The sequence below is a fragment of the Candidatus Omnitrophota bacterium genome, assembly GCA_028699255.1.
Taxonomy (GTDB): domain Bacteria; phylum Omnitrophota; class Gorgyraeia; order 2-01-FULL-45-10; family 2-01-FULL-45-10; genus FEN-1322.
In genome coordinates this window covers 57,672-115,342 of record JAQVUX010000002.1, presented here as the reverse complement: position 1 = coordinate 115,342, position 57,671 = coordinate 57,672, and the positions used below count along the sequence as shown (strand labels likewise).

The 57,671-nt window shown below is 47.7% G+C and carries 57 protein-coding genes (2 of these 57 cut by a window edge); 2 read left to right on the top strand and 55 right to left on the bottom strand.

Features of this window, described 5'->3' with window-relative positions:
- The 47 genes from PHS46_02295 to malQ form a co-directional block, all read right to left on the bottom strand.
- Positions 1 to 157, bottom strand: the beginning of a protein-coding gene (locus PHS46_02295; GenBank protein MDD3905341.1) for a peptidylprolyl isomerase. It extends 800 nt beyond the left edge of the window; 157 of the gene's 957 nt are visible here — the first part of the coding sequence; it begins with the start codon at positions 155 to 157; its stop codon lies off the left edge, out of view.
- A gap of 2 nt (positions 158 to 159) precedes the next feature.
- Positions 160 to 1,023, bottom strand: coding sequence for a peptidyl-prolyl cis-trans isomerase (locus tag PHS46_02290; GenBank protein ID MDD3905340.1), 864 nt, complete (start codon positions 1,021 to 1,023; stop codon positions 160 to 162).
- Between the two features lie 35 nt (positions 1,024 to 1,058).
- Positions 1,059 to 2,948: a transcription-repair coupling factor gene (gene mfd / locus PHS46_02285; GenBank protein ID MDD3905339.1), complete on the bottom strand. Its 1,890-nt coding sequence runs from the start codon at positions 2,946 to 2,948 to the stop codon at positions 1,059 to 1,061.
- Between the two features lie 95 nt (positions 2,949 to 3,043).
- A complete protein-coding gene (argS, locus tag PHS46_02280; GenBank protein ID MDD3905338.1) occupies positions 3,044 to 4,723 on the bottom strand; it encodes an arginine--tRNA ligase in 1,680 nt (559 codons plus the stop codon).
- Positions 4,724 to 4,734: 11 nt separating this feature from the next.
- Positions 4,735 to 5,157: a ribosome silencing factor gene (rsfS, locus tag PHS46_02275; GenBank protein ID MDD3905337.1), complete on the bottom strand. Its 423-nt coding sequence runs from the start codon at positions 5,155 to 5,157 to the stop codon at positions 4,735 to 4,737.
- Positions 5,158 to 5,196: 39 nt separating this feature from the next.
- Positions 5,197 to 5,340, bottom strand: coding sequence for a DUF5679 domain-containing protein (locus PHS46_02270; protein ID MDD3905336.1), 144 nt, complete (start codon positions 5,338 to 5,340; stop codon positions 5,197 to 5,199).
- A 62-nt stretch (positions 5,341 to 5,402) separates the two neighbouring features.
- Positions 5,403 to 5,972 carry a nicotinate-nucleotide adenylyltransferase gene (gene nadD / locus PHS46_02265; GenBank protein MDD3905335.1) on the bottom strand — a complete coding sequence of 190 codons (570 nt, stop codon included), beginning with the start codon at positions 5,970 to 5,972 and terminating at the stop codon, positions 5,403 to 5,405.
- Between the two features lie 25 nt (positions 5,973 to 5,997).
- Positions 5,998 to 7,251 (bottom strand): glutamate-5-semialdehyde dehydrogenase, encoded by a 1,254-nt coding sequence (locus tag PHS46_02260; GenBank protein ID MDD3905334.1) that lies wholly within the window; start codon positions 7,249 to 7,251, stop codon positions 5,998 to 6,000.
- Positions 7,248 to 8,342, bottom strand: a complete 1,095-nt coding sequence (gene proB / locus PHS46_02255; GenBank protein ID MDD3905333.1) for a glutamate 5-kinase — start codon at positions 8,340 to 8,342, stop codon at positions 7,248 to 7,250. The genes PHS46_02260 and proB overlap by 4 nt, the downstream gene beginning before the upstream one ends.
- Positions 8,339 to 9,310 carry a GTPase ObgE gene (gene obgE, locus PHS46_02250; protein MDD3905332.1) on the bottom strand — a complete coding sequence of 324 codons (972 nt, stop codon included), beginning with the start codon at positions 9,308 to 9,310 and terminating at the stop codon, positions 8,339 to 8,341. The genes proB and obgE overlap by 4 nt, the downstream gene beginning before the upstream one ends.
- Before the next feature lie 75 nt (positions 9,311 to 9,385).
- Positions 9,386 to 9,643 carry a bL27 family ribosomal protein gene (locus PHS46_02245; GenBank protein ID MDD3905331.1) on the bottom strand — a complete coding sequence of 86 codons (258 nt, stop codon included), beginning with the start codon at positions 9,641 to 9,643 and terminating at the stop codon, positions 9,386 to 9,388.
- Between the two features lie 4 nt (positions 9,644 to 9,647).
- Positions 9,648 to 9,968, bottom strand: a complete 321-nt coding sequence (rplU, locus tag PHS46_02240) for a 50S ribosomal protein L21 (GenBank protein ID MDD3905330.1) — start codon at positions 9,966 to 9,968, stop codon at positions 9,648 to 9,650.
- A gap of 73 nt (positions 9,969 to 10,041) precedes the next feature.
- Positions 10,042 to 11,544, bottom strand: a complete 1,503-nt coding sequence (locus PHS46_02235; GenBank protein ID MDD3905329.1) for an Rne/Rng family ribonuclease — start codon at positions 11,542 to 11,544, stop codon at positions 10,042 to 10,044.
- Positions 11,545 to 11,546: 2 nt separating this feature from the next.
- The gene (locus PHS46_02230) at positions 11,547 to 11,834 is read right to left on the bottom strand and encodes a TIGR03936 family radical SAM-associated protein (GenBank protein MDD3905328.1); all 288 of its coding nucleotides are present in this window, start codon (positions 11,832 to 11,834) and stop codon (positions 11,547 to 11,549) included.
- Between the two features lie 8 nt (positions 11,835 to 11,842).
- Positions 11,843 to 13,459, bottom strand: a complete 1,617-nt coding sequence (locus tag PHS46_02225; protein ID MDD3905327.1) for a secretin N-terminal domain-containing protein — start codon at positions 13,457 to 13,459, stop codon at positions 11,843 to 11,845.
- The gene (locus PHS46_02220) at positions 13,452 to 13,826 is read right to left on the bottom strand and encodes a hypothetical protein (GenBank protein MDD3905326.1); all 375 of its coding nucleotides are present in this window, start codon (positions 13,824 to 13,826) and stop codon (positions 13,452 to 13,454) included. Before PHS46_02220 ends, PHS46_02225 begins: the two co-directional genes overlap by 8 nt.
- Complete coding sequence (pilO, locus tag PHS46_02215) at positions 13,823 to 14,398, bottom strand: type 4a pilus biogenesis protein PilO (protein MDD3905325.1); 576 nt, start codon at positions 14,396 to 14,398, stop codon at positions 13,823 to 13,825. Before pilO ends, PHS46_02220 begins: the two co-directional genes overlap by 4 nt.
- Positions 14,399 to 14,409: 11 nt before the next feature.
- On the bottom strand, positions 14,410 to 15,093 hold the full coding sequence (locus PHS46_02210; GenBank protein ID MDD3905324.1) for a PilN domain-containing protein: 684 nt from the start codon (positions 15,091 to 15,093) through the stop codon (positions 14,410 to 14,412).
- Positions 15,094 to 15,099: 6 nt separating this feature from the next.
- A complete protein-coding gene (gene pilM / locus PHS46_02205; GenBank protein MDD3905323.1) occupies positions 15,100 to 16,107 on the bottom strand; it encodes a type IV pilus assembly protein PilM in 1,008 nt (335 codons plus the stop codon).
- Entirely contained in the window at positions 16,104 to 16,460 is a 357-nt protein-coding gene (locus tag PHS46_02200) for a prepilin-type N-terminal cleavage/methylation domain-containing protein (protein ID MDD3905322.1), read from the bottom strand. Before PHS46_02200 ends, pilM begins: the two co-directional genes overlap by 4 nt.
- A 152-nt stretch (positions 16,461 to 16,612) precedes the next feature.
- Positions 16,613 to 16,966: a prepilin-type N-terminal cleavage/methylation domain-containing protein gene (locus PHS46_02195; protein MDD3905321.1), complete on the bottom strand. Its 354-nt coding sequence runs from the start codon at positions 16,964 to 16,966 to the stop codon at positions 16,613 to 16,615.
- Positions 16,967 to 17,066: 100 nt separating this feature from the next.
- Positions 17,067 to 18,278 (bottom strand): type II secretion system F family protein, encoded by a 1,212-nt coding sequence (locus tag PHS46_02190; protein MDD3905320.1) that lies wholly within the window; start codon positions 18,276 to 18,278, stop codon positions 17,067 to 17,069.
- 6 nt (positions 18,279 to 18,284) lie between these two features.
- Positions 18,285 to 20,009, bottom strand: a complete 1,725-nt coding sequence (locus PHS46_02185; GenBank protein MDD3905319.1) for a GspE/PulE family protein — start codon at positions 20,007 to 20,009, stop codon at positions 18,285 to 18,287.
- A gap of 37 nt (positions 20,010 to 20,046) precedes the next feature.
- On the bottom strand, positions 20,047 to 21,783 hold the full coding sequence (locus tag PHS46_02180) for an ATPase, T2SS/T4P/T4SS family (GenBank protein MDD3905318.1): 1,737 nt from the start codon (positions 21,781 to 21,783) through the stop codon (positions 20,047 to 20,049).
- Positions 21,767 to 22,228 carry a hypothetical protein gene (locus PHS46_02175; GenBank protein MDD3905317.1) on the bottom strand — a complete coding sequence of 154 codons (462 nt, stop codon included), beginning with the start codon at positions 22,226 to 22,228 and terminating at the stop codon, positions 21,767 to 21,769. Before PHS46_02175 ends, PHS46_02180 begins: the two co-directional genes overlap by 17 nt.
- 8 nt (positions 22,229 to 22,236) lie before the next feature.
- On the bottom strand, positions 22,237 to 23,301 hold the full coding sequence (locus PHS46_02170) for a type IV pilus twitching motility protein PilT (protein ID MDD3905316.1): 1,065 nt from the start codon (positions 23,299 to 23,301) through the stop codon (positions 22,237 to 22,239).
- A gap of 14 nt (positions 23,302 to 23,315) precedes the next feature.
- Positions 23,316 to 24,731 (bottom strand): diguanylate cyclase, encoded by a 1,416-nt coding sequence (locus PHS46_02165; protein ID MDD3905315.1) that lies wholly within the window; start codon positions 24,729 to 24,731, stop codon positions 23,316 to 23,318.
- 118 nt (positions 24,732 to 24,849) lie between these two features.
- Entirely contained in the window at positions 24,850 to 26,544 is a 1,695-nt protein-coding gene (locus PHS46_02160; GenBank protein ID MDD3905314.1) for a TIGR03960 family B12-binding radical SAM protein, read from the bottom strand.
- Positions 26,545 to 26,914: 370 nt separating this feature from the next.
- A complete protein-coding gene (gene rodA / locus PHS46_02155) occupies positions 26,915 to 28,003 on the bottom strand; it encodes a rod shape-determining protein RodA (GenBank protein MDD3905313.1) in 1,089 nt (362 codons plus the stop codon).
- Between the two features lie 4 nt (positions 28,004 to 28,007).
- The gene (mrdA, locus tag PHS46_02150; GenBank protein ID MDD3905312.1) at positions 28,008 to 29,729 is read right to left on the bottom strand and encodes a penicillin-binding protein 2; all 1,722 of its coding nucleotides are present in this window, start codon (positions 29,727 to 29,729) and stop codon (positions 28,008 to 28,010) included.
- On the bottom strand, positions 29,726 to 30,238 hold the full coding sequence (mreD, locus tag PHS46_02145) for a rod shape-determining protein MreD (GenBank protein MDD3905311.1): 513 nt from the start codon (positions 30,236 to 30,238) through the stop codon (positions 29,726 to 29,728). The genes mrdA and mreD overlap by 4 nt, the downstream gene beginning before the upstream one ends.
- Complete coding sequence (gene mreC, locus PHS46_02140) at positions 30,226 to 31,005, bottom strand: rod shape-determining protein MreC (GenBank protein MDD3905310.1); 780 nt, start codon at positions 31,003 to 31,005, stop codon at positions 30,226 to 30,228. Before mreC ends, mreD begins: the two co-directional genes overlap by 13 nt.
- Positions 31,006 to 31,037: 32 nt before the next feature.
- Positions 31,038 to 32,111 carry a rod shape-determining protein gene (locus tag PHS46_02135; protein ID MDD3905309.1) on the bottom strand — a complete coding sequence of 358 codons (1,074 nt, stop codon included), beginning with the start codon at positions 32,109 to 32,111 and terminating at the stop codon, positions 31,038 to 31,040.
- A 117-nt stretch (positions 32,112 to 32,228) separates the two neighbouring features.
- Entirely contained in the window at positions 32,229 to 33,503 is a 1,275-nt protein-coding gene (gene aroA / locus PHS46_02130) for a 3-phosphoshikimate 1-carboxyvinyltransferase (protein MDD3905308.1), read from the bottom strand.
- A 9-nt stretch (positions 33,504 to 33,512) separates the two neighbouring features.
- Positions 33,513 to 34,433, bottom strand: coding sequence for an RluA family pseudouridine synthase (locus tag PHS46_02125; protein ID MDD3905307.1), 921 nt, complete (start codon positions 34,431 to 34,433; stop codon positions 33,513 to 33,515).
- Positions 34,403 to 35,167 carry a prolipoprotein diacylglyceryl transferase gene (gene lgt / locus PHS46_02120; protein MDD3905306.1) on the bottom strand — a complete coding sequence of 255 codons (765 nt, stop codon included), beginning with the start codon at positions 35,165 to 35,167 and terminating at the stop codon, positions 34,403 to 34,405. The genes PHS46_02125 and lgt overlap by 31 nt, the downstream gene beginning before the upstream one ends.
- Positions 35,137 to 35,580: a signal peptidase II gene (gene lspA / locus PHS46_02115; protein MDD3905305.1), complete on the bottom strand. Its 444-nt coding sequence runs from the start codon at positions 35,578 to 35,580 to the stop codon at positions 35,137 to 35,139. The genes lgt and lspA overlap by 31 nt, the downstream gene beginning before the upstream one ends.
- Positions 35,577 to 36,029 carry a TraR/DksA C4-type zinc finger protein gene (locus PHS46_02110; protein MDD3905304.1) on the bottom strand — a complete coding sequence of 151 codons (453 nt, stop codon included), beginning with the start codon at positions 36,027 to 36,029 and terminating at the stop codon, positions 35,577 to 35,579. The genes lspA and PHS46_02110 overlap by 4 nt, the downstream gene beginning before the upstream one ends.
- A 33-nt stretch (positions 36,030 to 36,062) precedes the next feature.
- A complete protein-coding gene (gene ileS / locus PHS46_02105; GenBank protein ID MDD3905303.1) occupies positions 36,063 to 38,801 on the bottom strand; it encodes an isoleucine--tRNA ligase in 2,739 nt (912 codons plus the stop codon).
- A gap of 73 nt (positions 38,802 to 38,874) precedes the next feature.
- The gene (gene mtnP, locus PHS46_02100; protein ID MDD3905302.1) at positions 38,875 to 39,744 is read right to left on the bottom strand and encodes an S-methyl-5'-thioadenosine phosphorylase; all 870 of its coding nucleotides are present in this window, start codon (positions 39,742 to 39,744) and stop codon (positions 38,875 to 38,877) included.
- A complete protein-coding gene (locus PHS46_02095) occupies positions 39,741 to 40,040 on the bottom strand; it encodes a YggT family protein (protein ID MDD3905301.1) in 300 nt (99 codons plus the stop codon). The genes mtnP and PHS46_02095 overlap by 4 nt, the downstream gene beginning before the upstream one ends.
- A 2-nt stretch (positions 40,041 to 40,042) precedes the next feature.
- A complete protein-coding gene (gene proC, locus PHS46_02090) occupies positions 40,043 to 40,858 on the bottom strand; it encodes a pyrroline-5-carboxylate reductase (protein MDD3905300.1) in 816 nt (271 codons plus the stop codon).
- On the bottom strand, positions 40,855 to 41,562 hold the full coding sequence (locus PHS46_02085; GenBank protein MDD3905299.1) for a YggS family pyridoxal phosphate-dependent enzyme: 708 nt from the start codon (positions 41,560 to 41,562) through the stop codon (positions 40,855 to 40,857). The genes proC and PHS46_02085 overlap by 4 nt, the downstream gene beginning before the upstream one ends.
- An 89-nt stretch (positions 41,563 to 41,651) precedes the next feature.
- Entirely contained in the window at positions 41,652 to 43,388 is a 1,737-nt protein-coding gene (locus tag PHS46_02080; protein ID MDD3905298.1) for a ShlB/FhaC/HecB family hemolysin secretion/activation protein, read from the bottom strand.
- Between the two features lie 117 nt (positions 43,389 to 43,505).
- Positions 43,506 to 44,921: an aminotransferase class III-fold pyridoxal phosphate-dependent enzyme gene (locus PHS46_02075; GenBank protein MDD3905297.1), complete on the bottom strand. Its 1,416-nt coding sequence runs from the start codon at positions 44,919 to 44,921 to the stop codon at positions 43,506 to 43,508.
- A gap of 64 nt (positions 44,922 to 44,985) precedes the next feature.
- Positions 44,986 to 45,651, bottom strand: coding sequence for an MtnX-like HAD-IB family phosphatase (locus PHS46_02070; GenBank protein MDD3905296.1), 666 nt, complete (start codon positions 45,649 to 45,651; stop codon positions 44,986 to 44,988).
- A 53-nt stretch (positions 45,652 to 45,704) separates the two neighbouring features.
- A complete protein-coding gene (gene malQ / locus PHS46_02065) occupies positions 45,705 to 47,495 on the bottom strand; it encodes a 4-alpha-glucanotransferase (protein MDD3905295.1) in 1,791 nt (596 codons plus the stop codon).
- Positions 47,496 to 47,601: 106 nt separating this feature from the next.
- On the opposite strand from malQ, the gene PHS46_02060 reads away from it, so the two are divergent.
- Positions 47,602 to 48,330: a ComF family protein gene (locus tag PHS46_02060; GenBank protein ID MDD3905294.1), complete on the top strand. Its 729-nt coding sequence runs from the start codon at positions 47,602 to 47,604 to the stop codon at positions 48,328 to 48,330.
- Between the two features lies 1 nt (position 48,331).
- Positions 48,332 to 49,423 carry an LptF/LptG family permease gene (locus tag PHS46_02055; GenBank protein MDD3905293.1) on the top strand — a complete coding sequence of 364 codons (1,092 nt, stop codon included), beginning with the start codon at positions 48,332 to 48,334 and terminating at the stop codon, positions 49,421 to 49,423.
- A gap of 79 nt (positions 49,424 to 49,502) precedes the next feature.
- On the opposite strand, the gene PHS46_02050 is transcribed toward PHS46_02055, so the two are convergent.
- From PHS46_02050 to PHS46_02015, 8 genes are all read right to left on the bottom strand, one after another.
- Positions 49,503 to 50,807 (bottom strand): class II fructose-bisphosphate aldolase, encoded by a 1,305-nt coding sequence (locus tag PHS46_02050; GenBank protein MDD3905292.1) that lies wholly within the window; start codon positions 50,805 to 50,807, stop codon positions 49,503 to 49,505.
- A 40-nt stretch (positions 50,808 to 50,847) separates the two neighbouring features.
- Positions 50,848 to 52,104: an adenosylhomocysteinase gene (gene ahcY, locus PHS46_02045; protein ID MDD3905291.1), complete on the bottom strand. Its 1,257-nt coding sequence runs from the start codon at positions 52,102 to 52,104 to the stop codon at positions 50,848 to 50,850.
- Positions 52,105 to 52,131: 27 nt separating this feature from the next.
- Positions 52,132 to 53,304, bottom strand: coding sequence for a methionine adenosyltransferase (metK, locus tag PHS46_02040; GenBank protein MDD3905290.1), 1,173 nt, complete (start codon positions 53,302 to 53,304; stop codon positions 52,132 to 52,134).
- On the bottom strand, positions 53,304 to 54,050 hold the full coding sequence (locus PHS46_02035; protein MDD3905289.1) for a nucleotidyltransferase family protein: 747 nt from the start codon (positions 54,048 to 54,050) through the stop codon (positions 53,304 to 53,306). The genes metK and PHS46_02035 overlap by 1 nt, the downstream gene beginning before the upstream one ends.
- A gap of 16 nt (positions 54,051 to 54,066) precedes the next feature.
- Positions 54,067 to 55,131, bottom strand: a complete 1,065-nt coding sequence (locus tag PHS46_02030) for a bifunctional phosphoglucose/phosphomannose isomerase (GenBank protein ID MDD3905288.1) — start codon at positions 55,129 to 55,131, stop codon at positions 54,067 to 54,069.
- Positions 55,132 to 55,134: 3 nt separating this feature from the next.
- Positions 55,135 to 56,880 (bottom strand): phosphoenolpyruvate--protein phosphotransferase, encoded by a 1,746-nt coding sequence (gene ptsP / locus PHS46_02025; protein MDD3905287.1) that lies wholly within the window; start codon positions 56,878 to 56,880, stop codon positions 55,135 to 55,137.
- A 137-nt stretch (positions 56,881 to 57,017) separates the two neighbouring features.
- Positions 57,018 to 57,296, bottom strand: a complete 279-nt coding sequence (locus tag PHS46_02020) for an HPr family phosphocarrier protein (GenBank protein MDD3905286.1) — start codon at positions 57,294 to 57,296, stop codon at positions 57,018 to 57,020.
- A gap of 3 nt (positions 57,297 to 57,299) precedes the next feature.
- Positions 57,300 to 57,671 carry the end of a YvcK family protein gene (locus PHS46_02015; protein MDD3905285.1) on the bottom strand. It continues 870 nt past the right edge of the window, so the window shows 372 of its 1,242 coding nt (coding positions 871–1,242); the start codon falls outside the window, past its right edge; it ends in the stop codon at positions 57,300 to 57,302.

Here is a 57,671-nt window from a genome sequence, read left to right as displayed (position 1 = left end):
CGTAGATCGGCGCCAACGCCCGGGATATTTCCCGATCGGTCACTATCTCATCGTTCACCACTATGGCAACCTTGTCAACAACCTCACCGCGCGAAAGAACCGGTAAAGCTGTGATCATAAAAACCGCAATAGTCGATTGAAGAATTATTTTTTTCATAGTCATTTCGCAGGCGCCGTACCCTGCGCCTCTTTCGGGAACGCGGACTCGTTAACCTCGACACCGTACTTGTCCTTCAGTTTAAGGACGAGCGCGGCAAAAAGTTCCGCGCGTTTTTGCTTCTTCAACTCCGCCTCTATGGCCTTCCTGGCATCGAGATAAGTCATGACGCCGGATTCTTTCTTACCCGTCATCTTTATTATATGGTAACCAAATTGCGTCTTGACGATGCCGCTCGTTTTACCCGGTTCAAGTTTAAGGCACGCGCTCTCAAATTCCGGCACGAGCTGACCTAAGCGGAAGAAACCAACATCGCCGCCGCGGCTCGCCGTAGCGTCTATCGAACGCTCCCTGGCTATGTCCTCGAACTTCGCGCCGGCGGCTATATCGTCCAACGCCTTCTTTGCCGCGGCCTCGTCAGGTACCAGTATATGCGACACACGCCACATCTCGGGGGTTTTGAATTTTTCTTTATTCTCGTCGTAAAATTTCTTTATCTCATCCTCGGTGATGACGACCTTGTCCTCCACTTCATTCTTCACGAGCTTCGCCGTCACTATCTTCTTCTTCGCCTCGTTCACGAGCTCTTTAACCTCTTTATCCCGATCGAGCCCCTTGCGGACGCCTTCTTCATAGCACAGCATTTCGACTATTATTTCTTCGACATATCGTTTGGGGTCTTTAGCGACAACACTCTGGTAGTATGGAGGGAGCCTGGATATCTTTGACTTAAGATCCTTCGCCGTTATTACATGACTGCTTACGCGCGCGAGCACCTTTTCATCCGCGCCCTGCGTCTTCGCACAGCCGGAAACGGTCAGTACCATAACGGCAACAGGAACTATTATAGATTTATGGCGTAACATTGGAATAATTATATCATAAAGTATCGAACACAACACTATTTTTTCATGCTGTCGATGGCGGATTTGAGAAGACGGCAGTAGAGATCGAAACCGACCGCGTTAATGAAACCGTGCTGTTCGGTACCGAGCAGGTTTCCCGCCCCTCTTATCTGCAGATCTTCCATCGCAAGCTTGAAGCCCGAACCAAGCTCCTGGAACTTCTTTATCGCGACCAGACGCTTCTGCGACTCGGAGCTCAAGACGAGATTCTTCGATACCAGGAGATACGCGTATGCCGCCCGGGTAAAACGGCCGACCCTGCCGCGCAGTTGATAGAGCTCGGATAGCCCGAATTTGTCTGCATGGTTTATTATGATAGTGTTCGCGTTCGGAATGTCTATGCCGGATTCTATAATGGTCGTCGAGACAAGGCAGTCGACTTTGCCTTTGATGAAGTTTATCATCGTCGCCTCGAGCTCTTTTTCATTCATCCTGCCATGGCCTATGGCTATCGATACGTCCGGGACCAGTTTCGCGATCGTCTGAGCCACTCTGTCTATGCCGCGTATCCTGTTGTGGACGAAGAAGACCTGCCCTCCCCTGCGTTTCTCTTTCATTATCGCGTCCCTTATCAGGAGCTCGTCGTAATGCACGACCTTCGTATCTACCGGCAGGCGCTCGGAAGGCGGAGTATTTATGACAGAAATGTCACGGCCGCCCATAAGCGCCAGGTAAAGCGTCCTGGGTATCGGGGTAGCGGTAAGTGTAAGGACATCGACCGAGACGCGCATCTTCTTCAAATGTTCTTTGTGACGCACCCCGAAACGCTGTTCCTCATCAATTATAACAAGGCCGAGATCTTTAAATTTTATGTCGCCCGATATGAGACGATGGGTGCCTATTATTATATCAACCGATCCACCCTCTATCCCTTTCACTATTTCGTCCTGCTCCTTAGCCGTGCGAAAACGCGAAAGCATCTCGACCTTGACGGGAAAACTCTTCATGCGCGTCGTGAATGTGTTGAAATGCTGTTCGGCGAGTATCGTCGTTGGCACTAAGATGGCTACCTGCTTGCCGGCCATGACGGACTTGAACGCGGCGCGGATAGCCACCTCCGTCTTGCCGTACCCCACGTCACCGCAGAGAAGCCGATCCATCGGCTTAGGGGCCTCCATGTCGCGCTTGACCTCGGCGGACGATTTTACCTGATCCGGCGTTTCTTTGTACGGGAACGCTTTCTCCAACTGGGCCTGCCATTCGGTATCCGGCGGAAAGCTGTACCCTCCGGCGCCTGCGCGCTTTGCCTGGAGCTCGAGTAGCTCGAGCGCGACCTTTTGCACGCCCTTCCTGGCGCGCTCCTTGGCGCTCTTCCACAGCGCGGAGCCGAGCTTGTTCAATTTCGGCAAGCGCTTCTCGAACCCGAGGTATTTGTGCAGTTTGTCCAGGTCGGCGAACGGCACATAAAGCTTGTTGGCTCCGGAATACTCTATCGCGAAATGTTCCGTATATTTTTTGTCGACCTTTATCTTTTCGACCCCGAGATACCTGCCTATACCGTGTTCGATATGCACGACGTAGTCGCCCGGCTCTATATCGACGAAATTATCTATCGGCGATTCTTCGACGAACCCGAGTTCTTTGCGGCGTATCTTCTTACGCGCTATGCCGCTTATCGGAAGTATTATGGCGCTTGCGTGTTCCTGCACGGGCTCGTATGTGACAGGATCGACCGAACGTATTTTTTCTACGCGATCATGGAGGAGCTCTATCCTTAGAGGGTATTCAAACGTAACGGGGTATATGGCAATAGTATCGCCGAGACGCGAGAAGTCGCCCTCCTCGGCAACGCGTTTACAGGCGCGGTAACCGTACTCGACAAGCTTCGCCGCAAGAACTTCAACGTCCACGTCTTCGTTTAAGTATATTTTTATGGAATCGAACATAGGCTATTGGTTAGTTTGCTGTTCGAGCGAACGACTGCGGGACGAAGCCGAAGCAGTAGAGAGCCGAAAACTTCTCGACCCGGCCGCCGCCTTCTCTACATCTTTTTGGGAAGAGAAACACCTAAAAGACGCAAACCGTTCGCGAGGACTATCCTGGTACAATCGACCAGCACCAGGCGCGATTTCGTAAGCGATACGTCACTGCCTACGACCCTGTGCTTATTATAGAAGGAATGGAATAGCGTGGCAAGATCCTGAAGGTATTGCAATATAACATATGGCTCCTGCACCTTACCGCTTATACTTACAAGCAGGGGAAATTGTCGCAAGGCTCTTAAAAGCTCGAGCTCCTCCGGCTCTTTCAGGAGACGTGAGTCGAACTTTGCCGTAACTATATGCGCGCGATGGCTGTATTCGAGTATCGACCATATCCTCGCGTGGGCATACTGGATGTAATATACGGGGTTCTCCGATGACTGTTTTTTAACCAGGTCGAGGTCGAAATCGAGGTGGCTCGATACGCGGCGCATGAGAAACGCAAATCTGGCAACGTCCTTACCGACTTCGTCCATGACCTCGCGCAGAGTAACGAACTCCCCTGCCCTCGTCGACATCGAAACGACCTGCCCGCCTTTATAAAGCGTAGCGAGCTGTACGATCAATACCGTCAGCGATTCTTCCGAAAAACCCAGCGCTTTTATCGCCGCCCTCATGCGCGGGATGTAGCCGTGGTGATCCGGCCCCCAGATATCCGTTATCCTTTTAAAACCTCTCCTGTATTTTTCGAGATGGTAAGCGATGTCCGGCGCCAGATACGTCTTGCTTCCGTCGGATTTAATAAGAACCCTGTCCTTGTCGTCGCCGAAGAGCGTCGATTTGAACCATACAGCGTTGTCCTGTTCATAGACATAGCCTTTTTCTTTCAGAACAGCTATCGCTTTATCCACCTTGCCGGACTTCCTCAAAGCTTTCTGGCTGTACCAAACATCGAATTTTACGCCGAAATCCTTAAGGTCTTTTTTAATATCGTCGAGTATCCATCGAAGCCCGAATTCACGAAATATGGTTATGTCTTTGCTATCTAAGTGCTTCTTACCGTGTTTCTTCTTAAATGCCTTGGCTATATCTGAAACATACGCCCCTTTGTATCCGTCCGCGGGAAATGGTTCAGTGGACCCGAAAAGTTCCTTATATCGGGCCATTATGGACTTACCCAGATTGTCCATCTGGGTGCCTTCATCATTTAGATAATACTCCCGGGTTACATTGTATCCCAGGAACTTGAGAATATTGGCTAAAGAGTCGCCTATAGCCGCTTGCCTGCCATGCGCTATGGTAAGCGGGCCCGTCGGGTTGGCGCTGACGAACTCCACCTGTAGCTTTGTGCCGCGGCCGACTCCGGAACGGCCAAAATTATCCTTTTCCCTTTTTATCTGTAGGAGTATTTTGCATAAGAAATCTTTTGCGAGGAAGAAATTTATAAAACCGGGGGCCTTTACCTCAATACTGCTCACAATGCCTGAAAATTCATCGGTCGAAGCGTCAAGCTTCGCCTTTATAAGAGTTGCCAGTTCGACAGGCGCTTTCCTGGCTATTTTAGCCGAGCGCATGGCTATATTGCTCGAGAGATCTCCGTGGCTTTTTTCCTTAGGTATGTCCAGCTCTGCTTTGAAGTCCGAGGGTATGGAGGATTGCAGACCAAGATCCGTAAATACTTCTTTTACAGACCTTTCGATAACAGCGGCGATATTTTTTTCGATTGTGCCATACTGCATTGTCTTTTATACTATCTTTTGCTTCTTTTTTTCTTTGCCGCGGGGCGCTTCAAAGCCCCCGGCTTCTTTACCTTCAACTTTTTAACACGTTTCGAAGGCTTGCCGGGACGGCGCTCTTTAAAATCTTCCCGCGGCGCCTTTACCCATAAGCCTTCCAGGTCATAGAACGCCCTCGTCTCTTTCAGGAAAAGGTGGCATACAGCCTCACCAAAGTCCAATAGTATCCAGGAAGCCTCCCTCTCGCCTTCTGAATGGCGAACAGGCTGGCCCTTCTCTTTAAGCGTCCTGATTATATTATCGGATAGCGCCCTGACATGAGTAGTAGAGGTGCCGCTTGCTATGACAAAATAGTCACAGACGCTCGACATCTTTCTCATCTTCATGATTACAATGTCGAGCGCCTTTTTTTCCGAGGCAGCGCCGGCTATAGCCAACGCTAAATTCTTCGCTTTTATAGACCCATTCCTTCTTTTTTACTTCATTATCTTATACATTCCAGTGCCACAAGTGGTGCATTTGCCTTTCATGGCCTGTCTCTTGTTCTTCATGATGACTTTCTGGGTGTCCTTCATCTCTTTCTTAGCTTTACATTTTACGCAATATCCTATTTCTGCCATTTATATCACCCCCTTCATGAAATGAGATTATACACTATATTGCCCTTAAGGTCAAGAGCCCATCATTTATAAAGATCACGCTTGATTATATAGGCCCTTACCTTCTCCGGAACCAGATACCTTATCGACCTGCCGTCTTTGAGGCGGCGGCGTATGTCCTCCGAAGAGACCTCTATAGGCGTTATGACCACGGTCTCAACCTCTTCAGGCACGTCCTTGACCGGATATCCGGGCCGGTTAGCCACGATGAACTTGGATATTTTAAATATCTCGTTCACGTTCTTCCAGGAAAAGAGATCCTTGAGAAGGTCAGATCCGGTTATAAAAAAAAGCTGGGCGCCGGTGCCGTATATATTTCTGAATTCTTTTAATGTCTCTATGGAATAAGATTTTTTCTTCGAGTCGAGCTCGAACGTCGAAACCTCAAACGCATTGTTATCCGCTATGGCAAGCTCTACCATCTTAAGCCGGTCTTTAGGTTTTACCGATAGATCGACGTTTTTGTGCGGAGGTATATATGTCGGCACAAACAAGACTTTGTCTAATTTCAGCTTGGACAGGGCCTCTTCAGCCAGTATTAAATGGCCGATATGTATCGGATTGAATGTACCGCCGAGTATCCCTATTCTCATCACAACACCTCTTTTTGCACTTTCATTATTTTCTGACTTGCCCATTACCGTAAACAATATACTTATAAGACGTTAGTTCCTCTATGCCCATAGGCCCGCGCGCATGTAACTTATCTGTAGATATCCCCATCTCGGCGCCCATCCCAAACTCCCCGCCGTCTGTGAACCTGGTAGAAGCATTTACATATACACACGCCGAATCCACCTCTTTTAAAAATTTTGCCGCAACGGCTTTATTTTCGGTAACGATAGCGTCGGAATGATACGAACCGTATTTCATTATATGGGCTATCGCTTCGTCTACGCCGCTTACCACTTTTACGGAAAGCACAAGGCCCAGATACTCCGTATACCAGTCTTTTTCCGTGGCGGCCGCTATGCCTGAAACTATCGCGCGCGTCTTATTACACCCGCGTATCTCGACACCCGCATTCTTATAACGCCTGATCATGGGCGGCAGAAAAACTTTGGCTATCCGCCTGTCTACAAGCAATGTCTCCATCGCGTTACAGACACCGGGCCTTTGCACTTTCGCGTTGAAACATACATCTCCGGCCATCTTCAAATCCGCGGCGGCATCGACATAGGTATGGCACACGCCTTTATAGTGGCGTATCACGGGTATTCTTGACTTTTTAGACACTTCCCTTATAAGTGATTCTCCCCCGCGAGGTATTACAAGGTCTATCACGCCTTCTTTTTTCAGAAGCTCATCGATTATACGCCTATCTGTATCGTTTATTATCGAGATAGCGCCGTCGGGAATATTATGTTTTTTGGCTTCCTTGTTCAAGACGCTGAATATCGCCAGATTCGAATTTATCGCTTCACTTCCGCCCCGCAGTATAACGGCATTGGAAGATTTCAGGCACAGCCCAACGCAATCACTCGTAACATTAGGCCTCGATTCGTATATTATAAGGATAAGGCCTATCGGCACCCGGACCTTTTTTATCAATAACCCGTTAGGCCTCTGCCTCGTTTCAAGAACTTTTCCGACAGGATCCTGAAGCTTCGTGATCTGCGATAGCGAAGAGGCCATCGCGAATATCCTGTTTTCGTTCAGAGTAAGACGGTCTATCACCGCCTCCGGAATTCTCTTTTTTACGGCAAGCGTTACGTCCTTCTTATTTGCGCGGATTATTTGACCAGTGTTCTTTCTAAGAGCTTCTGCCATCGCCAGAAGCGCCCTGTTCTTCGTGTCGGTATCGACCAGCGCAAGTTCGCGGGACGCTTTTTTAGCTTTGGCCGTAAGAATTTCTATCGTTTTGATATTCATGTTATCACCAGATTATCTTTATGCACCACTTCGTCCGGCATCTTTCCGCCGCCAAGTATGGTTTTAAAACTGCTCGTCTTCATGCCTTTTATCCTTGCAAGATCCAAGGCTGAATAGTTCGTAACGCCTCTGGCTATTTCCCGCCCGAGCTCATCCTCGATGCGTACGACATCGCCGCGACGGAACTGTCCGTCGAGCAAGGTTACCCCGGAGGCAAGCAGTGAAGAGTCTTTCTCAGTGAGCGCCGCCTTTGCCCCGGCGTCTACGCGTATGCCGCCCTTAGGTCGCGATGAGAACGCTATCCACCGCTTCCGCGCTAAAAACTTCCCCTCGCCGTGCCTGAAGGCCGTACCGATACCTGCGTCGCCCCGGACGATCCTGCGAATAACATCCTTGGCCGCACCGTTGGCTATCATGCAATCCACGCCTGCGCGCACCGCGCTTCGCGCGGCCTCGATCTTCGTCGCCATGCCGCCGGTTCCCAGGTCGCAATGGCTTTTCCCGCCGAGCCTGGCGATCTCAGGAGTTATCTCGGAGACTTCGGTTATGACTTTACCTTCGCCGTCGAGAAGCCCGTCTACATCCGTCAGTAATATCAAAAGATCCGCGCCCCAGAGATCCGCCACAAGGCATGAAAGCCGGTCGTTGTCGCCGCACTTTATTTCTTCGGTCGCGACGGTGTCGTTCTCATTTATGATAGGCACTGCCTCATGTTCCAGGAGTTTATTTATGGTATGCTTGATATTAAGATATCTGGCCCTGTCGTTAAAATCCTCCTGCGTCAGAAGCATCTGTCCGACATGTATCTTAAAAGGCCTGAACAACTCGCTGTAAACCTGCATCAGGCGGTTCTGTCCGATGGCCGCCGTCGCCTGTAGCGAGGCCAGATCCGCGGGCCGCTTCTTCAATCCCAGAAGCGCAAGCCCCGACCCGATAGCCCCGGAGGTTACCAGGACGACATCTGCACCTTCTTGCGTAACACCGGCGATTTGGCATACAAGATCCTTCATCCGCGCCGTATCGAGCGTGCGGTCTTTGGTCGTTATGACTTTAGTGCCTATTTTTACGACTATCTTTTTATAGTTTTTCATATCTCTTCAGCCTTGATCGTCTTGCCTATCTGGATGAGCAGTTCTTTTACGCCTTTACCCGTAAGCGCCGATACTTCGAAATATTTTTTCTTTGTCCTTTTTCTGAACGCCTTCAAATTCTCTTTCGCCTGCGGACAATCCGTTTTATTCAGGACTATTATCTGCTTTTTACGCGCCAGTTCTTTCGAGTACGCCTTTAACTCTTTATTAAGATTTACATAATCCGAATACGGGTCCCTGCAATCCGTCCCCGCTATATCGACGATATGTATGAGGACTTTCGTCCTTTCGATATGACGCAGGAACTTATGCCCCAGGCCGCGGCCTTTATGCGCGCCTTCGATAAGCCCGGGTATATCCGCTACCAGTATATTGAAATCGTCGTGAAGTTTAACCATGCCGAGAACCGGCTCTTTAGTGGTGAAAGGATAACTCGCTATCTTCGGCCTGGCGGACGATATGCGCGATATCAAAGTCGACTTGCCGGCATTGGGATAACCTATTATTCCGGCTTCGGCTATAAGCTTCAATTCTAATTCTACTATCTTCGTCTCGCCGGGCTCGCCCTTGAGCGCCTCGCGCCCTCTGGAATTACCCCTGCCGCCGAACCCGCCTTTGGCTATGATAACACTATCGCCTACTTTAGCGAGATCGCGTAAAACAAAACCGTTTTCAGAGTCTCTTATTATCGTGCCGGCGGGGACCTTAATGTGGACATCCTGCCCCCTGGCGCCCTTCTTGTGATTGGAACTGCCGTTGTATCCCGAGTCTGCCTTGAAATGACGTCTGTACTGAAAATCCAATAAGGTATGGACGTTGCTGTCGGCCTCTAATATCACATTCCCGCCGTCACCGCCCGGCCCGCCATCCGGGGTACCGATCCGGTTGACCCTGTCGCGGTATAGGCTATTACAGCCATCCCCTCCGGACCCGGCCTGAACTTCTATCCTGGCTTCGTCTATAAACATTATTCTCCTTCGCCTTTCACTATTCGGACTAAGGCAGGGCTTCGGAGAAATTATTCCTGCGAAGCCGTACCGAAGTTATTTAGTGGACGGCGTAGCAGAATACTTTGCGGTTTGCTGGATTATCGTAACAACTTTATTCGGCGTGAATCGCACCTTGCCGGCTACCAGGGCAAACAGCGTATGATCTCTGCCCGTTCCTACATTACGACCCGGCTTAAACTGCATGCCCCGTTGTCTTAATATGATACTGCCCGCCGTCACAACCTGGTCGTTATAACGCTTTACACCCAGGTTCTTCGGCTGGCCGTCTCTTCCGTTAACTACGTGTGCCATTGTATTATCCCTTTGCTATCGCTATCTCTTTAACTTTCAGCTTCGTGGCCGCCTGCCTGTGGCCTATTTTTTTCTTCTCGCTCTTGCGTTTTTTATACTTGAAAGCCACCACTTTATCAAGACGCACCTCGCCGAGCGACTCGCATATCACGTGCGCGCCTTTTACGTAAGGACTGCCCACATGGATGGAGTTTCCGTCTTTGGCTAAAAGAACGTTTGAAAGTTTCACATCATCGCCGGATTTGGCTTTGAGTTTTTCAACGAGTATTATGTCGTTCTTAGCCACCTTATACTGCTTACCGCCTGTTTCGATTACCGCGTACATCGTTTACCTCCGAATTTAAGAGATTGGGATTATACCACGCCTTCCACCGCCCGTCAAGCTATTCCCATTTACCCTATTTCTGCTCGATCTTCATGTCTTCTAAGTGAAGATTGGGATCCTCGATGACGCGGATGTTCTTCCTGAATCGCCGCTCGAGGGGTTTGACCATATTACGTTCCGTAGCGGCAACGTGATAAGCCACGTCGGGATGCAGGGAGACGAATACATCCCTCGACCTGGACTCCGCGAGCGCCTGTTCCAGCTTTCGCATCAGTTCGAGGGAGATGGTCGATACGCTCTTTACTATGCCGCGGCCGTTGCAGTATGGACACTTCTGGTAGCTCTTGCCTTCAATCGACTTTCTCATCCTCTGCCGGGTCATCTCGACAAGTCCGATACTCGATATATTCAATATCTTGGTCTTGGCTTTATCTCCTTCGAGGTGCTTCTCAAGAGTTTTAACTACATTGCGCCGGTGGTCGGCAAATTCCATGTCGATAAAATCGATGATGACGATGCCGCCAAGGTCACGGAGTTTGAGCTGACGCGGGATCTCTTCGGCCGCTTCGATATTGGTCTTGAAAGCGGTGTCTTCCAGGTTCTTTTTTCCAACAAATTTCCCGGAATTGACATCGATAGCGACAAGCGACTCGGTCTGATCGAATATTAAATAGCCGCCTGATTTAAGCTGGACTATCCTGTCGTATATTTTACTTACCTGCTTCTCTATGTCGAATTTCTCGAAAAGCGGAACCCTGTCGGAGTGAAGCTTCACTCTCGGGCGAAGATGAGGAGCCAGTACCCGCAGAAAATGCGATATTCTTTTAAAATCGCCTTTCGAGTCTATCTCCATCTTCGACACATCGGCCGTAAATATATCACGAGCCACGCGCAGGATAAGGTCATACTCCTGATGTATCAATTGCGGCGGCTTTACCCGTTTTACCTTAGTTTTTATCTGTTGCCAGAGGTTTAAGAGATATCTCGATTCCCTGGAAAAGTCTTTCTCGCTTGCGCCCTGCGCCGCCGTCCTGACTATGAAGCCGATGTCTTTCGGCAGTTTCAGATCCTCCATTATCTTTCGTATTCTGTCCCGCTCCTGCCTCGACTCAATCCTTTTCGATAAGCCTATATGATTATCGAACGGCATCATGACGAGAAACCTTCCGGGTATGCTTATATGAGTGGTGAGCCTTGCGCCTTTCGTGCCTATCGGCTCCTTAACCACCTGCACCACGACGTCGTCGCCTTTTTTCAAAAGTTCCGTTATGGACGGAAACTTCTTCGCTTCGACTTTCTCCATCTCTTCGGAAGCGCCCTCTTCCAAAAGTTTTTCGTAACTGGCAACTCCGCTTACAACATCGGCAACATGCAGGAATCCGTTCTTCTCGAGCCCCAGATCCACAAAAGCCGCCGCCATGCCCGGTAGTACGGACTCGACTGTGCCCTTATATATATTTCCCACAAGGTTCACGTAATCCGGCCGTTCGATGTAAAACTCCTCGATGCGCTTATCCTCGAGTATCGCCACTCGTTTTTCGTGTTGCGCTATATTTATGTATATTTCCCTATGCATTCTTATCCTTCTCCTTGAGCGCCGGTCACCCTGACTCCATCCGGCAGTTCTTTATTTATACGTTCCATAAAATCTTTTGCCTCAACAGGCTTGTCCATACAGACAACCGCTTCTTCATTACCGCTTTCGACACCCAGCTTTAATGCCCTGACTATGCTCACCTTGAGGCGCGGGGTAAAACCTTTAGTGATCGTAACAGGCAGGCCAGCTCTCCGGAAGGCTCTCTGGAAAAGCCGTATCAGGTCGAGATGCGAAATAAAACGCATATCCGCGGTCTTCTGAAATACTATCCTTATCTTTATTTCTTCTTTCCCTTTTTTGTATCACCGCTATCGGGTGGTCTTATCATAGTATAAGCTGGAGTGTAGACATTGCTCGGGATAGGTATATCTTTTATTCCCTGTCCAGGCTCCATAAGATTTACGGTAATAAAGAATATCAACTCTGTCTTCTGCTTTGTGATCTCTTTTTTGGAAGTCATAAATCCTAATATCGGCACATTTTCGCAAATATCTCCGATGATCGGAAGCTTATGCTTCATATTAACATCGTTCTCTTTGATAAGGCCGCCTATAAAAATCGTCTGTCCGTTCTTTATCATAACCTGCGTCTTGGCGATACGCGTAGAGAATACCGGCGCGACGACACCACTGGTAGCATCGAGAGTATCGTAACGCAATAGATCCGTTATCTGCGGCTCCAGATCCACCACTATCTCGCCGACATCATTTATATGCGGGGTCACCTTCAATATAATGCCGAGATCCTTCGCGGTATATCCGGTTATCTCCATTTTACCTGTCGAAGAATTTCTCTCGTAGGTAGGCATATTAAGAGTCTGCCCCACGTTTATCAGCGCTTCGTGATTATTCAGAGTGGCAATCCTCGGGTTCGACACCACGTCCGTATTGGTCCTCTCCTTCAACATTTCCAGAACTGCGGTAAGCCCTGTAAAATCGAGCGTGCCGAACGTATAATCATCCGTGGTAGCATACGGGAATGCCGACACACCGGTCGCATCGTGAGGAAAATCGGTCGTTTCCGTAACAGATGAACCTGTAATCGATGTAGACATCGTTGGGGAGGTTACCTGCACCTGCGGCAACCATTTGCTCGCGAGAGCAAATTGCGAGAACGGGAACGTGATCGGGCGCTTGGCGCCGGACGCGCTTACCTTAACACCCCAGTTAATACCCATCTTTTCGTCATCGCCGAGCACGGTTTCGATTACCCTGGCATCTATCAGTACCTGTTGCGTCTTTTTATCAAGCCGCGATATGATCTGGCTTATTTTATAAAGATTGGTCGGGATGTCGGTAACTATAACCGTATTTGTCCGTTCATCGAATGTAACCTTGCCTTTTTCACTTACTATGTTTTTTATCGAATCCACAACATCCTTGCACTTGCTGTAATTCAAACTGAACGCCTGGGAGGCCAGTTCTTCCTGTTTCAGCTGGCTTACCGTAACAACCCTGATTATGTCACCTTCACGTTCGTAAGCAAAACCGTAATTGCGCAATATGATGTCGAGCGCGACTTTCCATGGCTTATTGGTCAGCTTAAGATCTATCACGCCTTTGACGTCCGGAGCCGGGACTATATCCACCCCCGAAACCTCCGATATATACGCCAGGACGGTCTTTATGTCGGCGCCTTTAAAATTTATTGTAACGTTGCCGGAATCGAGTAACAACGTCTTATCCTGAACTGACTTCTCCGGTACGACCGGAACAGCGGAAACATCTGTTTGCGCGGGGGTAGTATCCGTCTTTGAGATGGAAACATCTGTCTGAGCCGATGAAACAATCGGGTCTTTATTTTCTATCGGATCGCTTTCCTGCGTAAGAGCCTGGCCGGAGGAAGAAAAAATAAGAAACAGCGCTACAAATATTATGGTATTTTTACTATTCACCCTTTTTGCCTCCTTCGTCGGGCAGTTTGATCGTATACTCTTGTCCGCTTATCATAAGCAGGACTGAACTTTTCATTATCTTTTTTACTTCAACCTCGCCGATCTTAAACTTTTCCTTCACGAGATCGCCGTTAATAAAAGCCATGCGGTTACCGGTGGCATCGAGAGCAATGCCCTCCAGGCATATATCATCCGGAGAAGCCACCTCAGCGAGGGGCGCCAGAGACGTAGGGCGTTCCTGTCCTATCAACGGCACAAACGGATCCCGTTTTGCATGAGGATCGTACGCCACACCGTCCGCCATAAGAAAAGCCGGCAACATCACAAGCGTTAAAGTCGAAAATACGATAGTTTTTTTTAACGTCATCCATTCACCAAAAGTATGTATGTCAAAACGAGTATCTCTACGTCATGCCTTTTAGGAGCAGACTTATTGGATTTTATGCTTATATCCGCCACCTTCATGAATCTGTCAGAAGTTTCAAGGTTGGAAATGAATCTGCCTAATTCATGATATCCGGACTTAGCGCTTATAAGTATCGGTATCTCCTGATATATAGTTTGAGTTGGTACCTTATCATCTTTGGGCGGTAATGGCGTTATGCCTACTATTTTAACGCCCGACCTCTTGGCCATGTCCGAAAGATCCGAAAGTAATTTTGGTATCTCCTGGCCGGCCGGCAAGGTCCTTTCGTAAGATTCTATCCTGTCGCGGGAAGCCGCCACCTGTTTTCTCAAACCTTCAACCTGAGAGACATCTCGTTCCGCGGCCTTGACCTCGCTCGAAATATTATTCAATTTTTTGTACGCCTTAGCTATGCCCGATATCTGCGGCAATAGTAAAAAATTGACATACAGATATAAAAATCCTGCGGTCGCGGCCACAGCGATGATAGTCACCTGTTTTGCGTTCTTCAGGTCTAATTGAAATTTTCCCATAAGCCCACCAGTTAATTCTTAAATTGACACGTTATTTTAAAGCTCATGGCTTCCTGCTCCAAAACCTTTTCGCTTTTTATCGACTCGAGCTTTATCTCGCTAAAATCAGCGAAGAAAGCCGCGCTCTCTTTCATTTGGGCAATAAACTTACCGACAAGCGCCGTCCCCTGTTCTCCCATGCTGGTCGCATATCCCGAAATATTGAGATACCTAAGCACAGCCTCTTTCGTCTCGGTTTTTGTTATCTCTTTCTTAACACCGGAACGCATTGAGGAAACCGGAACCTGCACCGCTATCTGACTCATTTTCTCGTCATATGAAAGGTCCGTCAACCATATGCCCTGCGGTACGCAATCGCTCAGTTCGTTCAGTTTTCCGGCCCAGCTAAAGCGATTTGCGAGGAGTTCGTCTATGGCCTTTGCCTTACCATTCGCTATATCCGCTTCCACCTTCAGGGATTCATACTCCTTCTTCTCCGGTAAAAGGCGGCTGTACTTTCGCTCCAGGCCGCTGGATAAACTCGAGCTTCTCGCTCCTATGAAGAACAGGACGATGTGTGTCACTATAAGTACGGCTACGGCCGATATCGCGACATTTTTGAAAAGCCGGGCATTGCCCTTGAAGTCTATCTTAAACTGTGTAAGGGAAGACTCCTTTGCCCTCAACTCTTCCGGTAATAGATTTATCGTTATCATATTAACCTATCGTAAACATAAGCCCGCGGCTATGCCAAAAGAACTTCTCACTCCGGACAGGGCTTCCGCATCTATTCCTACCGAAGAAACATCCATAAACTCCAATGGATCCCAGGATATGGGTTGCACTCCCAACGCATCTTCGAAAGCATCCTTAAAGCCGCCCATGTTAGCCGAACCACCCGAGATGTATACTTCGTCCACGCCCTTCCCGGCCTGATTTTCATAATATCCAAAAGAGAGTTTTATCTCGTCCAGGAGATCGTTAAAACTGTTCTTAACACACTCGGCTATCTCCTGCTCCTTCTCTTTAACCGGACGCAACTTTAGTTCCTCGGCCGACTTCTGATCTACTCCAAGACGCCGCGATATGGCAAATGTAAAATCATTGCCGCCAATCGCTACGTCTCTTACAAAGTGTATGATATCGCCCTTCAATATACTGAGATTGGTATGCACGCCACCCATATTCAATACAGCGTATGATTTATTCGGATCGATCGTTTTATGGTTTCGCAAAAACGCGTTGGTAACGGCAAAGCTGTCGACGTCTACCACCCTGACCGAAAAACCGGCTTTTTCAACAGTCTTGATCTTTTCCTGGACATATTCCTTTTTTGCGGCAACAAGAAGTATCCCGAATTTGTTTTCTTTATCGTCTTTATTAAGCGTCTGAAAATCGACAACGCAATCGCTTATATTGTAAGGAATGAACTTTTCGGCTTCATAACGTATGGCGCCTTTTAGCGCGGATTCATTCATTTTAGGCAGTGTTATGAATCTGACTATGACCGAAGGACCCGAAAGAGATATGACCGCTTCTTTGGCGGATATACGCGATTCCGATGCGAGAGATTTCAGCGAGTCCGATATCTCCGCACCCGAAAGGCCTGAAACATCCTTAAAACCCATACCTGTTATAATCGGTTTCTCCGCCGGACCGGAAACCTGTAGCATCTTTATGAGTGAAGCGCCGATATCGATACCTACGCTGGCTCCCGAGGTTTTCGTCATAACTTATGCCCTTCGTCCTCGTAGGTACATCGGACTTGCGGGTTAGAGCCTACCGCGCTAAGCACATAATCTCCTCCGGAGGGGCATTTTGGTTTACCATTGCGTATGTAGTTCGCATACATACTGTCTTCCTGCTCCGTGGAAATATCGGCTCCTGATGTTATATTATTATCTATTGCCCATTGCTCAACAGCCGCCGTTATCTTCTTCAGATTGTTTATACAAACGGTCTGTTTCGATATGGAGCTCATGCGAAAGAAATTCGGGATTGCTATAGCCAAAGCTATAGCAATGATCGCGACTACGATCATTATTTCGATGAGAGTAAAACCTTTTTTTCTAAACACGCTCATATATAATAATAGTCCTAAATATTAATCATATATCATGATAATGATACTAAAGTATCATAATATTGGGGGTTTGTCAAGACGATGGGCCTAATACAAAAGCTCCGCATTTCATGCGGAGCTTTTGCTTATACAACACGCGTTCTTAGCCGATATTATGACAGAGAATGCGCGGGGCTAACTGTATTGCCAACCGAACATGTCGGCCTGTTATTAACCGTGGCAAGCGTATAATTCCCGCCAGCCGGGCACGCAGGCTGAGTCCTGATATAGTTCGGAACCAGATCGTTCCATGTAGGTGTAGCGGTATCAGCCGCGCCGGTATCAACAGCCCATACCTGAGTGGCCCCCTCTATCTGCCTGAGGTTAGCTATGCACGCCTCGGCCTGAGCTTTCTGCCTGGCTCTGACAAAGTTCGGAATGGCTATCGCCGCCAATAGACCGATGATTGCGACTACTATCATTATTTCAACAAGCGTAAAGCCTTTCTTTCTCAACATTATCATCATTTTATTATTTCACCTTCCCTTCTCCCACGATTGGGAATATTTTAAAAAACCTATGTAAGTTTACCTTATAAATGCCGGTTTGTCAAGGGTATGGGGTAATTTACCCGCTAACTATCGATGTTATCTTGAATATAGGCAGGAACATACATATGACTATCGAACCTATAACAATACCCAGAAAAGCTATGATCAGGGGCTCCATCATGCTGGTAAGGCCGCTTACCGAAGCATCGACCTGCTCATCGTAAAAATCCGCTATCTTCGACAGCATCTTCTCCAATTGCCCCGTCTGTTCACCAACGGATACCATCCTGGTAACCATAGGGGGAAATATCTTGGATCGCGAAAGAGGCTCCGCTATGCCCTCCCCCTCGCGGACATTAGCGCGAACTTCTTCTATCGCGCGCTCGACAAGCTTATTACCGGACGTCTTCCCGACTATTTCCAGCGACGACAGTATTGGAACGCCCGATTTGACAAGGGTGGAAAAAGTCCTGGTAAACTTACTTACCGCAACTTTGGTAAATAGTATGCCGAATACCGGTAGCCGCAGTAATGCGCTATCGAACATAAGCCGCCCTTTTTCGGTCTTGAAAAACCGGAATATTAAAAACCCGATGGCTATCGCCCCTCCGGCGCAGATAATAAAATATTTTTGCAGGGCGTCGCTTATCGTAATAAGTACCAGGGTCGGCATTGGGAGCTGGGCTCCAAAACCCGAAAATATGCCTTTAAAGACCGGGATGACTTTTAAGAGAAGAAGGAGTGTTATGCCCAAAGCCATGCTTGTCACTACTGCAGGATAGACGAGCGCCGATTTTACTTTTCGCTGAAGAGAACTCGTCTTTTCCAGATAAAGCGCAAGGCGATCGAGTATCTCGTCGAGCATACCGCTCGACTCTCCGGCTTTTACCATGTTAACGAAAAGCTGTGAAAACACTTTTTTATGCGCAGACAACGCCTCCGAAAGGCTCGACCCCGTTTCGACTTTATTACGGATATCGACGACGATTTCGGCAAAAGTCTTGTTCTCGACCTGTTCGCTCAGTATGTCGAGCGCGCCTACAAGAGGAATACCGGCATCCACCATGGTCGCCAGCTGTCTCGAAAATATCACAAGGTCGTCGATCTTTATCTTCTTCCCGGAGCCAAAACGCATCGAGAACATTGAATGGGAAGCTTCTTCGGAGAGTGATATTATAATAAGTTCCTTCTTCCTTAGCCCGCCTATCGCAGAGGAACGGTCCGGGGCTTCAAGCGTGCCTGAGATATTCTTACCGTTCATGTCTTTGGCTGTATATTTAAAATTCATATACCTTTAATCCTCCGAAGTAACCCGTAGCACCTCTTCGAACGAAGTGGCTCCGCTCATTAAATTTTCCACGGCGTTATCTCTGAGCGTCATCATGTGCAGTTCCTTTACAGCGTAATCTTTTATGACATCGCTGGAAACTTTCTTCATTATCATGTCGCGTACTTTGTCGTCGATAAGAAGCGCCTCCAGAATGCCTATCCTGCCGTAATAGCCGGTACTATTGCATTTTGCGCACCCCTTACCATGATAAAAATTCTTCACACCGCGCCGCTCGGCGTCTTCATGACTTAAACCGAACCTTTTCAACGCGCTTTCCGGTATGTCGACGGCCGTTTTGCAATTAGGGCATATCTTCCTCATCAACCTCTGAGCGGACGCCAGGACGAGGCTCGAGGCAACCAGGAATGGTTCGACGCCCATATCGATAAGGCGCGTTACCGCGCCGGCCGAATCGTTGGTGTGCAGAGTGCTCATGATCAGCTGTCCTGTCAGAGACGCCTTTATGGCGATATCCGCCGTCTCAGAATCCCTGATCTCACCGACCATGACGATATCCGGGCTCTGCCGAAGAATGGATTTGAGTCCGCTGGAAAATGTAAGCCCTATTTCCGGTCTTGCCGGTATCTGAGTAATACCTTCAATCTCATACTCGACAGGATCTTCGAGCGTCACTATGTTCCGCTCCGAAGTGTTAAGCTGTGTAATTATGGAATATAGCGTCGTGGACTTACCGCTTCCCGTAGGTCCGGTCACCAATATCATGCCGTAAGGACTCTTAAGCGCCGTTTTAAACGTATTCATCGGCCCGGGCAAAAATCCCAGCTTTTCTATACCGGTACTTAAATTGGCTTTGTCGAGGGCCCTCAAAACGATCTTACCGCCAAAAGCTATCGGCAGTACCGACACGCGGAAATCGATCTCTTTACCGTCGAAATTTATCTTGAAACGGCCATCTTGGGGAAGTCGCGTTTCCGTTATATCGAGTTTTGACATTATCTTCAGACGGGCTATTACGGCATTTTGATTCTTCTTGGGCAGGCTAAGAACTTCGCGGAGATTACCGTCTATCCGGTAGCGTATGCGCAGAGCTTTTTCAGCCGGCTCTATGTGTATATCGCTGGCACGGCGCTTCATGGCCTCGTTTAAAATAAGGTTCACTATCTTAACTATCGGAGCGCTCTTAGATTGTTCCGCTATGTCACTTACATCCATATCCTCTTCCGCATCTTTTCCTGCAATTTCCAGATCATAATGCGGTATCTCTTCCAATATCTTTGATATCTCCTGCGCATGCAATCCGTAATAATTATTTATAGCCTCCCTGATATCGTTTTCCGTGGCGATAACCAGATCTATCTTATAATTAGTCAATATCTTGAGGTCATCTATGGCAAAAAGGTTTAGAGGATCCGACATAGCCACGGTGAGCACCTTGCCGAGCTTTGATATAGGAATAAGCTGATATTGCCTGGCGACTTTTTCAGGGATCAATTCGGAAAGCGACTTGTCTATTTTGTATTTGGAAAGGTCAATGGGCGGCATATTCAGCTGGCGGCTCATCGCGATCATCATCTCTTTTTCTGAAACAAAACCGTTTTCGACAAGTATTTTCCCGAGCGAGCCGCCGGATTTGCGCTGAATAGCAAGAGCCGTATCAAGGTCTTTTTCCTTGACCAGTTTTCCATCGATCAGCGCTTTAACTAATTTATCTTTTAAGGATTCAGCCATTATTCCTCGCTCAACATTATTTCATCGTACCATACCATTATACGGAGGGGATGTCCTGATCTCCAACAGTTACGCGCAAAACCTCATCCAGCGTGGTAAGCCCCTCTAACACTCTCTTAACGCCATTTTCTCTTAACGTCATCATGCCTTCGCGCCGGGCCGCTTCGCGTATACGGTGTTCCTGAGCATTTTCCATAACAAGCGCTTTGATACCCGGAGTCAAAGCAAGTACCTCAATCAAACCTACCCTGCCTTTATACCCCGTCTTGAAACAGTTATTACATCCCTTACCTCTGTAAAATACCACTTTGCCTTTATCCGGTTTTATATTGAGCCGTGCGGCGACTTCCGCATCAAGTTCGTATGGCTCTTTGCACACCGGACATATGCGCCGGACCAGTCTCTGGGCGCCGACCATTACAAGTGAAGAGGTTATCAGAAAAGGCTCAACACCCATATTTATAAGGCGTATGACGGAACCGGTCGCGGTGGTGGTGTGCAGGGTACTCAAAACCAGATGCCCCGTTAATGCCGCCTTTATAGCTATATCCGCGGTCTCGAAATCCCTTATTTCGCCTATCATTATGATATTAGGATCCTGTCTGAGGATCGATCTCAGCGCCGCGGCAAACGTCATCCCTATTTCGGGCAAAGAGGTAACCTGATTCACTCCCTCTATTTGATATTCAACCGGATCTTCTACCGTAACGATATTTTTTTCCGGAGAATTCACGTGTTGCATGATCGAATACAGGGTCGTGGTCTTACCGCATCCCGTCGGGCCGCAAATTAGTATCATGCCGTGAGGCCTGGCGGCCGCTTTTCTTATCTCCACGAGAGATCTTTCATCGAAACCCAGTTTTTCTATATCGAGCGTCGCCTGGGACTTATCCAATATCCTCAACGCTATCTTCTCACCCATGCTTGACGGTATAACCGATATTCTAAAATCGATCTCTCTTCCATGCAGTTTAACCTTAAACCTGCCATCCTGAGGCAGGCGCCTCTCGGCTATGTCAAGATCCGACATTACCTTCAACCGCGATATTATGGCATTGTGAAGTTTTATAGGAGATCGCCTGCCTTCATGCAATATGCCGTCCACCCTGTAACGAACCCTCAACTCCTTCTGTAAAGGCTCGATAAGAACATCGCTCGCTCTTAAATTTACCGCCTCCGCGAGAAGAATATTCGTTATCTTCACGACAGGCGCATCCTGCGTTATCTTTAAAAGTTCGGACGAGCTTTGCACGGCACCATCCACCTCTTCATCCAGCAGTTTTATATTCCTGGCCTCTTCCATATCTCCGACAAGTTTTTCGATGGCCACATTGGTGTCTTCATCGTAATATTGCCTCTGTGCCTCCGTTATATCCTTTTCGGTGGCAATAACCGGACTTATTTTAAAACCCGTAAGCGTTTTTATATCGTCTACGAAAAATATATTGAGAGGATCGGCTATCGCCAGCACCAGCGTATCGCCTATCTTAGATAGAGGCAATATCTTGTAATTCCTGGCCATCTTTTTAGGGATAAGTTTAATAACGGCGGGGTCTATCTTATAACGCGAAAGATTGATAGGCGGTATGCCCAGGCCGTAACTCAGCGCTATCATAAGATCGGCTCTGGTCACCAGTCCAAGTTCGACTAATACATCGCTCAGGCTTCCACCCTTCTCCTTCTGGACGGAAAGCGCCCTCTCAAGATCGCTTGGCTTCAAGAGACCTTTATCTATAAGTATCTTTGTAAGTTTATTTTTAAGTTCGAGTATCATCTTTTTTATAACATTTCGTTATCGCGTTCGTTATGTCGGTCATCGTGCTGACAAAAACCTGGACCTTGCATTTGGTAAGCGTTTCGATATCTTCGACGGCCTGGTAATTAAGCGGGTTCGACATGGCGATCGTCAGCAGATCACCTATCTTATCGATAGCAACGAGATTATATTGTATAGCCACATTAACGGGGATCAGCTTTATCGCCTCTGCGTTGATATCGTAGAATTCCAGCGGAAGATATGGAAAACCATATTGAACCGTAAGCGCCTGGGCGATCTCCTCTTCTTTGGCGAATCCCAGCATAACAAGGATCTGCCCTATCAGGCCGCCCTTCTCTTTCTGAAGTTTGAGCGCCTTCTCGAGTTGCGCCTGGTTTATTATCCCTCTCTCCAGTAGCAGTTCACCCAATTGTTTGGACACTATGCGTTTTATCGACGGCATATGGCCTCTTATTTCTTAAAGATCCTTTTTAGGTCTTCGGGATCCGTACTGCGAGCGAGCATCTCATCGCTCGATATAAGTTTCTTTTGATACAATTCATAAAGAGACTGGTTCATCGTCTTCATCCCGTCTTTCTGCGAAGTTTGTATGACGGAATATATTTGATGAGCCTTTGATTCCCTGATAAGGCTTCTGATCGCCGGTGTAACGACCAGCACCTCAGTAGCCAGCACCCGGCCCTGGCCCGAAGCCTTAGGAATGAGTTGCTGTGACATCACGCCGAGGAGGACAAATGACAGCTGTGTCCTTATCTGCTGTTGTTGATGGGCGGGGAATACGTCGATTATCCTGTTTATCGTCTGGACACAATCGGATGTATGAAGCGTCGCGAAGACAAGATGTCCGGTCTCGGCTACAATAAGCGCCGACTCGATCGTCTCAAGATCGCGCATTTCGCCTATCAATATAACATCGGGATCCTGACGCAAAACGTGCTTGAGTGCCGCGCCGAAAGAATGACTATCACTGTATATCTCGCGCTGGTCTATTATAGCCTTCTTATTATTATACAGAAACTCTATCGGGTCTTCCATCGTAACGATGTGACAAGCCCGGTTCTTATTTATCCAATCGACCATGGACGCAAGGCTTGTGGACTTTCCGCTACCCGTCGCGCCAGTTACCAGCACCAAGCCCTTTGGCCTGTTGCAAAAATCCAGCACAGTCGAAGATGGCAGGCCGCATTGCTCGAACGACCATACTTCATGCGGGATAAGCCGCATCGAGGCGGATACTGAACTTCTCTGTTTAAAAACATTCACTCTGAACCGCCCCACCCCTGCGATGCCAAAAGACATATCGAGTTCCAGTTCCCGTTCGAATTTCTGTTTCTGTTCACTCGACAGAAGACTATAGATAAGGTTCCTGGCGTCTTCAACCGTAAGCACATTTGTATCTGCGGGCACAAGCACTTCATCAACCCTCAAATGCACAGGCATGCCGGCGCCTATATGAATATCGGACGCGTTCTTTTCGACCATCAAATTCAGATATTTATTCATATCGTTGGTCATAAGCTCGCCTTTCATTACATTATCACCCTGTTTTTGCCGGACGTCTTGGCTTCTCTCAATAAAGCGTCAGCCTTTTTAAATAACTCTTCGCCCGTAGCGCCGTCTAACGGATTCTCGCTAACGCCTCCGCTTACCGTCAATGTTCCGGTGCCCGTCTTGACAAAATTGGATGCTTCTATTTTTTTCCGTATCTCCTCGGCAATATTGTAAGACTCTTTCTTATTCTTTTCCGGAAGCAGTATCGCGAATTCATCCGCCGATATTCTGGCGGCCTTGCCTATCGGCACCATATTATCCCGTATAAGCTTCGCCACGCGCCGGAGCGCTTCTTCCGCGGCCAGCTCTCCATGCGTATTCCTGAATCCGACAAAATCATCTATACCAAATATAACAAATGAACACGGCCTCTGGTAAAATATGGCCCGCTTTATCTCTTCGGCAAGCCTGCTAAGTATGAAATTCTTGTTATACAGGTCGGTTAATTCGTCTTTTATTTCCAGCTCGTCGGTCTTTTTATTAAGAAGATCGCTCTCGATAGCTATTACGATCTGTTTTGCAAAAACCTTGGCCAACTCCACGTCTTCATTCCTGTACCTCTGTTCGGCAACCCTGCTTCCTATCATCAAAAGGCCGAAGTTCCTCCTTCCTGAATATATGGGTATGGCGATAAAACACTTGATGCTGTATTTCGCCTTAAAATCTTCGGTATCTTTAGATTGCTTCGAACCGGCATCGATCGCCAGAATGGAACGGGCCGTCACCGCATTCTCCAAAAAACCATGCGCCTTTCTTTTTATAGTAATCTCCTTCAATCCCTCGGCATCCTCTCCTGATTCTACCGTGCATATAAAGTCCGATTCGCTATCTTTAGCCGTATACAAAACGCAGAAACCTGTGTCGAAAAGAAGCGACGCCTTCTCCACCGCCATCTCAAGGATCGGCTCAAGTTTTATGGAACCCGAAGATATCACATCGCCTATTTGCAAAAGGCTCGATAGGGCCAGGACTTTTTTATGCACATCCGTATTGATCTCTCTCATCTTCTGGCCGTACGACTTCAATTCGTCGAGATTGGTCTTTATCTTTTGCGTCATAACATTTATCGATGCGGCCAGGTTTCCCACCTCGTCATCGCTTTGGGCGCGCAGGCTCCTATCGTACTGCCCGTTAGCTATCATATTCGCCTCGATAGCCATATCAATGACGGGATCGACCAAGCTCCTGGCAAGAAATAAGCCGAGCAGGGCTATTAATATTGATACAAATATAACTATACTGGTAGTGGCCAACGAATCTATCTGAGGAAATACGTATAACGAGATGATATATGTGCAGGCAAGTAGCGGTATTATAGACATTAGGCTGAAGGCGAGCAACAGCTTATATCTGAGACCCTTATTCGCAGACGCTATCTTTTTAAAGATACCCATCGTGCCTCCTTAAATGATTTGGATTAGGATCCGAAAATAGTGATAAATTGACCGTATTATTAACGGCATTCATAAGTATACTATATGGATTAACATTTGTCAAATGGGAGGCAAAAAACTATAACTTTATGAAGCTCCACGGCAAGGTTTCTTCCTGCTGTCGTGCCCTGTTCGCGTAGAATGCGGGGTCGATCCCTGTGGCCGCGAATGAATCCGTCCAGAGACCAATATTGAATATATCCTGCCAACCGTCGAATTTAGCGCCTTTTTTCCATGCCTCAAAGATAGCTTTCCCCAATCGCCTATCACCCCTGGCAAAAACAGCCTCTATGAAACTCATATTAAATGGATGAAAATCGATTTCAACAAATTTAGACTTCATCGATTTCCTCAGCGCAATCCTCTTCTCTTCCAGCGACCCGATATTATCCATGGCTGAGCGTTCGAGCCGGGTATGCGGCTTCGGTATAAAAGCGTTTATACTGGCGGTAACATTTGCCGACTTTCCGTCAACTTCCCTTCTGGCATCGGACACCTTGTATATAAGATCGATTATGCCCTGAATATCCTCCGCCCCTTCCTGAGGCAGGCCTATCATAAAATAGAGTTTAACATGACGCCACCCGGCGCGGAAAGATTCGGAGAGCGCGGCGAACAAATTGTCAATACTGATATTCTTGTTAACGAGCTTTCGCATGCGGTCGCTCCCCGCTTCGGGGGCAAATGTAAGGCCGGATTTTTTGACTTTTGAGATAAGGAACGGGACATCTTTTAAGGCGTCCTCTATCCTTAACGACGGAACGGATATCGAAACCGATTTACCGCTGAATTCGCGGTTCAGCGCGTCTATTATGTCTTTCAGTCCTGAATGGTCTATGCTCGATAGTGAAAGGAGCGATATTTCGTCGTATCCGGTCATTTGGTACGCCTCTGTGGCAATCTTCAGAATACGCTCTTTCGACCTCTCGCGGCACGGCCTGTAGATGGCCTGGGCCTGACAAAAGGCACAGCCGTGTTTACAGCCTCGCATTATCTCTATGGCCAATCTGTCATGAACAACCTGCACGTTCGGCACGACCTGTTTTACAGGATAAAAAGCGTCATCCAAATCTTTAATCGTACGTTTTTCGATTTTTTCCGGCGCGGCGGGATCGGTTGAAAAAAACTTTCGTATCGTTCCGTCTTCATTGTATTCGACGCCATACAACGACGGAACATAGACGCCTTTTATCTTTGCCAATTGTCTTAATAGATCTTTCCGGTCGGCTTTGTATCTGTTATACGTTTCCAGTATTTCCGACACAGCATCTTCTCCGTCCCCTATAACGAACGCGTCTATGAAATCGGCCATGGGCTCGGGGTTAAATACAGCAGAGCCGCCAGCTATAACAAGCGGCTCACCGGCAGAGCGTTCCGAAGATAGCTTTGGGATGCCGCCGAGATCCAGCATATTAAGAACGTTCGTATAGCTTAGTTCATAGCTGAGATTAAAACCTATTATGTCGAAATCTTTTATGGGCCGACGGGATTCGAGCGAAAAAATACTGATGCCGTTATTACGCAAAACCGCTTCGAAATCGCGCCATGGCGAGAAGACACGTTCGCACAGGCAATCATCGCGGCCGTTGAGTATGCCGTAAAGTATCTTCATGCCGAGGTTGGACATACCCACTTCATACACGTCGGGAAACGCGAGCAGGAATTTTGTCCGGGCGGGCGTCCATTCTTTGCGGACAGCGTTCCATTCCCCGCCGACATATCGTCCGGGTTTTTGAACCGTCAATAGCAATTCGTTCAGCTTTTCGTTATCCATAGATTATATAGAAATTTTTACGGGTCCTAACGGATGCGGGCATCTAAAAGTTATCCACATTTGTAGGTCACCCTTAAGGGTGCCCTACTTGTTGGAGCGCGCTCACCACTGAGGGAAGGCCCGCAGGGATTCGTGCCGAGTGGGGCGTAAAAGTTCGAGCAGATGCGAGAACTTTTCCCGCAGCGAAATTTTACATGGCTAAAATTTCGCGTCCCACGAGGCATGAATCCCGAAAGGGTCTTCCTTTCGGGTACGAAAAATTTTATGGAGCGAGGCCGATCGCTGGAATCGGCCGAGCGTCCGGAGCAAGCCACAGAGGCACAGCACATTCTATCGCTATTCTATAAGAAAAATACGCAAAACCTTTGCCTCAAAACGTCGAACGGCGCAGGCCGACGTTCAGAAGTAGCCCGATCGCGACGACGGTCGTAATGAGCGATGAGCCGCCGTAGCTTATCATCGGCAAAGGTATGCCCACTACCGGCATGAGCCCGATAGTCATCGATATGTTTATGACCACCTGCAGTCCTATCATTACTCCAACACCGGATGCTATCGCCTTGCCATAAATATCGCTCGTCAGATCCGCTATATTGAACGCCCGCTTCACTATAAAAAAATACATGAGCAATAGAGCCGCCGCGCCCAGAAATCCCCATTCTTCGCCTATAACCGAAAAAATAAAATCTGTATGCCTCTCGGGAATAAAATTAAGCTGATTCTGCGTTCCATTCAGCCACCCTTTACCGAAGAGCCCTCCGGAACCGACCGCGATCTTCGATTGGATTATCGTATAACCGGCACCCAGAGGATCTATGTTCGGATTTACAAATACCATGAGACGCTGACGCTGATAATCGCGCAGGAAGTGCCAGAAAAACGGAAGGCCTGCCAGCCCCACGAGTATCATGGCCCCTAAATATTTAAGCTGTGCGCCGCCGACAACCATTATAGCGAAAAATACCGGTATCAATAATAAAGCTGTGCCCAGGTCGGGTTGCAACAGGACGAGTACAAATGGCACCGCAAGAAGAATCGTCGGTATTAAAAGATTCCGCAGTTCCGACATACGGCCTTTCTTTGCCGCCACATAATTAGAGAGCGCAAGTATAAGAGTCAATTTTATAAATTCGGAAGGCTGGAAGGCAAACCCGCCTACTGAAAACCATCTTTGAGCCCCCATACGCGCATGGCCCAACACCAAAACTAATACAAGAAGCGCGAGATTAGCCCCGTACAAAACATACGCCATATCTACGAACCTCTGATAAGAAATGGACACTATCAGAGCCAGAAGCGTGACGGCAATACCCATCCAACTTATCTGCCTGAAAAAAAAGCTGTCCGCAACCGGCAGATTCTTCGCTTTTGTGGCGCTGTATATGGCGGCAACTCCTATCGCAAATATTACAAACGCCATGATAATCAATAATTTGTCAAAATCCTTATGCCTGTTCATAAAATTACAGGTACCCTTTTTTTCTCGCTTCCTCAAATATACCGCGCGCTATTTCGGCCGGTTCCAAACCGCCTTTACCGCCATGCTCTAAAAACACGACAAGACATACACGCGGATTATCATACGGCGCGAACCCGGCGAACCATGCGTGCGTCCGGCCATGCGGATTCTCTGCCGTACCGGTCTTGCCGGCGACTACAACACCTTCAACCTTGGCGCGCTTGCCGGTACCATTCTCATCATTCACAACCTGATACAACCCTTCGCGTATCGCCCTCATAGTATCGGCTTTCAACCCGATATATTTTGGCTCCTGATGGATCATGGCAGTATCCCCGACCCGTTTTACAATATATGGCCTGACAAGACGCCCGTTATTGGCTATAACGCTCGTCATGATCGTAGCCTGTATCGGGGTTACCAGAAGATATCCCTGGCCTATCGAATAGTTTACCGTATCCCCTTCATACCACGGCGCATTTCTGAAACTTTTCTTCCATGCTCGCCCCGGCGCTATCCCGTTAACTTCGTCCGGCAGATCTATACCCGTCGAACGGCCAAGACCGAATAATTTTGAGTACGCCTCCATAGCATCGACGCCGGCAGAGCGGCCTGCGTTATAAAAAAACACGTCGCAGGAGTTCATGAGCCCTTCTACGACATTTTGCGAACCGTGCCCTTCGCTCTTCCAACAGTCGAATTTAGTTTTGCCCAACTGATAACTTCCCGGACAAAAAAATCTGGTAAATGCTTTTATTTTTTTCGTTTCCATCGCGGCGGAAGCCGTCACCACTTTAAATATCGAACCCGGCGGATAAAGTCCTGATATGGCCCTGTTCGACATGGGGCGACCCACCCGGTCTTTCAATAATCTCACCCTCTGATCCGATAATTCCGGATCGACAAAGACATTCGGATCGAATGCCGGATGGCTGACAAGAACCAGGATTTCTCCGTTACGTGGATCGATAACGCATATGGCCCCTTTTCTTTCACCCAGAAGCCTATCGCAAACCGACTGCAGGGATATGTCCAGCGTAAGATACAGGTCTTTACCATTCGACGGCTCTTTTACGCCCAGTATCCGCGTCTCCCTGCCGCGACTGTCGACCTCTATCTGGGTTCCGCCATCGGTCCCCTTGAGATCTGTCTCATAATATTTTTCAAGGCCTGAGCGCCCGATAAGATCCCGCATCCTGTAGCCATAGTCCTTCAGATCCTCCAGTTCGTCTTCGCTTATCTCGCTTAAGTAACCAAAAACATGACTAGCGATATTGCCGTAGAGATAATTCCTTTTCGAACGCGTTTCTATGGTTAACCCGTCCAGGTCGAATCCCGCCTCCTCAAGCATGATGGCCTTATTCTTATCTATATCCTCCAGAATTGTTATCGGCGCATAAGGCCTCGCCCTGGCTTTATCAAGCGCGCGAACCATATCCCTGCCCGGCAGTTTAAGCGTTTCGACGAGAGCGGTTATCAATTTTTGCCTGTTCCGTAATTCCTGATACACCACCGCGACGTCGAAAGATATCCGATTGGAAACAACCGGCGTTCCGTTCCTGTCAAAAATGTTACCCCGCGGGCCGTCTATAGGCAATATCCTTATCGAATTATTTTTTGAGAGATGCGAGTAGTAACCAAATCTTATCACCTGATTGTAGAAGAGGCCCATGCCCAACAAGACGAACAGAACGCTGACTATAATAATAAGTATTCTGTCCTTCACAGGTAATCACCCGTCTCTTTTAAACGGTAGATGTCGAGCAACTTCACGCATACTGGAATAGATACGAGACCTGTATATGCGGCGGTAGGGATAACGGAACTTATGAAAAACTCGCGGAAGTTAAGCGCTATGGAATTGGACAGGATCGCCGCTATGGCATAATGCAAAGACATGGAAAATATCGTAAAAATAAAAACAAGCATAAAATCCGCTCTTTTGGACTCTTTGAAAAATTGGGTATTCAGCATTCCTACGATAAATCCGGTTATGCCCATTATGCCGGCATTTATCCAGAAAAAGTCCAGAGCGAATATATCCTTAAAAAGTCCTGCCGCAAAACCGGCCTCCAGCCCGGCCCCCGGCCCTAGGAAAAGACCGAAAAAAACAACGGCTATAAGCAAAAGATCCGGACGGGCGCCGAATACTCTGAGATGATTAAAAACGGCCCCCTGTAAAAAAAGCGCCGTAAAGAGCACGAGATATATCTGGAACCTGTTTATTTTATACACATTATCTCTTCCAGCCGGGAAAGATCTTCGGACGTCTTTATAACGGCACTCTTATATAAACGCCCCGGCTCCTTTTCTACTTTCAGCACTTCACCTACAAGGATATCTTTCGGAAATATCGTACCGAATCCCGCCGTAACAACCTTATCTCCGGGCACAACATCCGAATCAAGCGCAATATATATCATCCTGCACCGCCCATCCGGCCTGCCTATCAATATACCGCCCTGCCGGTTCCTCGCTATCATGACACCGACTTTCGAGTTCGGATCGGTTATAAGAAGTATCTTGCTGGAGGACCTTCCCACTTCAAGTACCCTGCCGACCAATCCCCTCGTGGAAAGGACAGCCCTGTTCTGCCTTACCCCTCCGGACAGCCCCTTATCGATTATAATGGAATTCGACCAATTGGAGGGATCCCTGCCGATAACCTGGGCGGGAACCGTAGTAAAGGGTATCGCCTTTCTAAAATTCAATATCTCTCTAAGGCGGTCATTATCGCTTGATATCGCCTTCAACTCTTCGACCTTCCTGTTCAGAAGATTAATGCGTTCGCGCAGAAGGCGGTTCTCTTCTCTCAGCGAAGCAAATGGAAGCACAGATCTTATTGAATCCAGAAATGAGTGAGTGCCCTTCAAGACGGGCGAGACGGAATCTACAACCTTTGTTCTTGCGGAATTGGTTATGGTTTTGGAGGTAACTATAAGGGCGGTTAATATGACGATTACTGCGAGGACTTTGAATATTCTGCTTTTTTGATTGCGCACATTAGAAATTTTCTACCGAAAATTTCACCCGGCTATCTTTCCAGGCGCGGGGATACGGTAACCTGCTTAAGATACTTTATCTCGGTTAAAACCTTACCGGTGCCCAGGGCAACCGCGGTCATCGGATCTTCCGAAAGATGCGCAGGCAAGCCCGTCTCTTCGGAAATAAGCTTATCGATGCCTCTTAAAAGCGATCCGCCGCCTGCGAGAACTATACCTTTTTCGATCAGGTCCGACGAAAGCTCAGGCGGGGTTCTCTCAAGGGTTATGCGAACCGCCTCCAGTATCTGTGCCACAGGTTCCGACATCGCTTCCCGGATCTCTTCGCTCGTTACCGTAACCATCTTGGGTAATCCGGCCACCAGGTCGCGCCCTTTTACCTCCATCTTCAATTCTTCTTCCAGAGGATATACGGAGCCAATCTTTATCTTTATCTCTTCGGCAGTACGCTCGCCCACCATAAGATTGTAATTCTTCTTTATGTAATTAATTATCGCTTCGTCAAGCTCATCCCCGCCGACCCTCACCGATTTGGAGAATACGACACCGGCCAACGATATAACGGCCATCTCGGTCGTGCCGCCGCCAATATCGATTATCATGTTGCCGGATGGTTCCTGAATCGGTAGTCCCACGCCTATAGCCGCGGCCATGGGTTCTTCGATCATAAATACTTCCCTGGCGCCTGCGTGCAAGGCAGAATCTTTGACAGCTCTCTTCTCGACTTCGGTAATGCCGGATGGGATCGCTATTACTATTCTGGGACGAACAAGCGGTTTCGCGGAATTAACCTTCTTTATGAAATACCGGAGCATCGCTTCGGATATCTCGAAATCGGTTATTACGCCGTGCTTCATCGGCCTTATGGCAACGATGTTGCCGGGTGTGCGGCCGAGCATGCGTTTGGCTTCTTCGCCTACGGCGAGGACATTGGATGTGCCGGCCTGAACAGCAACTACGGAAGGTTCGCAGAGCACTATACCCTGGTTCTTCAGATAGACAAGGGTCGTAGCGGTTCCGAGATCTATGCCCATATCATTCGAGAATAGCCCCAGTATTTCATTATACAACTTCGCGCCTGCGTTCCATATCCCTTTAGGATTCATGCATTCTCCAAGTTTATTCTGCCATGGTATCAACTTTCGTACCGAGGTCTCCAACCAAGCTTTATCATGTGATAGTAACAAAAAGCGTTATCATTGTCAATTACAAATTGGCGAGGTTTACTTAAGCTCCTCCATGACACTGAAAAATCCGGGGAAAGACTTATTCACGCACTCAGTATCGTCTATCGCGCTTGAGCCTTTGGCGGCGAGCGCGGCTACAGTCATAGCCATGCATGTTCTGTGGTCGCCATAGCTTTTAAAACTCGCGCCATTGAGAGAGTCGACACCGTCAATGACTATCTCGCCGGAGCCGACATTGATCCTGGCGCCCATAGCTCTGAGATTAGCGCTCATAGAGTTTATCCTGTCCGTCTCTTTTACCCTCAGCTCCTCGGCCCCCTTTATCACGGTCCTGCCCTTAGCGAGCGACGCGAGCACAAATATTATCGGCAGTTCGTCTATGATCCCGGGAATATCGCGCTCTCCGATCGATATGCCGTGTATGGGAGACGATTCGACCTCTATATCGCCGATCGGCTCGAATACATTTTTCTTATTAGTAACATTTATTCTGGAACCCATCTTCTCCAGCACGTCAAGCATACCGGCCCTTGTCGGATTTATCCCTACATTCTCTATTCTTATTTTAGAACCGCCTAATAGTATTGCCGCCGCCATAAAAAAACTGGCGCTCGAAATATCCCCGGGGACATCGAGCGTTTTAGCTTTTAATTTCTTCCCGCCTTCGAGAGACACTTTAAGGCCATCGACAGTTATGCCCGCACCGAAATATTTAAGCATCCTCTCCGTGTGGTCACGCGACTTGAAAGGCTCGTCAATAACCGTGGTGCCATCGGCATAAAGCGCGGCAAACAGCACCGCAGATTTAACCTGCGCGCTGGATACGGGCAAAGAGTATCTTATCGGATTCAGCCTGCCGCCTTTTATCACGAGCGGCGGAAAACCACCGGAACTTTTTATATCGGCGCCCATAAGACTGAGCGGCTCGGTTATCCGCTCCATAGGCCGGGCCGAAAGCGAGCTGTCGGCTTCGAGGGTAGTATCGAACATCTGACCCGCGAGTATCCCGGATAAAAGACGGATGGTAGTGCCGGAATTGCCGGCATTCAGATGCTCCGACGGAACTTTAAGCCCTCTCAAACCCTTCCCTTCTATCGCAGTATATTCCCCTGTCTTTGTTATGGCTATCCCCATCGATCGAAAAGCGCCTATAGTATAATTGCAATCGTCGCAATCGAGGATATCCCTGACCACAGTTTTGCCTTCGGCGACGGCGCCTATCATTATAGCGCGGTGTGATATAGATTTATCGCCGGGCAGGACCATCCTGCCGGTCAGCTTCCCGGAGGGTTTTATTGTTATCGGTTTCATATATTTACCTTAACAGGCATTCTTCAGTTTTTCTATTAACTGTTTAATATCGCGTGGGAGAGTGGTCTTAAACTGCATATATTTCTTCGTGACGGGATGGATCAGTCCAAGCGTCTTCGCATGAAGCGCCGTCCTGGAAATACCTATCATTGTGGTGCCGTATTTTAAATCGCCAAGTATGGGATGCCCGATATATGAAAGATGCACTCTTATCTGGTGCGTCCTCCCGGTCCCAAGAGTTATTTCCAGAAGAGTCGCGTTCGCGAATCTTTCCAGCACCTTGTAACGCGTTACCGCCTCTTTCGAATGTTCGAAACTGACCGCCATCTTCTTCCTGTCGCGCGCCGACCTTCCGATAGGCAGGTTTATTATGCCATTATCCATCTGGACGACACCCTTGACTACCGCGTTGTAAACGCGCGACGCGGTCTTGTCCTTGAACTGTTCTGCCAGGGCGCCATGAGCGCGATCCGTTTTTGCCACGACCAGAAGCCCCGAAACGTCCTTATCTATCCTATGAACTATGCCGGGTTTGCACACGCCGCCAATACCGGACAGATTTTTGCAATGCGCCAGAAGCGCATTCACAAGAGTCTTAGATTTCGACCCCGGCGCCGGATGCACGACCATGCCTGAAGGCTTATTTACCACAACGATACTTTTATCCTCATACACGATATCCAGCGCTATTTTTTCCGGCGATATTTTTGACTTAACCGGCTTCGGGATAATAACGCTGATCGACTCGCCGGGCAATATCCTGTGGTTGGACTTGGCCGGTTCTTTATCTACAAGTACGCAAGCGTCTTTGATAAGCTTCTGCAGAAACACCCTGGAAAAATCCTTGGACAGATTTTCCACCAGGAACTTATCCAGCCGCTTCCCCTTATCCTCGGGAACTATCGTGAAATGGTAAGATTTTTTTTCCATTGTTTTCTCTTTATGATGAATACGGTTATGGCGGAGGCAAATATGACCGCACTTATGATCTGCGATATTGTAAGGCCCAAAAATATTTTAGGGTTATCTCCTCTCAAAAATTCTACTATAAATCTTTTCGCGGAATATAATAAGAAATAAGCCAACGCTATTTCACCCGCAAAACGGCGCCTGTTCTGCCAGACGATGAGAATCGCGAATATAACGAACAATACTCCGGCGGATATCAGCTGAACCGGTATCCTGGGATCCGATTCGCACGGCAGTGTCACGCCAAACGAAGTGCCCGGAGCAACTTTTATCCCGTAACAACAGCCATTCAAAAAACACCCTATCCTGCCGAAAGCCTGGGCCAGAGCTACGAAAGGCGCGATGAGATCAAGGATGAGCCATAGTTTCATTTTATTCAGGCGGGTATATAATACCGTTATGGCAAGAGCGCATATAAAACCACCGTACCAGACAAGCCCGCCCTTATAAAGCATGATCGCCTCTAAGGGATTGGCGCGATAAAACGAAAAATTAAGAAGAATATACAGCAGTCTTGCGCCAAGTATGCCGGATATCAATATAAGAACCACAAGATCCACAGACTTTTCTTTATCGATACCGAATTTATTCGCCCGGCAGTATATCAATACCGTGGACAACGCGAATCCTATCGCGACCATCACGCCGTATGAATATACGGTAATTACACCGAGCTTGAGGAGGGTCGGATGCATAAGATTATTACCAGAATGATAATGCCGATGGTTATGGCGGAATCGGCGACATTGAAGACAGGCCAGATGAGAAAATCGAGAAAATCGATCACATAACCAAACCGCATCCTGTCAAACAGATTACCGAGCGCCCCGCCCAGTATCATGCCGAGCGCCAGCGCCTCGGCAAGCCTTATTTTTTTATGCGTAAGCACATAAAATATTATAACCGCTATCGCCAGTGCCGAGACGACGGCAAAGACCGCGTTAAAACCTTTCATCAATCCAAAAGCGGTGCCGTTATTGAATACCAGAGTAAAATGAAATATTCCCGGAAAGACTTTTACCGATTCTCCATGCAACATATTCCCCGCGGCTATTATCTTGGACAACCGGTCGAGGCAGAATACGAAGAACGCCGCCGCAAATGTCATTTTTCCTCATTGGCCTTCTGGCATTCTATGCAAAGCTCGGAATATGGAAGCGCCATAAGCCGCTTCTGCGATATGGATTTACCGCATTGCAGGCAATTCCCGTACGTTCCGTCCTTTATCCTCTTCATCGCTTCGTCGATCTGGTACAGCATCTTCTGCTCGTCGGTAGCTCTCCCGAGGGAAAACTCTCTCTCGTAATCGTCACTTGCCATATCAGCCATGTGATACGAATATCCGGAAAGATCACCCGAAGCGTCTCTCTGTGATTTATTAAGAGTGTTCTCGGTTATATGAGAAAGTCCGCCGCCGACCTTTTCTCTCTCTTTGACCAATAATTCCCGGTATTTTTTTAATACTGTTTTGGGCATTTTTTTAATCTTTGCTTTTTTCACTTTACCTGCGGCCTTCCTGGTCTTCGCGGCCTTCACGACTTTTTTCCTTTTAATCATCGCAATCGCTCCTTTTCAACTTTTATGAAGCACTTATTTTTTTATATGCTCTACCGTCTTGACGCACCTTTCGCAAAGCGTAGGATGGCTTTTGTTGGTACCAACCTTATCGCTATAGTTCCAACACCTCTGGCACTTCTCTCCTTTTGCTTTGACTATATCTATATTAACTGGGGTAGAGGCATCCTGTTTACCATCGCCGGCATCGCCCTCTACGACTTCTACCTGAGAAACTATGAAGAGATACTTTAACATATCGGCATTGTCCTTCAGCAACTTCTTATAATTCTTGTCGCCTGTAGACAACAGCACCTTAGCCTCGAGCGGGGAACCTATTTCGTTCTTTTGCCGCTTCTCCTCTATCTTTTTTAGCACCGCCTCGCGTAGAGCGATCAAGCGCTCCCATTTAGCGTCCAGGCCTTCTTCGCGGAGGCCTTCCTCGGATTCCTGGGGCCATGACTCTAAATGTATTGAAGCTTTATCTTTGCGCCGGACATAACTCCACGCTTCATCCGTCGTCATGATAAGTATCGGCGCCATTATCTTTAAAAGCCCCACAAGGAGTTCATACATAGCGGTCTGAGCCGACCTTCTCTCCCGTGAATCAGCTTTGAAAGTATACATCCTATCCTTGAGAATATCAAGGTACACGGACGAAACTTCATAAACGCAGAAACTGTATACATCCCGGTAAACTTTATGGAATTCGAACGCATCGTAATTCTTCTGAACCTCTTTTATCAGCCCGGAAAGACGCGAGAGTATCCACCTGTCTATCTCGAGCATATCGCCGTACGGTATCACGTCCATGAACGGATCAAAGTCATAGAGGTTGCTCAAAAGGTATTTGTAAGTATTTCGTATTTTCCTGTAAGCATCCGCCAGGCGCGTCAATATCTCATCCGACAACCTGATATCCTCGCTGTAGTCGCTGGAGGCGACCCATAGCCGTAGTATGTCGGCGCCGTACTTCTTCATAACCTGCTCCGGGGTTATGACATTGCCGAGCGACTTTGACATCTTTTTACCTTCACCGTCTACGACAAACCCGTGCGTCAGGACATTCCTGTAAGGCGAGACACCATCTATAGACATGCCCGTTATAAGCGCCGACTGGAACCATCCCCGGTGCTGATCGGAACCTTCGAGATACAACTCGCATGGATAGTCGAGATCTTTATTCTTTTTAAGCACTACTTGATGGCTCACGCCCGAATCGAACCATACATCTATTATATCCGTCTCTTTGGTAAAATCTTTGCCGCCACATTTCCGGCACTTGGTACCGGAAGGCAAAAGTTCATCCTCTTTCCGGGCAAACCACACATCGGCCCCTTCCTTTTCTACCATGGAAGCGACATGATCTATAACTTTCGCGTCGAGAAGAACCTCTTTGCAATTCTTACAGTAGAAAGCGATTATGGGCACTCCCCAATATCTCTGCCGCGACAGGCACCAGTCGGGCCTATTGGCCACCATAGCCGATATCCTCGCCCTGCCTGCGGCGGGTATCCACTTTATGCCGTTATCTATCGTATCCAGCATGCGTTTACGTAAATCCTTATGGTCGATCTTCAGAAAATACTGGTCGGTCGCTCTGAATATTATAGGCTTCTTACAACGCCAACAGTGCGGATACGAATGTTTTATCTCTTCTTCCAGCACGAGCTTCCCAAGGACTTTCAGCCGTTCTATTATGGGCCTGTTGGCCTTATAAGACTCCATGCCGCTGAACTCTCCGGCGGTATTATCGAATTTTCCCCTGGCATCTACCGGCATTATCGTAGGCAGCTTCCACTTTTTCCCTACCAGATAATCTTCCTGGCCGTGACCCGGCGCGATATGAACGCATCCGGTACCGTCTTCCATGGAAACATATCCGGCCGTAACTACCATAGCTTTCCTGTCTATGAAAGGATGCTTTGCCTCCATGCCTTCGAGATCTGCGCCTCTGAACGTTTTTAATATGCCGTAATCCGAGGCGCCTATCTTTTCCATCGTCCGCGCAACAAGTTCTTTAGCCATGATGAATTTTTCGCCGTCGAAAGCCGGCCCCTTAATATCCACAAGCGCATATTCGAGATCGGGATGGAGCGCCACCGCTACGTTCGCGACAAGCGTCCATGGCGTCGTGGTCCAGATAAGAAGACTTGCGGGTATGCCATCATATACGGTGTCGAACTTTACATATATTGAATGCGAAGCCTTGTCCTCATATTCGACCTCGGCTTCGGCGAGCGCAGTCTCGCAGGTGGGGCACCAGTTTATCGGTTTAAGATCTTTATATATATACCCTTTCTCGACGAGTTTCCCGAATGACCTGACGATCTCCGCCTCATAACCTTTCGTCAGGGTAAGATACGGGTTATCCCAATCTCCCATTATCCCAAGGCGCTTGAATTCTTTTCTTTGAATATCGACATATTTCATGGCGTAGTCATAAGCCATCTTCCTGAACTTTACCTGGTCTATGTCATACTTTGTCATTTTTAATTCTTTAAAAAGCTGGTGCTCGACCGGAAGCCCATGGCAATCCCACCCGGGAACATACGGCGAATCGAAGCCATTCATCGTCTTATACCTTATTACTATATCTTTCAGTATTTTATTCAGGGCGTGGCCCATATGGATACTGCCATTGGCATATGGCGGTCCGTCGTGTAAAACAAATTTGGGCTTGCCTTTGGCTTTCTTGCGTATTTTCCCGTAAAGGTTGGCATCCTCCCATGCCTTAAGCATGATCGGTTCACGGTTGGGTAAGTTGGCCTTCATCGGGAAATCGGTCTTCGGCAGATTTAGCGTTGATTTATAATCGATCTTATTGTCTTCCAAGTAATCATTACTCCTATTTAATATATTTTCCTATTATCGGATCCAGCCGCTTCCGCGTCCTGGCCGGAATGAAATTCGCCCTGGTAACGATCGAATCCTTCAGGGCCGAAGAACATGAGCAGGCCCTGTCTCCCTTAAGGTTTGGTAGAGCCGTCTTCAATATACTCTTAGATACATCGACATTTTTGCAAAGATTATTGATTATCATCTCAAGCGTTACGCTCTCGCATACTTCGTCCATGCGCCAACAGTCGTAATCGGTAATACAGGCGAGCGTCGCGTAACAGATCTCCGCCTCTCTGGCCAGCTTCGCCTCGGCGAGATTGGTCATGCCGATGATATCTACGCCCCAGGATTTGTAAAGCTTCGACTCCGCTTTCGTCGAAAACTGAGGCCCTTCCATATTTAAATAGGTACCGCCGAGATGTATCCGCGCGCCGACTTTACGTCCCGCCTCGGCAAGCGCCCCGGACAGCTCAGCGCAAACCGGTTCTGCAAAAGGTATATGCGCAACAATACCATCACCAAAAAAAGTCATTTGCCTGCCGATATTGGTTCTGTCTATAAACTGGTCGGGTATAACTATATCGAGCGGCTTTAACTCTTCCTTTAAACTACCGCATGCCGAGACTGATATTATCCGCTCGACGCCAAGCTTCTTCATGCCGTAAATATTGGCCCGGTAATTTATCTCGCTCGGTAATACCGTATGCCCTTTGCCATGGCGCGCGAGAAATACCACCTCCACACCGCCCAGCAAACCTATTACAAACTCGTCCGAAGGCGCGCCAAAAGGCGTCTTAACATCCACCTTTTTTATATTCTCTACGCCTTCGATATTATAAAATCCGCTTCCGCCTATTATGCCGATCTTTTTCATTATCCCAGCCTCACCGCCATACCGAAAAGCGTGCGTATCAGGAATAGTTTAAGGAACCATATGAATATAAGCGCGAAGATGGGCGATATGTCGAGCCCTATCGTGTACGCAGGTATCAGCCTTCGGAACGGCGCCAAAAGCGGTTCGGTGGCCTTATTCAGGAACTGGACTATCATGTTATAAGGATCAGGGTTCACCCAACTTATTAAAGCCCTTATTATTATCAACCAATTTGCTATCGTGAGCACATAGTCCAATATAGTCGCGACGGCATAAAGCATATTCCCTATTGCGAACATATTCACCTCTTGGAAAGTTGGTCCGAACGTTTTAAAGCGGCTTTCGCCGCATCCTTTATTATATTTTTAAGTTTCTTCTTATCGAAAACGCTAAGCGCCGCAGAGGTAGTACCGCCCTTCGAGGCAACCTTTCTGCATAAAACGGCCGGATCTTCTTTCAGCGCCTCCAAAAGCTTCGCGCTCCCGAGAGCCGTCTTGAGCACGAGCTTCGATGCCGTCTCATCATCAAATCCGAATGACTTCGCGGCTTCTATCAGCGATTCCACTACATAGAAGAAATACGCCGGGCCGCTTCCCGATATAGCCGTAACCGCTCCGACAAGCTTCTCGTCGACCTCGACGACATCCCCTATCATGGAAAATATCTCTCGCGCCTCTTCCATCTCTTTGTCGCCCGCGCTCTTGCCCCGGCTTAAACTCGTTATCGCTTCGCCTATTACAGCGGCCATATTCGGCATAGCCCTTATTACGGGTACGTCGATACCAACAATCTTCTCTATATATTTCGTCGTTATCCCGGCGGCTATCGATATAAGGAGTTTTTTATCCGACAATCCACAGCATACTTCCCGCTTCAGAACATTTTCAAAATCTTTCGGCTTTACTGCCAGAATAATGATATCCGCAAACTTTACAACGGTATTATTATCTATCTCTACGATCATCCTGTACTTTGTCTGTATGTAATCGCGCCGGGCGGCGTCCATTTCGCAAACCATAATAGAGGTGCTCTTCTCTATCGCGCCGGAAAGCCGCGAAAGAATCGCCTCGCCCATGTTGCCGCATCCTATTATACCGATCTTTTTGTCTGTTATCATTTATGCCCTTCGAATATTGCCCTTCCCACCCTGACCATATTCGAACCTTCTTCTATTGCAACCTCAAAATCGCCGCTCATCCCCATAGAGAGAATCTCTAATCCGGGCTTGCGCAAGGAACTCCCCGCCCCCAAGCATGGACCAGAGATTATGATACGATCGCGCAGTTCGCGTAATGCCTTAAAATATGGACGAGACCTCTCGGGGTCGTCCGTATCCGGCGCTATGGTCATAAACCCTTTAATATTAATATTAGGGTATAAAGATATCTCTTTTATCAAACCTTCCACTGCCGTCGGCTCTATACCGAATTTGCTCGCCTCGCCCGATACATTGACCTGTATAAGTATATCCTGAACCTTGCCTATCTTAAGCGCCTGCGCGCTTATCTCTGCGGCAAGACGCGAGCTGTCGACAGAATGGATCAGTGAGAATATTTTAACGGCGTCTTTAGCCTTATTAGTCTGTAAGTGGCCTATCAGGTGCCACTGCGCCCTGTCGCCTATTATCCTATGCTTACTTACGGCGTCCTGCACCCTATTTTCGCCAAGCGCTTTAGCGCCCAAGCCTAGAACTTCCTCTATCTCTTCAATCGACGCCGTCTTTGTAACACAAATAAGCTGTACCTCGGCGCTCTGCCTGCCTGATTTTTCACAAGCATTTGATATTCTGCGTGTTACGGATTCTATATTCGACGCTATCATTGTAATTATTCCAAGAATTTGACAGGTTAAAATAGCATAAAGTACTGACAAAGTCAATCGAATTCAGGAGGCATAGCGGGAAAAATATGTTACACTTCGAAGTTTACGCTTAAATGAAAGGTTGATGGGCCCGAATTCGCGGTCGGCGTTGCGCCGATCGCCTGGGCAAACTCAATGCGTGCGGAGAATTTGTCATACAAGTTTATCCTAAGGCCACCGCCCACACCCATGAGGAACTTGTAGCCCTTCTCATAGGTAAGCTTATCCGTAATATACCCGCCGCCCATATCGAAAAACACAACCGGCTGTATCTGGTTCCTAAGAGGCGTCTTAGCATATGGCAGTTTGTATTCTTTCGGTATCAGGTACATGGGGAATATCCAATCGGTACTGAGCGATGCGCCTATATCCGACAGATAATCGCCTTCGGGGTAACCTCTGACAGTATTCATCCCGCCTATCTGAAACTGCTCTGAAGACGGAAGCGAATGAGTCGTGGCCTGGAACTGTGAGCGCATAACCGCATAACTCTCCCATGGCATGCGCTGTATGCGCCGTATATTATGGTCATATTTGAAGAAGTAGCCGCCATTGGATATCCTGGATGTCTTCATATTGTCCCGGGGCGAAGCGCCGAGAAAATCCCTGGTACCGAATATTATCTCGGGGGAAAACGTGGTTTGTCCTCCGCCGAATAATGTATCCATATACGTTATATCCATCCTGTAAAACGGCATACGCAGTTCATCATCATTGGTAATATCCGCATGATTATATTTCTTGACGGATTTTATATTAAGCCCGAGATCCGCGGTTATCTGGAGACGTTCCGACAGGTATATTTCGCCCGTAATGTGAGGAATGAAATTCAGCGTATTACCTACAATATCGTAATCCTTAAACTCCCTGCCGATCTTCGAGGTAAAATAAGAGCAATCGAAGCCGAATTTCGTGCCGTATGTATCGATAGGTATGTCGCATGTTACAAATTGTCCGGCTGAATACCTGGATACCACCGCATTAAAAAACACGAATTCGTTATTTCCCGTGAGGTTCGAACTACGCGCCGATACCGATGTCCTATACTTGCCGGTAAGCCGCGTGCCCATATCGTCGGTTCCGGCACCAACGTGATACGGAAATTTATCCTCGACTTTAAGAGTTATGTCGGATGTTTGAGGTTCTTTACCGGGGCCTATTACCGCCCTGACCTGGAGATCGGGATTCTGGTTAAGTCTGAGGATGTCTCTCTGAAAAGTCTTTATATTTAAAATTTCATTTTTTTTTGCGTGGAAATATTTCGCAATTATATTTTTCGTAAACCACTTATTGCCTTCTATCATAAGGTTGCCCATCCTACCCTCGACAACCTTTATCTCAACAACGCCTCCGGCTATCTCCTGCTCTGGAACATAGATATTGGTGGTGAGATATCCTTTGGCCTTATATTTTGACCTGACGATATCGGCAATATCGTTAATATCCTTGAAGGTAACCTCTTTATCGATATATTTTTGATACGCGGGGGTAAATTCTTCCGGTTTAAATAAAGTCATCCCGGTGATCCTGACTTCCTTCAATACGAAAGTAACGCCGGACACCTCAGGCGCGGACACGGCCTTCTCTTCCATTTCGATTTCCGGCGCTTTTACGCCTTTACTTTGAACGGCGGCTTTGCGGCGCTCAGCCTCGTCCTGGAACCTGCTGGCTCCGGCGGCCGGCTCCTGCCCGGGGGGAATATTTTGCGCGTTCGCGTTTACAGCAAACAGTAATGATAGGAATAAAAACGTGGTAGATGATATTGTAATTGCGGTCTTTTTAGCCATTTTTTTAAGTATACATTACACCTGTTAAGAAGTCAATGCTAAAAAGTTGGTTTTCTATAAAGATAATATTACATCGACAGGCAGGATAGCGGATCACGGCCATCCGTAACTCGGTTCTTACGCCTTTTTAAGAGCCATGACAAGCGCCTCTTCAAAGAGGTCTACTCCGAGATCTATCTCCTTGTCGGTTATATAAAAAGAAGGTGCGAGAGTGAACACGTTCTTGTAATACCCGCCCACATCCAGAACAAGCCCACGATGTTTTCCGCCAGCGGATAATTTTCCGCTTAAACCTATGTCGACTATCGCATCCGTTAGTTTCTTATTGGGCGTATAGCCATCCTTCTCGCACATCTCTATTCTGATGGCAAGACCGAGCCCGTCAACGTGGCCCACCTCCGGATATTTTTTCTGCAGGCTCCTTAAGCGGGACACAAAGTACTTGCCTTTTTTCGGAATGTCCGTCGCAAAATCGGATTCTTCTATAAGCTTTATCGTCTCAAGACCCGTAGCAGTACCGAGCGGGTTCGATGAGAACGTGGAGTGCGTCGAGCCGGGCGGAAATACCTTCGGCGATATCAAATACTCTTTCGCCCACACACCCGAAAGAGGATTAAGCCCGTTCGTAAGCGCTTTCGCGAATACGATGATATCGGGCGTCACGCCAAAGTGTTCGATGGACCAGAACTTACCCGTCCTGAAAAATCCCATCTGTATCTCGTCATCTACGAGCTTTATCTTATATTGGTCGAGCACCTTCTTTAATCCCGCAAAATACTCCAATGGCGGCACCACATATCCGCCTGTGCCCTGGAGCGGCTCTATATAGAACGCGGAAAATTCGCAAAGATTCGTCTTTTTGTCCACCACACCGTAATATTCCGTCTCAAACAGTTTCTCGAACTGTTTCAGACAGTACATTCCGCAAGAGTCCCTCTTTTTGCCATAGAAACACCTGAAGCAATATGGGAACGGCACAAAGAGCGCCCTGTCGCCGAAGTGTCCGTAGCGTTCCCTGTATCGAAAGCTCGACGTTATAGCCGAGGCGGCAAGCGTCCTGCCGTGGTACCCGCCCATGAACGCAAACACCAGGCTTCTGCCGGTATTATTGCGCACAAGCTTCATCGAGTCTTCCAGCGCCTGAGCGCCGCCTACATTAAAATGAACTCTTCCCTTCTCCTCAAATGTCGTTTCGATCCTCTCGGCTATGCGCGAGGCAAGAAGGATCTTCTCCTCGTGCACATACTGGCAGGCAAGCTGTGGCAGACGGTCGATTTGCTTTTTAAGCGCATTGTTAAGCCGTTCGTTGCCGTAACCAAAATTGACCGCCGAATATATCATCTGCAGGTCGAGATATTCCACACCGTCCCTGTCGTAAAGATAGGAACCTTTGGCGCGGGCAAATATATTGGGGCGCTCAACATAGTGAACGGTATCGCCCCACGAACAGTACTGAGATTCGAGTTTTAAAAGTTCATCCTGCGAAAGTTCTTTTTTACCACCGGCGGAAACCGCATCTCGCGTTTTATTCATGCCTTTCTCCTCGTATAATCCTATACCAACCGCGTGGGCTGGCCAATTATTTTACCCAAATAACCTACGCGGTTATTTCTCCTGCAAAATATTCATAGACATCTTTCAAACTATCGATCGCTACGTGAGGCAACCCTTCTTCCTTAAAAAGCTTCCTCAGATAACCCTTTGCGAACACCACATCGGAAATCTTTGACGCGCATACATCGGATCGCCCATCACCTACATAGATGGCTTTTGTGCCCTGGCGTCTCTTCGCTAATATGTGCGTCTTTTTGCAATTGGCGCAATCGCCGCACTTCGCGTTCGAATGCGGGAAACTCGGCACAAACCACTCGTCCCGAAAATCGACTTTATTACAATAAGTCTCCACTCCGGATATACCGTTCTTCTTAAGTATACCGTTAAGCATATAATCGAAATTATCACTCACTATCAGGAACGGTATCTTGCGGGATTCGAGTAGATTAAGCAGTTTTTTAAAATACGGGTCTATCTTTACGGTGGACAAATAATCATCCAGCTTATCCCTGGATACCCTCACGCCTTCGATCTGCCCCTTAAGGCATTCACGGGAGCCTATCTCTTCGTTCTGCCATTTCCGTTCGAGGGCCTTCCAGCCGTCGTTATCTGAAAACCGCTCGAGTATGTCATCTATAACGTCGATGGTAGTGATAGTATTATCGAAGTCGAAGAAGACAATAAAATTATCTACCGCATCCTTTTTCATAACATAACATTCTACAATAAATTATAAGGCCATGCAAGATTTAAAGCCTGCTTTTACGCCCTGCCGGATATAGCCACCATAGCTTTTATCTTAGCATTCATCTTGTCTTTCAAGAGTTCCTCGAGCGACATAGGAATAACAAGCGACCAGTTCGATCCATTTACCGTACCCGGCCTGTTTATCCTGACCTGGTAAGGATCCCCTTTGAATATTCCCGCTAAATATAAATAATCGTTCAATAGTTCTATGCAAAATACCGATCTCGACCTGAGCGTTATGTTGAGCGCCTTCTCGACGATCTCGGGCTTCGATTTTTCTTCCATCGGCCCCGTAAAGCCCAGTCGGGCCCACAGCTTCTCCTTCTCCCGGTACGTGTTCTCGTACATATCGGCGAAATCCGCGATCTCCTCGCGGCGTTTTCCGAGAATATCGGCAAGAATATCGACCGACGTTATTCTGTCAAGCCATCTCAAGCGCCCGTGTTTCGAGCGCGCGGGGTCGAATAGCAGAGCCTTCGCTTTTTCGTAATCTATTCCGCGGGAAGCGGCGCGCCGTATAAAGAGCGCCTCGTCGACCGTCCCGGCTTCATTCTCCCACCACGCCGCCCAATTTGTAGTATCATGCGTCGAAAGCATTGCGACGGAATACTGCCGATATTCTTTCGGGGTAAGAAAATCATGCGACACCGCCCAGTCTTTAACCCATCTCTGGACGTCATTGCCGGGTATCTCCATATCTTTCAATGTCTCCGGACAATCGCGAGGTATCATGCCAAGGTCTTCCGCGCAAAACAACATCGAAGTACCGTCAAGCATCGCCGCGAGAATGTCGCGGCCGTGGCTCGTCCAGACATTCTCATCGGCCGGATCGAATACGCCGTTCAATCCTTCATTGATGGCCGGGTCATTATAAGGAATACTCCATATACGAAATAAGCCTACGACGTGATCTATCCTTATCATGTCATAAAAGTTTTCCGCGAAGGCGAGTTTTTCTTTTATGTATCTGTACCCGTCGCCGGATATGGCGCCCCAATTATACGTCGGCATCCCCCAACGCTGTCCTTTGGCGCAATACATGTCCGGAGGCGCGCCCGCCGAAAAGTCCAGTTTGAAAAAATCCGGATGCGCCCAGACATCCGCGCTGTCTCTGGAAGTAAGTATCGGCAGATCCCCGCATATCGCTATACCTTTGGAGGCGGCATATTCCTTGGCCGTCTTAAACTGCTCATACGCGATCCACTGTATCCATTTCTCGAAATCTATATCGCCGGCATGTTCTTTCCGGAAAGAGTCCAGCTTCGCGAAATCTCGGTTTTTGTAACCTTCGGCCCACTCGTACCACGGCCTGCCCTCGTGGTATGCCTTCAGTACCTTGAAGAGCGCGAAATCGTCGAGCCAGTATTCATTATCGGAAATGAATTTATTGAAATTTTTTGAGGCGTAATTTTTACCGTCGGAGGAGAATATTTCTTTAAGAAGCGCTATCTTCGCGCTCTTTACCGCATAGTCGACATTCTTAGCTCCTGTGGGGAACTTTTTCCTGAAAGTATCTATTCTGAATTTTGCGCCTTTGTCGGCTGAGCCCTGAAAATCGGAGAGCGCTATATACATCGGTTCCAGCGCGAAAGAACTGACCGCGTCGTATGGGCAGAAAGCGGAACCGACTTCGTTCATGGGTAAAAGCTGAAGGATGGAAAATGAAGCTTCTTTGCACCAGTCGCAGAGCATCTTCAGGTCGTTAAAATCCCCGATGCCTGCGCTCTTCCTCGAGTACACGGAGAATAGCGGCGCGAGAACCCCGGCCCGCCTGGCCTTGCCTATATGCTTCCAGTTATTCTTCATATTAGTGTGATATTTTAATACCCCGGAGCGAATAAAGCAAGCGCTTTTAACGCCTTCGGAAGGACGATTGACAATGGCCGTTTCGGCATGATATCATATTCGGCATATGACGCGCCCGTTCACGGTCATCACAAAGAACCTGGTCAATCTTCTCTACCCCCTGCATTGCGCATCATGCAAAGCAGTCCTCGACCCTTTGAATAAAACAGGGGTCTGCGAGTTTTGCGAAAGCCTCATAAAAACAAACCCGAAACCATACTGCGTCATATGCGGACGCTCCATACAAAAAAACGGTAAGAGGTGCGCGGAGTGCTCAAGAGGCACGCTCTCTTTCGATAGGGCATGGTCGGCATGCATGTACGAAGGCGCTCTTAAAGAACTTATACATCAATTTAAATACAAAAGCAGAATGTCGCTATCCGGTATCTTAAGTGAAAAACTTATAAGTTTCGTCAAAGACAACAGCGAGATATTAGACGGCATAAGCCTTATAACTTTCGTACCGCTACACGAGGGGTGGTTGCATAAAAGAGATTATAATCATTCCGGCATACTGGCCGCGGCCTTATCGGCGAAATTCATGATACCCGCGGCAAATACTCTGGAAAAAACGATTGGAACAAGACGACAGAATGAGCTGTCCCGGGAAGAGCGCCTGACCAATCTTACCGGCTCGTTCAGGCCGCTGGATAAGTCGCCCGTCGCGGGATTGAACGTGCTCCTCGTCGACGACGTAATGACTACCGGCGCTACATTAAACGAATGCGCGAAGGCGCTAAAGGCAGGCGGGGCGAAAGAAGTGCACTGCCTTACCCTTGCGAGAGGATTACAATAGAGTGAAGATAATCGACCGCTATATGGTAAAAGGTTTTTTGTCGCCATTCATATGGTGCCTTTTTATATTTACCATCATGGCTGTTATAATCGACATCTTTTCTTTTATCGAGAATATAGTAAAATACAAGATACCTGGCGCCTCGCTGGCGGCTTTCTACGTATACTATTGCCCTACCATAATATTGCAGGTAGCGCCCATGGCGGTGTTGCTCTCAACCATATTCGTCTTAAGTAACCTTAATAAAAATAACGAGATAACGGCCATGAAGTCGAGCGGTATAAGCCTGTGGCGCATAGTTTCCCCCGTCATACTCCTGGGGCTCATTATAAGCATATGTTCTTTTATAATAAGCGATAGGGTAGTTCCTATAAGCTCAAAGGTTGCAAACCTTATAAGACGCGAAGAGCTCGAGAAGGATATGCAAAAATCGAGCCGCCAGAAGATCATAGACAACGTCGCGGTATACGGCACCGGCAATAGGATCGTCTTCGCCAGGACTTATAACACCGAAAAAAAGCTATTGTCCGATATCATAATACACGAACATGATCTATCCGAAAACCTTGTGTCAAAAATTACCGCCCAGTCCGGAGTATGGACCGGATCGGGGTGGAAATTTTACAAAGTCATAATGTGGAAAATAGATAATTCCGGAAAGATATTAAGCGAGCCGACTTTTTACGCGGAAAAAACGATACCGATAAAAGAAAAACCCCGCGATTTCGCATACAACGAGTGGCATTCCGAATACATGAGCTACGCGGAACTTAAAAACTACATAAAAAACTTCAGGGGCACCAGCACCAAACTCGTGCGGGGACTAATGGTTGACTTATATCAAAAGGTATCATTTTCAGTGATAAGTTTAATCATAATACTGATAGGCGCGCCTTTTGCCATCATAAATACACGCGGCGGGGTAATGATAGGCGTTGGAATGTCTATAGCGATAGGTTTGTTATATTACGCCTGCATAGCGATAGCGATCGCTTTCGGAAAAGCAGGCATCCTGCCTCCAATAGCATCTGCCTGGATCGGCAACATCGTATTCGGAATAATAGGTATATACCTCATCAACAAGCGCACATAATACTAAAAAACAAAGCCTAAAATCCAAATTGCGAATTTTAGGCTTTGTTTTTACGTTTATTTTTGCTTCTTAAGAGTTTTTAATCCGCCCCTTCCCCATCCATCTCTACATGGGTTCCGGCGCTTTTTCTGGTAATAACCCTCTTAAGCACTGTATGCTTCGAAATCATCTCACGTGTGTTACGCACGTTCAATTTTTCGAATAAGAATTCGAACTTCGCCTCTATCTCTTTCGATATGGCACCGCGCACTTCCGTGCTCAGCGACATTATCTCTTTCTTGAAAGGCCCCAGCGCTTTCTTACGCGCGCTATAAAGGAACTGCTCTTCGGTCTGGTCGCCTTTCTTCTCTGAGGCGAGATTCTTCCTCACCCAATCGTATATCTTGTCTTTCAGTTCCTTCGGAAAATGAGGGCTATCGTAGACCATGTTCTGGAAGCCGGTAGCCAGGTGAACTTCAGCAGTTCCTTCTTCCGGAAACTTTCCAAATGCCTCATCCGACAGTGTCGAAGCGCCATGCTGAACCGCTCCTGACAAACCGTACTCTTCCCGCGCGATCTTCGACAACGTCTTTAATGTATCGAAGTCTAGTTTTACTTTGGCGATCGTGCCGTCCGGCAGGACTACGCCACCGTGGGAAGTGCCGGTCTGGACGCTTATTTTGGAAATCCCCACGCGCCCCTTACGCAGGCGCTCATTGTATCCTTCCATGAACGCGCGCAGATCTTCCGGAGTTGAGTTCTGATGACCGACTTCGCCTATCTCCCCGCCAACAGAAACCTCTATACCGCGCGGCTGGTTTTGCCTGATAAAATTCGTCAGCTTCGCGCAAATGTCGTAGTTAGCCTCCTGCTGTTTTTTTACCTTCGGCTTGGAAAGATCCACGACGGTGGATGAATCTATATCTATATTGTAGAAACCCGCTTCGATCGCATGCGTAATAAGCGCCTTTAGGGCATCAAGCTCTTTCTCCGGGTTATCTTTATAATTTTTTGCGTTTACCTGGAAGTGATCGCCCTGCACGAATACCGGGCCGCTCCATCCTTCCTTTACCGCCGCGGCAAGACAAACAGCAGTATATTCCACAGCCGGCTGATTCGTATAGCCCATTTCGGACTTGGCTATTTCGAAAATAAACGCCCCGGCATTATTCTTTTTTGCGACCCTGAATATCGCCTTCGCGAGATCGTAAGTCAATACTCGCAAGTTCATTGCCGGCACTGTGAAATTATTCGGCACCAGCCCCTTACCCCGTGCCATGTAGAACCCGTTTATGCTCGCAAGAAATATCCCGTTCTTGTAAGCGATATCTGCTATCTTTTTAGCCAGCTTTTTCTTTTCATCAATGGAATCCGTCAAGACGAGATCCATTACAACACTATCCATATCAATCGGCCTTCTTCCCATTGTTACCCCGTGCTCCTTTCTATGTTCCCATCTCCCAGCTCTCAAGATACTTCTTCTGCTCTTTCGTCAGAGTGTCTATCTTTACGCCCAGAGATTCCAGTTTTAACTTAGCTATGTTCTTGTCGATGAATTCCGGCACATCGTATACTTTGCGCGACAACTTCTTGTGATTTTTGGCTATATATTCGCTGGCAAGGGCCTGGTTCGCGAAACTCATATCCATTACGCTCGCCGGATGGCCTTCGGCCGAAGCGAGGTTTATGAGCCTGCCTTCGCCCAGAAGATTTACACGCTTACCGCTTTTCAGCGTATACTCTTCCACATAATCCCTCACTATACGTTTTTTTACCGATATCTTTTCAAGCGCCGGAATATCTATTTCGACATTAAAATGCCCGGAATTCGCGACTATTGCGCCGTCTTTCATGACTTCAAAATGTTCCTGCCTGATCACATGTATATCGCCGGTCAAGGTTACGATAACATCGGCTTTTTTACAAGCTTCCTTAATAGGCATTACGCTATAGCCGTCCATTACCGCCTCGAGGGCTTTAAGCGGATCTATCTCTATTACAGTAACATTCGCGCCCATACCCCTGGCCCGCATCGCGAGCCCTTTACCGCACCAACCATAACCACAGACCACGAAATTCGACCCAGCAAGCAACACATTGGTAGCGCGCACGATACCATCGACTGTGGATTGCCCCGTGCCATAACGGTTATCGAAAAGGTGTTTGGTGAGAGCCTCGTTCACAGCTATTATAGGATAGAGGAGTAGCCCCTGTTTCTCTAAGCTCTTCAGCCTTATGACACCGGTAGTCGTCTCTTCCGTTCCGCCCAGGATATTCCCGACAAGGCGGCCCTTAGACTTCTGTACCGTCGATACGAGATCGGCGCCGTCATCCATGGTGATATTCGGCTCCATAGCAAGGACGCTGTTTATATGGCTGTAATACTGTTTATTCGTTTCGCCTTTGATCGCGAACGTCGGTATTCCATAATCTTTTACAAGGGAAGCGGCGACATCATCCTGGGTGCTAAGCGGATTCGAGGCGCAGATAGCGACATCAGCTCCGCCTTCTTTAAGCGTATATGCCAGGTTTGCCGTCTCCGTGGTAACGTGGAGACAACAGGCAACTTTCAATCCTTTAAGCGGTTTCTCCTGCCTGAAATGCTTGCGGATAAGAGAAAGCACATTCATGTATTCATTGGCCCACTCTATGCGCAGTTTGCCCTTCTTCGCGAGAGCTAAATCCTTAACATCATATTTCATCATTTTTCCTTTTTCGGTTTCGTTTTTTTATTTAACGTATTTTTTAAGATCTTTGGCTACGTCTGTCTTTTCCCAGGTAAAGCCTTCCTCTGTCCTGCCGAAATGTCCATACGCCGCCGTCTTTTTAAATCGGCTACCGTTAGACTCGCGTAGCTTCAGTTCAGCGATGATGCCGTGTGGCGTCAGCTCAAAATGATCCTGTATTATCTTTATTATCTTATCATCACTCAATCTTCCGGTGCCGTAAGTATTGACCATTATCGAAACCGGATCCGCGCGGCCGATTACATACGCCAGCTGTATCATTAGTTTGTCGGCGATCTTGGCGGCTACGAGGTTTTTAGCTATATAGCGGCCCATATATGCCGCCGAGCGGTCGACCTTTGTGGGATCTTTTCCCGAAAACGCTCCGCCGCCGTGCGGCACTGTGCCGCCGTAGGTATCAACGATGATCTTACGCCCCGTCATGCCCGTATCGGATTGCGGCCCGCCTATCAAAAAGAGCCCCGTCTGATTTACATAAAACTGCGTATCCTTATCGATATAATTTTTCAATATCGGCTTCGCAACTTTTTCTATTATCTCTTTTCTCGCATCCGCCGAAAAAAGTTTCGTCTTTTTATCGATGGCTTCTTCCGTATGCTGGGAAGCCAAAACCACGGATGTGACGCGCGCAGGCTTGCCGTCGTGATATTCTACGGTAACCTGTGATTTTCCATCAGGCCCGAGATACTTCAGCACATTCTCTTTCCTGACCTCGGCAAATCTCTTACAGAGTTTGTGGGCAAGCATTATAGGAAGCGGCATAAGTTCCGGCGTTTCATTACACGCATAGCCCATCATCATTCCCTGGTCGCCGGCGCCACCCGCATCGACACCCATCGCTATATCCGGCGATTGTGTATGTATGGCATTCAGTATGGCACAGGTGTGGTAGTCAAACCCGTATTTCGGATGCGTATAACCTATGTCCTTAAGAAGATTTCGGCAAAGTTTATGTATATCCACATATGCGGTTGTTGTTATTTCGCCGCCGATTATTATAAGCCCCATCGTAACGTATGTTTCGCAAGCCACGCGGCCGGATGGGTCCTGCCTCAAAACCTCATCCAGAACGCTATCTGAAACCTGATCGCAGACTTTGTCGGGGTGGCCTTCGGTCACGCTCTCCGATGTAAAAAGATACTTATGCTTTGCCATTATTTCTTCTCCTTGTTTAGATATTCACTATCGGCCTTCTTGTACGACTCCATATTACCTATATCATACCAATCTTCCTGAAAAGCGAAGGCATACACCTTATCGCGCTTCGACAGCCACCCTATATAATAACCGGGGGCATCAAGTTTGGTCTGCATTTTAACATATTCGTCTATAAAATCAACTTTATCTTTCGGAAAATAATATATTCCTGTCGATATAAGGGTCGACTTTGGCTCTGCCGGTTTCTCCTCAAAATCGATGACCCTGCCGTCCGCGTCCACTTTAACGACGCCGAAATTCTTCGCCAATTCTTTATCCCCTATGTCATGCACAGCGATAGAAACGCCGTCTTTGCCTGCCGCGAATTTAAGAAACTTGCCGAGATCGAATTCAAACAGGTTATCCCCCGCGACAACCAACACGTCGTCCTTGATCGCTTCTTCCCTTATGACAAACTCCAGGTCTTTTATCGCTCCGAGCCGGTTTTCGTTGGAAGTTGTGCCGTCGCATATCAGGGCTATCTTGTTTTTATGCCTGGACTCCTTCAGCCAATCGCCGAAATTTTTGAAAAATTTGGAATTGGTTATCAGATACACGGAGGACACTTCTCTTATCTTTAGTACTTTTTCAAGTATCCTGTCGATCATCTTCTTGTTGCCGATCTGCAATAAGGACTTCGATGTATTGAGCGTCAATGGATGGAGCCTTATGGAATAACCCGCCGCTAAGATTATTAATGTCATAATACCTCTCCCGGCTTTATGTTAAAGCCTTTTTCAAATACGTTATTCGATCGACCGGTGTCGGATCGATCCCGTTCAGCATCGCCAAATAATAACTCACGTAATCGCCGGTATACATCAGAGAAAATATTCTTGCAAGCCGTGAACGCCCTGAAGACGCTACCTCTATAACGCGACAACCTTCTTTTTTTATTATATCTCGCGCTATATCCATCTTCCGGGATACGCGCGGATGTCCGGACGCATCGCGTAAAATTACAGCGACAAAATTTTTTAAGCTGCCCTTAGGGTATTTCCAACCCACTATATCGTTATGAGCCATCTCCGGAAAGAGATGCCCGGAAGAGAGAGTCTTCGCATTCTCAGAAAGAGCGCTCCTCCACCTCGTCACAGCGCAATCCGTCTCGTCCTGTGTCGCATATATTACCGGAAACTTGCCGTATAATTCCTTCGCTATCTTTTTCGCGAGATTCTTCTTTTCCGGCACTTTGCAACCTATATATTCGCGCCTTAAAACATCCAGCATCCTGATAGTTTCATTTGTTTCGCGCGTTTTGTCCTTTATGATCCCTATTCCGGAAAGAATGGTTAGCGCCGGGAAAAACCCGTATCCAATGGCGCATCTCGGCGGCAATCCTCTGGGTATCGTTACGGCAGGCACTCCATCCTTACGCGCACGGCATTGCAAAATACCACCTGAAGTAATAACAAAAATCTTCGCCTTCCTTTTTATGGCATCCCGGTAAGCGCTTATTGTCTCTTCTGTATTGCCGGAGTAACTTGACACTATAACTAACGTTCGCTCGCCCGTGAAAGCCGGCAATGAATACCCTCTATTTACAAAGATCGGGATCGACGCGTCATTAAAAAGATAAGACTTTAACACATCGGCCGCTATTGCCGAACCGCCCATACCGGCAAAAACTATATTGTTGTAAGATATGCGATAGGCGTCGGGAATATTAAGCGTCAAAGCTATTTTCTTCGCCTCTTCACATTGCCTGGGGAATGATTCGATCATTCCGAGCATGTCGGACCTGTCATGCTTCCTGATAAGCTTCTGGTCATCGAGTGAAGGCATCTATCATTCCACTTCTATCGCGAGATCCGGTACTATTTCCTTAAGTTTCTTTTTGGCAAACTTCTCTACCTCTTTGCCGGTCGAAAGGCTTATAGCCCCCTGCGCTATCTCCTTTGCCTGACGCAACGTAACCGATCGTATTATACGCTTTATCTCCGGTATTGCTATCGGCGACGTACTGAATTCATCCAGGCCAAGACCCAGCAATATTATCGTCATAGCAATATCACCGGCCATTTCACCGCACATCCCTACCCATATCCCGGCATTGTGCCCATTCTCTATCACCATCTTGATAAGCCGCAATACCGCCGGATGCGCCGGCTCATACAAATACGCTATCTTTTCATTGACCCTGTCCACGGCAAGGGAATACTGGATAAGATCGTTGGTTCCTATGGAAAAGAAATCCACCTCTTTGGCAAGTATATCGCTGGTGATCGCGGCCGAAGGAACTTCTATCATCGCGCCGACTTCCATATTCTCATCGAACGGGATACCTTCCTTCTTCAGTTCGCGCTCGGCCTCTTCCAGCAAAGCATTGGCCTGACGAAGCTCCTCTAAACCGGATATCATCGGGTACATTATCTTGAGCTTTCCATGGGAAGACGCTCGTAAGATGGCTCTCAATTGCATTTTGAATATGTCCGGCCTCGCTAAACAAAACCTTATGGCGCGCCAACCCAGGAATGGGTTCATCTGCTGTGGCACTTCGAGTTGTGAAAGGAACTTGTCCCCGCCTATGTCGAGAGTCCTTACAATAACAGGATCCGGCTTCAGCCTCTTGACCACGGCAGAATATGCCTTATACTGCTCTTCTTCCGCAGGAAGATCCTTTCTGTTCATATAAAAATATTCGGTCCGGTATAAACCTATGCCGGTCGCGCCATGACCTATTACCGAGGGAACATCTTCAGGAACTTCGATATTGGCGGACAATTCTATCGCTTTGCCGTCCAGCGTAACGCACGGCATATTTTTTAATTCCAAAAGGTGCTTGCCTACCTCGGCAAATCTTACCTTGTCTTTTTCATATTTTTTAATTGTCGCAAGTGTGGGATTTATTATTATGATACCGTGAGTGCCATCTATGATAACGGCATCACCGGACTCGACCTTGCGGGTGGCCGTTTCCAGCCCAACGACCGCCGGGATCTCCAGCGACTTTGCCATGATGGCCGTATGTGAGGTTCTGCCGCCGATGTCTGTGGCAAACGCGACTACGTTGCGTTTGTGCATCGTGGCGGTATCAGAAGGAGACAGGTCATATGCTATTACTATGACTTTCTCTTTAAGATTAGCCAGTACGTCTTCTTTAGCGCCTATGAGGTTTTTGAGTATTCTTCGGCCTACATCATTAACATCGCTTATGCGCTCTTTGAGATATTCATCGTCCATCTCGGAAAATACTTTTATGTATCTCCTTAGGACATCCTGAAATATATACTCTATCGATAAGCGTTCTCGCTTAAGGCGGGATACTACTTCTTCTATAAGCATGCTGTCGTCTATGACAAGCAGGTGAGCGCTGAATATCTGTCCGTGTTCCAAGCCCATCTCTTCAGAGATATGCTTTTTTATATCCTGTATCTCGTTCTTGGTCTGGACAAGAGCGTCTTTGAAACGTTTGATCTCGTTGGGTATCTGGAGGTCGTTGACGGTGCGGCGCGGAATAGTATACTGCTCCCTGCCGTACAGGAAGGCTTTCCCAACGGTTATACCCGGCGATGCCGGTATACCCTTCAGCATCAGCTCTTTCTTCTTAGTCATATTGTAGAAACCCTTCGGTTATCCCGCCGCCCGGCCTTTCGAGCTTTAGCCAGGGAATAAATGAGGCGGGATTTGCTTCAGACGAATGGAAACCCCGGCTTTCAAGCCGGGAAGCTTCATATGACAAAATCGTCTATGTCGTCGGTCAGTAATAGCCGCTCCAATTCCACGACTGCGGCTTCGGCATCTTCACCATTCGCTATAACGGTTATTTTTGAGCCGGCCGCGGCGGCCAGCATCATTATCCCCATTATCGACTTACCGTTTACCTTCTGCCTTCCCTTCGATACGGTAACCTCGCTGTTAAATTTATTGGCTATCTGGACAAATAACGCCGCGGGCCTGGCATGCAAACCCTGTTTATTTTTTATTGTGATAACTCTTTCGAAAGTCATATCCTATCTCGTCTTCTTCAGGCTTGTAACGAGGTCTACTATTATCTTTGATACTTTTTCGGAGTCATGCCTGACATAACCTTCCGCTTTCACTATATGCGCCTCAATTACTTTTGATTTCATCTTCTTTAAATTTTCCGAATCCGGAATGACGGGGTACGCCTCTTCCGTCTTATATTTTTCAAGTATCTCCGGTTTTATCTTCGCGGTATTGATAACACAGTAATCTACTATCCCGGGTGCCGTATGCTCTATTATCGCTTTCAAATGATCGCTGGCTTTATAATCCTCCGTCTCGCCCTTCTGCGTCATTATATTACAGACGTATATCTTTATCGCCTTGGAATCGATCATCTCCTGGTATATTTTACCGAC

Bases quoted from the DNA above. Each gene is read 5' to 3' on its own strand.
- PHS46_02290 (MDD3905340.1), bottom strand. From the start codon at position 1,023: ATGTTACGCCATAAATCTATAATAGTTCCTGTTGCCGTTATGGTACTG.
- mfd (MDD3905339.1), bottom strand. From the start codon at position 2,948: ATGTTCGATTCCATAAAAATATACTTAAACGAAGACGTGGACGTTGAA.
- argS (MDD3905338.1), bottom strand. From the start codon at position 4,723: ATGCAGTATGGCACAATCGAAAAAAATATCGCCGCTGTTATCGAAAGG.
- PHS46_02270 (MDD3905336.1), bottom strand. From the start codon at position 5,340: ATGGCAGAAATAGGATATTGCGTAAAATGTAAAGCTAAGAAAGAGATG.
- nadD (MDD3905335.1), bottom strand. From the start codon at position 5,972: ATGAGAATAGGGATACTCGGCGGTACATTCAATCCGATACATATCGGC.
- PHS46_02260 (MDD3905334.1), bottom strand. From the start codon at position 7,251: ATGAATATCAAAACGATAGAAATTCTTACGGCCAAAGCTAAAAAAGCG.
- proB (MDD3905333.1), bottom strand. From the start codon at position 8,342: ATGAAAAACTATAAAAAGATAGTCGTAAAAATAGGCACTAAAGTCATA.
- obgE (MDD3905332.1), bottom strand. From the start codon at position 9,310: ATGTTTATAGACGAAGCCAGGATAGAAGTTCAGGCCGGGTCCGGAGGG.
- PHS46_02245 (MDD3905331.1), bottom strand. From the start codon at position 9,643: ATGGCACACGTAGTTAACGGAAGAGACGGCCAGCCGAAGAACCTGGGT.
- rplU (MDD3905330.1), bottom strand. From the start codon at position 9,968: ATGTACGCGGTAATCGAAACAGGCGGTAAGCAGTATAAGGTGGCTAAG.
- PHS46_02235 (MDD3905329.1), bottom strand. From the start codon at position 11,544: ATGCATAGGGAAATATACATAAATATAGCGCAACACGAAAAACGAGTG.
- PHS46_02220 (MDD3905326.1), bottom strand. From the start codon at position 13,826: ATGACGTTAAAAAAAACTATCGTATTTTCGACTTTAACGCTTGTGATG.
- pilO (MDD3905325.1), bottom strand. From the start codon at position 14,398: ATGGGAAAATTTCAATTAGACCTGAAGAACGCAAAACAGGTGACTATC.
- PHS46_02210 (MDD3905324.1), bottom strand. From the start codon at position 15,093: ATGATAACGATAAATCTATTACCGGAAGAGTTGAGGGCAAAGGAGTCT.
- pilM (MDD3905323.1), bottom strand. From the start codon at position 16,107: ATGACGAAAACCTCGGGAGCCAGCGTAGGTATCGATATCGGCGCTTCA.
- PHS46_02200 (MDD3905322.1), bottom strand. From the start codon at position 16,460: ATGAGCGTGTTTAGAAAAAAAGGTTTTACTCTCATCGAAATAATGATC.
- PHS46_02195 (MDD3905321.1), bottom strand. From the start codon at position 16,966: ATGATGATAATGTTGAGAAAGAAAGGCTTTACGCTTGTTGAAATAATG.
- PHS46_02190 (MDD3905320.1), bottom strand. From the start codon at position 18,278: ATGAATTTTAAATATACAGCCAAAGACATGAACGGTAAGAATATCTCA.
- PHS46_02185 (MDD3905319.1), bottom strand. From the start codon at position 20,009: ATGGCTGAATCCTTAAAAGATAAATTAGTTAAAGCGCTGATCGATGGA.
- PHS46_02180 (MDD3905318.1), bottom strand. From the start codon at position 21,783: ATGATACTCGAACTTAAAAATAAACTTACAAAGATACTTATAGATAAA.
- PHS46_02175 (MDD3905317.1), bottom strand. From the start codon at position 22,228: ATGCCGTCGATAAAACGCATAGTGTCCAAACAATTGGGTGAACTGCTA.
- PHS46_02170 (MDD3905316.1), bottom strand. From the start codon at position 23,301: ATGACCAACGATATGAATAAATATCTGAATTTGATGGTCGAAAAGAAC.
- PHS46_02165 (MDD3905315.1), bottom strand. From the start codon at position 24,731: ATGGGTATCTTTAAAAAGATAGCGTCTGCGAATAAGGGTCTCAGATAT.
- PHS46_02160 (MDD3905314.1), bottom strand. From the start codon at position 26,544: ATGGATAACGAAAAGCTGAACGAATTGCTATTGACGGTTCAAAAACCC.
- rodA (MDD3905313.1), bottom strand. From the start codon at position 28,003: ATGAACAGGCATAAGGATTTTGACAAATTATTGATTATCATGGCGTTT.
- PHS46_02135 (MDD3905309.1), bottom strand. From the start codon at position 32,111: ATGAATCCTAAAGGGATATGGAACGCAGGCGCGAAGTTGTATAATGAA.
- aroA (MDD3905308.1), bottom strand. From the start codon at position 33,503: ATGAAACCGATAACAATAAAACCCTCCGGGAAGCTGACCGGCAGGATG.
- PHS46_02125 (MDD3905307.1), bottom strand. From the start codon at position 34,433: ATGGAAAAAAAATCTTACCATTTCACGATAGTTCCCGAGGATAAGGGG.
- lgt (MDD3905306.1), bottom strand. From the start codon at position 35,167: ATGCATCCGACCCTCCTCAAGCTCGGTGTAATTACCGTATATTCATAC.
- lspA (MDD3905305.1), bottom strand. From the start codon at position 35,580: ATGACATTTGCGGCGGCGTTCTTCGTATTCTGCCTCGACCGGTTGTCC.
- PHS46_02110 (MDD3905304.1), bottom strand. From the start codon at position 36,029: ATGATTAAAAGGAAAAAAGTCGTGAAGGCCGCGAAGACCAGGAAGGCC.
- ileS (MDD3905303.1), bottom strand. From the start codon at position 38,801: ATGAAGGCCAACTTACCCAACCGTGAACCGATCATGCTTAAGGCATGG.
- PHS46_02095 (MDD3905301.1), bottom strand. From the start codon at position 40,040: ATGTTCGCAATAGGGAATATGCTTTATGCCGTCGCGACTATATTGGAC.
- proC (MDD3905300.1), bottom strand. From the start codon at position 40,858: ATGATAACAGACAAAAAGATCGGTATAATAGGATGCGGCAACATGGGC.
- PHS46_02085 (MDD3905299.1), bottom strand. From the start codon at position 41,562: ATGATAGCGTCGAATATAGAATCCGTAACACGCAGAATATCAAATGCT.
- PHS46_02080 (MDD3905298.1), bottom strand. From the start codon at position 43,388: ATGGCTAAAAAGACCGCAATTACAATATCATCTACCACGTTTTTATTC.
- PHS46_02075 (MDD3905297.1), bottom strand. From the start codon at position 44,921: ATGAATAAAACGCGAGATGCGGTTTCCGCCGGTGGTAAAAAAGAACTT.
- PHS46_02070 (MDD3905296.1), bottom strand. From the start codon at position 45,651: ATGAAAAAGGATGCGGTAGATAATTTTATTGTCTTCTTCGACTTCGAT.
- malQ (MDD3905295.1), bottom strand. From the start codon at position 47,495: ATGAAGAATAACTGGAAGCATATAGGCAAGGCCAGGCGGGCCGGGGTT.
- PHS46_02060 (MDD3905294.1), top strand. From the start codon at position 47,602: ATGACGCGCCCGTTCACGGTCATCACAAAGAACCTGGTCAATCTTCTC.
- PHS46_02050 (MDD3905292.1), bottom strand. From the start codon at position 50,807: ATGGATAGTGTTGTAATGGATCTCGTCTTGACGGATTCCATTGATGAA.
- ahcY (MDD3905291.1), bottom strand. From the start codon at position 52,104: ATGAAATATGATGTTAAGGATTTAGCTCTCGCGAAGAAGGGCAAACTG.
- metK (MDD3905290.1), bottom strand. From the start codon at position 53,304: ATGGCAAAGCATAAGTATCTTTTTACATCGGAGAGCGTGACCGAAGGC.
- PHS46_02035 (MDD3905289.1), bottom strand. From the start codon at position 54,050: ATGACATTAATAATCTTAGCGGCGGGTTATTCCATAAGGCTCCATCCA.
- PHS46_02030 (MDD3905288.1), bottom strand. From the start codon at position 55,131: ATGCCTTCACTCGATGACCAGAAGCTTATCAGGAAGCATGACAGGTCC.
- ptsP (MDD3905287.1), bottom strand. From the start codon at position 56,880: ATGCTGAAGGGTATACCGGCATCGCCGGGTATAACCGTTGGGAAAGCC.
- PHS46_02020 (MDD3905286.1), bottom strand. From the start codon at position 57,296: ATGACTTTCGAAAGAGTTATCACAATAAAAAATAAACAGGGTTTGCAT.